53 protein-coding genes, 1 pseudogene and 1 riboswitch (2 of these 55 only partly in view) are annotated in these 57671 nt (G+C 70.5%); of the genes and pseudogenes, 43 read left to right on the top strand and 11 right to left on the bottom strand.

Going from position 1 to position 57671, the window contains the following annotated elements:
* From ftsZ to ACYVF3_RS14870, 12 genes are all read left to right on the top strand, one after another.
* Positions 1-1310 carry the 3' portion of a cell division protein FtsZ gene (gene ftsZ, locus ACYVF3_RS14925; protein WP_461154817.1) on the top strand. Its footprint begins 169 nt before the window's first position, so only the last 1310 of its 1479 coding nucleotides appear in the window; the start codon falls outside the window, past its left edge; the stop codon is at positions 1308-1310.
* A 72-nt stretch (positions 1311-1382) separates the two neighbouring features.
* The gene (pgeF, locus tag ACYVF3_RS14920) at positions 1383-2093 is read left to right on the top strand and encodes a peptidoglycan editing factor PgeF (RefSeq protein ID WP_461154816.1); all 711 of its coding nucleotides are present in this window, start codon (positions 1383-1385) and stop codon (positions 2091-2093) included.
* Positions 2090-2824, top strand: coding sequence for a YggS family pyridoxal phosphate-dependent enzyme (locus ACYVF3_RS14915; RefSeq protein ID WP_461154815.1), 735 nt, complete (start codon positions 2090-2092; stop codon positions 2822-2824). Before pgeF ends, ACYVF3_RS14915 begins: the two co-directional genes overlap by 4 nt.
* A gap of 71 nt (positions 2825-2895) precedes the next feature.
* Positions 2896-3552: a cell division protein SepF gene (locus tag ACYVF3_RS14910; RefSeq protein ID WP_461154814.1), complete on the top strand. Its 657-nt coding sequence runs from the start codon at positions 2896-2898 to the stop codon at positions 3550-3552.
* Between the two features lie 20 nt (positions 3553-3572).
* Positions 3573-3860, top strand: a complete 288-nt coding sequence (locus ACYVF3_RS14905; protein ID WP_093413156.1) for a YggT family protein — start codon at positions 3573-3575, stop codon at positions 3858-3860.
* A 51-nt stretch (positions 3861-3911) separates the two neighbouring features.
* Positions 3912-4763 carry a DivIVA-like cell division protein Wag31 gene (gene wag31, locus ACYVF3_RS14900; protein ID WP_461154813.1) on the top strand — a complete coding sequence of 284 codons (852 nt, stop codon included), beginning with the start codon at positions 3912-3914 and terminating at the stop codon, positions 4761-4763.
* Between the two features lie 93 nt (positions 4764-4856).
* Positions 4857-5276, top strand: coding sequence for a hypothetical protein (locus ACYVF3_RS14895; protein ID WP_461154812.1), 420 nt, complete (start codon positions 4857-4859; stop codon positions 5274-5276).
* Between the two features lie 257 nt (positions 5277-5533).
* Complete coding sequence (gene ileS / locus ACYVF3_RS14890) at positions 5534-8686, top strand: isoleucine--tRNA ligase (RefSeq protein ID WP_461154811.1); 3153 nt, start codon at positions 5534-5536, stop codon at positions 8684-8686.
* Positions 8687-8888: 202 nt separating this feature from the next.
* Positions 8889-9004, top strand: a riboswitch (SAM riboswitch).
* 34 nt (positions 9005-9038) lie between these two features.
* A complete protein-coding gene (locus ACYVF3_RS14885; protein WP_461154810.1) occupies positions 9039-10361 on the top strand; it encodes an aminotransferase class V-fold PLP-dependent enzyme in 1323 nt (440 codons plus the stop codon).
* A 158-nt stretch (positions 10362-10519) separates the two neighbouring features.
* On the top strand, positions 10520-11128 hold the full coding sequence (gene lspA / locus ACYVF3_RS14880) for a signal peptidase II (protein ID WP_461154809.1): 609 nt from the start codon (positions 10520-10522) through the stop codon (positions 11126-11128).
* Positions 11129-11169: 41 nt separating this feature from the next.
* The gene (locus ACYVF3_RS14875; RefSeq protein WP_461154997.1) at positions 11170-12054 is read left to right on the top strand and encodes an RluA family pseudouridine synthase; all 885 of its coding nucleotides are present in this window, start codon (positions 11170-11172) and stop codon (positions 12052-12054) included.
* Positions 12055-12100: 46 nt separating this feature from the next.
* Positions 12101-12388: a hypothetical protein gene (locus ACYVF3_RS14870; RefSeq protein WP_461154808.1), complete on the top strand. Its 288-nt coding sequence runs from the start codon at positions 12101-12103 to the stop codon at positions 12386-12388.
* 26 nt (positions 12389-12414) lie between these two features.
* On the opposite strand, the gene ACYVF3_RS14865 is transcribed toward ACYVF3_RS14870, so the two are convergent.
* Positions 12415-13392 carry an AsnC family protein gene (locus ACYVF3_RS14865; RefSeq protein ID WP_461154807.1) on the bottom strand — a complete coding sequence of 326 codons (978 nt, stop codon included), beginning with the start codon at positions 13390-13392 and terminating at the stop codon, positions 12415-12417.
* A 239-nt stretch (positions 13393-13631) separates the two neighbouring features.
* Between ACYVF3_RS14865 and dnaE the strand changes: the two genes are divergently transcribed.
* The 6 genes from dnaE (at position 13632) to ACYVF3_RS14835 (ending at position 22869) form a co-directional block, all read left to right on the top strand.
* A complete protein-coding gene (gene dnaE, locus ACYVF3_RS14860; RefSeq protein ID WP_461154806.1) occupies positions 13632-17219 on the top strand; it encodes a DNA polymerase III subunit alpha in 3588 nt (1195 codons plus the stop codon).
* A gap of 107 nt (positions 17220-17326) precedes the next feature.
* Positions 17327-18532, top strand: coding sequence for a cytochrome P450 family protein (locus ACYVF3_RS14855; RefSeq protein ID WP_461154805.1), 1206 nt, complete (start codon positions 17327-17329; stop codon positions 18530-18532).
* Positions 18533-18676: 144 nt separating this feature from the next.
* Positions 18677-19909 carry a cytochrome P450 family protein gene (locus ACYVF3_RS14850; protein WP_461154804.1) on the top strand — a complete coding sequence of 411 codons (1233 nt, stop codon included), beginning with the start codon at positions 18677-18679 and terminating at the stop codon, positions 19907-19909.
* 40 nt (positions 19910-19949) lie between these two features.
* Positions 19950-21131: a sensor histidine kinase gene (locus tag ACYVF3_RS14845; RefSeq protein ID WP_461154803.1), complete on the top strand. Its 1182-nt coding sequence runs from the start codon at positions 19950-19952 to the stop codon at positions 21129-21131.
* On the top strand, positions 21128-21772 hold the full coding sequence (locus tag ACYVF3_RS14840; RefSeq protein WP_461154802.1) for a response regulator transcription factor: 645 nt from the start codon (positions 21128-21130) through the stop codon (positions 21770-21772). The genes ACYVF3_RS14845 and ACYVF3_RS14840 overlap by 4 nt, the downstream gene beginning before the upstream one ends.
* Positions 21773-21891: 119 nt before the next feature.
* The gene (locus ACYVF3_RS14835) at positions 21892-22869 is read left to right on the top strand and encodes a hypothetical protein (protein ID WP_461154801.1); all 978 of its coding nucleotides are present in this window, start codon (positions 21892-21894) and stop codon (positions 22867-22869) included.
* 32 nt (positions 22870-22901) lie between these two features.
* Here ACYVF3_RS14835 and ACYVF3_RS14830 read toward each other — a convergent pair whose 3' ends face one another.
* Positions 22902-24872 (bottom strand): arabinofuranosyltransferase, encoded by a 1971-nt coding sequence (locus ACYVF3_RS14830; protein ID WP_461154800.1) that lies wholly within the window; start codon positions 24870-24872, stop codon positions 22902-22904.
* 194 nt (positions 24873-25066) lie between these two features.
* Here ACYVF3_RS14830 and ACYVF3_RS14825 point away from each other — a divergent pair, with 194 nt between their 5' ends.
* The gene (locus tag ACYVF3_RS14825; protein WP_461154799.1) at positions 25067-25678 is read left to right on the top strand and encodes a DUF2567 domain-containing protein; all 612 of its coding nucleotides are present in this window, start codon (positions 25067-25069) and stop codon (positions 25676-25678) included.
* Between the two features lie 82 nt (positions 25679-25760).
* Here the strand turns inward: ACYVF3_RS14825 and ACYVF3_RS14820 are convergent, their stop codons facing one another.
* The 3 genes from ACYVF3_RS14820 to ACYVF3_RS14810 all read right to left on the bottom strand — a co-directional run bounded on the left by ACYVF3_RS14820 (position 25761) and on the right by ACYVF3_RS14810 (position 27738).
* The gene (locus tag ACYVF3_RS14820) at positions 25761-26114 is read right to left on the bottom strand and encodes a hypothetical protein (RefSeq protein WP_461154798.1); all 354 of its coding nucleotides are present in this window, start codon (positions 26112-26114) and stop codon (positions 25761-25763) included.
* A gap of 126 nt (positions 26115-26240) precedes the next feature.
* Complete coding sequence (locus ACYVF3_RS14815; protein WP_461154797.1) at positions 26241-26921, bottom strand: LON peptidase substrate-binding domain-containing protein; 681 nt, start codon at positions 26919-26921, stop codon at positions 26241-26243.
* 133 nt (positions 26922-27054) lie between these two features.
* Positions 27055-27738: an NUDIX hydrolase gene (locus ACYVF3_RS14810; RefSeq protein WP_461154996.1), complete on the bottom strand. Its 684-nt coding sequence runs from the start codon at positions 27736-27738 to the stop codon at positions 27055-27057.
* A gap of 118 nt (positions 27739-27856) precedes the next feature.
* On the opposite strand from ACYVF3_RS14810, the gene nadA reads away from it, so the two are divergent.
* The 4 genes from nadA (at position 27857) to ACYVF3_RS14790 (ending at position 32310) form a co-directional block, all read left to right on the top strand.
* Positions 27857-28870 (top strand): quinolinate synthase NadA, encoded by a 1014-nt coding sequence (gene nadA, locus ACYVF3_RS14805; RefSeq protein ID WP_461154796.1) that lies wholly within the window; start codon positions 27857-27859, stop codon positions 28868-28870.
* Complete coding sequence (locus ACYVF3_RS14800; protein WP_461154795.1) at positions 28867-30465, top strand: L-aspartate oxidase; 1599 nt, start codon at positions 28867-28869, stop codon at positions 30463-30465. Before nadA ends, ACYVF3_RS14800 begins: the two co-directional genes overlap by 4 nt.
* On the top strand, positions 30462-31310 hold the full coding sequence (gene nadC / locus ACYVF3_RS14795; protein ID WP_461154794.1) for a carboxylating nicotinate-nucleotide diphosphorylase: 849 nt from the start codon (positions 30462-30464) through the stop codon (positions 31308-31310). Before ACYVF3_RS14800 ends, nadC begins: the two co-directional genes overlap by 4 nt.
* 97 nt (positions 31311-31407) lie before the next feature.
* A complete protein-coding gene (locus ACYVF3_RS14790) occupies positions 31408-32310 on the top strand; it encodes a lysostaphin resistance A-like protein (protein ID WP_461154793.1) in 903 nt (300 codons plus the stop codon).
* Here the strand turns inward: ACYVF3_RS14790 and ACYVF3_RS14785 are convergent.
* Entirely contained in the window at positions 32274-33065 is a 792-nt protein-coding gene (locus tag ACYVF3_RS14785) for a carbon-nitrogen hydrolase family protein (protein WP_461154792.1), read from the bottom strand. The two genes, ACYVF3_RS14790 and ACYVF3_RS14785, sit on opposite strands and share 37 nt — an antisense overlap.
* A gap of 163 nt (positions 33066-33228) precedes the next feature.
* Between ACYVF3_RS14785 and ACYVF3_RS14780 the strand changes: the two genes are divergently transcribed.
* Positions 33229-33852: a GntR family transcriptional regulator gene (locus ACYVF3_RS14780; RefSeq protein ID WP_461154791.1), complete on the top strand. Its 624-nt coding sequence runs from the start codon at positions 33229-33231 to the stop codon at positions 33850-33852.
* Here the strand turns inward: ACYVF3_RS14780 and ACYVF3_RS14775 are convergent.
* Complete coding sequence (locus tag ACYVF3_RS14775) at positions 33818-35104, bottom strand: MFS transporter (RefSeq protein ID WP_461154790.1); 1287 nt, start codon at positions 35102-35104, stop codon at positions 33818-33820. The two genes, ACYVF3_RS14780 and ACYVF3_RS14775, sit on opposite strands and share 35 nt — an antisense overlap.
* A gap of 94 nt (positions 35105-35198) precedes the next feature.
* On the opposite strand from ACYVF3_RS14775, the gene ACYVF3_RS14770 reads away from it, so the two are divergent.
* The 7 genes from ACYVF3_RS14770 (at position 35199) to ACYVF3_RS14740 (ending at position 41435) form a co-directional block, all read left to right on the top strand.
* The gene (locus ACYVF3_RS14770; protein ID WP_461154789.1) at positions 35199-35867 is read left to right on the top strand and encodes a DUF2848 domain-containing protein; all 669 of its coding nucleotides are present in this window, start codon (positions 35199-35201) and stop codon (positions 35865-35867) included.
* Between the two features lie 322 nt (positions 35868-36189).
* On the top strand, positions 36190-37782 hold the full coding sequence (locus ACYVF3_RS14765) for an ABC transporter substrate-binding protein (protein WP_461154788.1): 1593 nt from the start codon (positions 36190-36192) through the stop codon (positions 37780-37782).
* A complete protein-coding gene (locus ACYVF3_RS14760) occupies positions 37779-38753 on the top strand; it encodes an ABC transporter permease (protein WP_461154787.1) in 975 nt (324 codons plus the stop codon). Before ACYVF3_RS14765 ends, ACYVF3_RS14760 begins: the two co-directional genes overlap by 4 nt.
* Positions 38746-39612 (top strand): ABC transporter permease, encoded by an 867-nt coding sequence (locus ACYVF3_RS14755; protein ID WP_461154786.1) that lies wholly within the window; start codon positions 38746-38748, stop codon positions 39610-39612. Before ACYVF3_RS14760 ends, ACYVF3_RS14755 begins: the two co-directional genes overlap by 8 nt.
* Positions 39609-40574, top strand: coding sequence for an ABC transporter ATP-binding protein (locus tag ACYVF3_RS14750; protein WP_461154785.1), 966 nt, complete (start codon positions 39609-39611; stop codon positions 40572-40574). Before ACYVF3_RS14755 ends, ACYVF3_RS14750 begins: the two co-directional genes overlap by 4 nt.
* On the top strand, positions 40568-41209 hold the full coding sequence (locus tag ACYVF3_RS14745) for an ABC transporter ATP-binding protein (RefSeq protein WP_461154784.1): 642 nt from the start codon (positions 40568-40570) through the stop codon (positions 41207-41209). The genes ACYVF3_RS14750 and ACYVF3_RS14745 overlap by 7 nt, the downstream gene beginning before the upstream one ends.
* A 67-nt stretch (positions 41210-41276) precedes the next feature.
* The gene (locus ACYVF3_RS14740) at positions 41277-41435 is read left to right on the top strand and encodes a hypothetical protein (protein ID WP_461154783.1); all 159 of its coding nucleotides are present in this window, start codon (positions 41277-41279) and stop codon (positions 41433-41435) included.
* A 334-nt stretch (positions 41436-41769) separates the two neighbouring features.
* Here the strand turns inward: ACYVF3_RS14740 and ACYVF3_RS14735 are convergent, their stop codons facing one another.
* Together ACYVF3_RS14735 and ACYVF3_RS14730 are read right to left on the bottom strand one after the other, a co-directional pair.
* Entirely contained in the window at positions 41770-42447 is a 678-nt protein-coding gene (locus ACYVF3_RS14735) for a YqeB family protein (protein WP_461154782.1), read from the bottom strand.
* A gap of 74 nt (positions 42448-42521) precedes the next feature.
* A complete protein-coding gene (locus tag ACYVF3_RS14730; protein ID WP_461154781.1) occupies positions 42522-43787 on the bottom strand; it encodes a M14 family metallopeptidase in 1266 nt (421 codons plus the stop codon).
* 683 nt (positions 43788-44470) lie between these two features.
* On the opposite strand from ACYVF3_RS14730, the gene hisD reads away from it, so the two are divergent.
* The 3 genes from hisD (at position 44471) to hisB (ending at position 47608) form a co-directional block, all read left to right on the top strand.
* Positions 44471-45781, top strand: coding sequence for a histidinol dehydrogenase (hisD, locus tag ACYVF3_RS14725; protein ID WP_461154780.1), 1311 nt, complete (start codon positions 44471-44473; stop codon positions 45779-45781).
* Between the two features lie 94 nt (positions 45782-45875).
* Positions 45876-46994 (top strand): histidinol-phosphate transaminase, encoded by a 1119-nt coding sequence (locus tag ACYVF3_RS14720; RefSeq protein WP_461154779.1) that lies wholly within the window; start codon positions 45876-45878, stop codon positions 46992-46994.
* The gene (gene hisB, locus ACYVF3_RS14715) at positions 46991-47608 is read left to right on the top strand and encodes an imidazoleglycerol-phosphate dehydratase HisB (RefSeq protein ID WP_461154778.1); all 618 of its coding nucleotides are present in this window, start codon (positions 46991-46993) and stop codon (positions 47606-47608) included. Before ACYVF3_RS14720 ends, hisB begins: the two co-directional genes overlap by 4 nt.
* 225 nt (positions 47609-47833) lie before the next feature.
* Here hisB and ACYVF3_RS14710 read toward each other — a convergent pair whose 3' ends face one another.
* A complete protein-coding gene (locus tag ACYVF3_RS14710; RefSeq protein WP_461154777.1) occupies positions 47834-49192 on the bottom strand; it encodes a cation:dicarboxylate symporter family transporter in 1359 nt (452 codons plus the stop codon).
* 156 nt (positions 49193-49348) lie between these two features.
* Here ACYVF3_RS14710 and ACYVF3_RS14705 point away from each other — a divergent pair, with 156 nt between their 5' ends.
* Both ACYVF3_RS14705 and ACYVF3_RS14700 read left to right on the top strand, forming a co-directional pair.
* On the top strand, positions 49349-50926 hold the full coding sequence (locus tag ACYVF3_RS14705) for a sensor histidine kinase (protein WP_461154776.1): 1578 nt from the start codon (positions 49349-49351) through the stop codon (positions 50924-50926).
* A complete protein-coding gene (locus ACYVF3_RS14700) occupies positions 50923-51603 on the top strand; it encodes a response regulator (RefSeq protein ID WP_461154775.1) in 681 nt (226 codons plus the stop codon). Before ACYVF3_RS14705 ends, ACYVF3_RS14700 begins: the two co-directional genes overlap by 4 nt.
* A gap of 192 nt (positions 51604-51795) precedes the next feature.
* Here the strand turns inward: ACYVF3_RS14700 and soxR are convergent, their stop codons facing one another.
* A complete protein-coding gene (gene soxR / locus ACYVF3_RS14695) occupies positions 51796-52269 on the bottom strand; it encodes a redox-sensitive transcriptional activator SoxR (RefSeq protein WP_461154774.1) in 474 nt (157 codons plus the stop codon).
* 86 nt (positions 52270-52355) lie between these two features.
* Between soxR and ACYVF3_RS14690 the strand changes: the two are divergent.
* The 7 genes and pseudogenes from ACYVF3_RS14690 to hisF form a co-directional block, all read left to right on the top strand.
* Positions 52356-52766, top strand: a pseudogene (locus tag ACYVF3_RS14690) (transketolase); the annotation flags it as partial.
* 62 nt (positions 52767-52828) lie between these two features.
* Positions 52829-53740, top strand: a complete 912-nt coding sequence (locus tag ACYVF3_RS14685; RefSeq protein ID WP_461154773.1) for a transketolase family protein — start codon at positions 52829-52831, stop codon at positions 53738-53740.
* Between the two features lie 18 nt (positions 53741-53758).
* A complete protein-coding gene (gene hisH / locus ACYVF3_RS14680; RefSeq protein WP_461154772.1) occupies positions 53759-54388 on the top strand; it encodes an imidazole glycerol phosphate synthase subunit HisH in 630 nt (209 codons plus the stop codon).
* Positions 54389-54402: 14 nt separating this feature from the next.
* Positions 54403-54585: a hypothetical protein gene (locus tag ACYVF3_RS14675; protein WP_461154771.1), complete on the top strand. Its 183-nt coding sequence runs from the start codon at positions 54403-54405 to the stop codon at positions 54583-54585.
* Positions 54586-54743: 158 nt separating this feature from the next.
* On the top strand, positions 54744-55475 hold the full coding sequence (gene priA / locus ACYVF3_RS14670; protein WP_461154770.1) for a bifunctional 1-(5-phosphoribosyl)-5-((5-phosphoribosylamino)methylideneamino)imidazole-4-carboxamide isomerase/phosphoribosylanthranilate isomerase PriA: 732 nt from the start codon (positions 54744-54746) through the stop codon (positions 55473-55475).
* 106 nt (positions 55476-55581) lie between these two features.
* Positions 55582-57030 carry an alpha/beta hydrolase gene (locus tag ACYVF3_RS14665; RefSeq protein WP_461154769.1) on the top strand — a complete coding sequence of 483 codons (1449 nt, stop codon included), beginning with the start codon at positions 55582-55584 and terminating at the stop codon, positions 57028-57030.
* 67 nt (positions 57031-57097) lie between these two features.
* A protein-coding gene (gene hisF, locus ACYVF3_RS14660; protein WP_461154768.1) for an imidazole glycerol phosphate synthase subunit HisF crosses the window boundary here: on the top strand, positions 57098-57671 show its 5' portion. Its footprint extends 200 nt past the window's final position; only the first 574 of its 774 coding nucleotides appear in the window; the start codon lies at positions 57098-57100; its stop codon lies beyond the right edge, outside the window.

Here is a 57671-nt window from a genome sequence, read left to right as displayed (position 1 = left end):
ACATCGGCCGCGAGCTCACTCGCGGCCTCGGCGCCGGCGCGGCACCGGAGGTCGGGCACAAGGCCGCCGAGGATCACGCCGAGGAGATCGAAGAGGTCCTCAAGGGCGCCGACATGGTGTTCGTGACCGCTGGTGAAGGCGGTGGCACCGGAACCGGTGGCGCCCCGGTGGTCGCCAACATCGCGCGCAAGCTCGGTGCGCTGACGATCGGTGTCGTCACCCGGCCGTTCTCCTTCGAGGGCAAGCGCCGCGCGTCCCAGGCGGAGCAGGGCATCAAGGAGCTCCGGGACTGCTGCGACACCCTGATCGTCATCCCGAACGACCGGCTGCTGCAGCTCGGCGACATCGGCGTGAGCCTGATGGACGCCTTCCGCTCGGCCGACGAGGTGCTGCTCTCCGGTGTCCAGGGCATCACCGACCTGATCACCACGCCGGGTCTGATCAACCTCGACTTCGCCGACGTCAAGAGCGTCATGTCCGGAGCGGGCAGCGCCTTGATGGGCATCGGCTCGGCGAGGGGTGATGGCAGAGCCGTCGAAGCCGCGCAGAAGGCGATCAACTCGCCGCTGCTGGAGGCCTCGATGGAAGGCGCTCACGGCGTGCTGCTGGCCATAGCGGGCGGTTCCGACCTCGGTCTCTTCGAGATCAACGAGTCGGCATCGCTGGTCCAGGAGTCGGCGCACCCCGAGGCCAACATCATCTTCGGTACCGTCATCGACGACTCGCTCGGCGACGAGGTGCGCGTCACGGTGATCGCCGCCGGGTTCGACTCGGGCACGCCGACGCACAAGAAGCTCGAACCGACCCGCGTCGGCGGGCGCACCGAGGACGCCGAAACGTCGGCGCCCAAGGCCGAGAAGCCCGCTGCTCCGGCGGAAACCGAGACCCAGCAGGCACCGGCGGCCCCGAGCGCTCAGGCTCCGGCCGCACCGAGCGCCCCGGCTCCCGCGCCTGCCCCGGCTCAGCCGGTGCAGGACTCGGCGCCCGCTCCGGAGGCTCCCGCTGCCCCGCAGCCCGAGCAGCCCGCGGCACCCCAGACCCCGGCACCGCAGACTCAGGCGCCGCAGACTCAGGCACCGCAGCAGACCGGGTACCAGCAGCCCAGCCAGCCGCACAGCCCGCAGCAGCGGACCTACGGCGGCGACGGTTCGTCCACCGGTCAGCAGGGGGTGTCGGTGCCCGGCCGCACCGGCGGTTACCCGACGCACTCCACCGGTGCTTCGCGTCCCGGCGGACTGCCGAACCGGGCGGTCCCGGTGGGTGACGACACCGATGACGACGTCGACATTCCGCCGTTCATGCGGCGCTGACGCATAAGCGAGAATCGACACCGGGGACCGCGGGTTCCCGGTGTCGATTTTTCTTTTCGGGAGGCTGGGCAAGTGCGGATTCGGCGCGTGACGACCACGCGGGAGGGCGGCAGCTCCAGTGCGCCGTTCGACTCCTTCAACCTCGGCGGCAGGGTCGGCGATGCGCCGGAGGCGCTCGCGGCCAACACGCGCAAGCTGGCGGACGGCATCGGCCTGCCCGAGGACCACCTGGTCTGGATGGAGCAGATCCACGGCCGCACGGCGACCGTCGTGGACGAACCGCAGGAGGCGGCGGTGGAAGCCTCCGACGCGCTCGTGACCGCCCAGCGGGGCCTCGCGCTGATCGCGCTGACGGCCGACTGCGTGCCGGTGCTGCTCGGCGACCCCGAGGCCGGGGTGATCTCCGCGGTGCACGCGGGCCGCGTGGGCGCGCGCGTGGGAGTGCTGCCGGAGGCGCTGAAGTCGATGCGCGAGGCGGGTGCCCGACTCGATCGGGTGGAAGCGCTCATCGGTCCCGCCGCGTGCGGAGCCTGCTACGAGGTGCCGCAGGACATGCAGGCGGACGTGGAGAAGCACCTGCCCGGCAGCGCCTGCAAGACCCGGAAGGGGACCGCCGGGCTCGACCTGCGCGCCGGGCTCTTCGAGCAGCTCGCGCAGGTCGGCATCGCCAAGATCGGCGTCGACCCGCGCTGCACGATGGAAACCCCCGAGCTCTACAGCCACCGCCGGGACAACGGCCGGACCGGCCGCTTCGCGTCGGTGATCTGGATGGAGGAGGAGTGACGCCGGAGGAACGCCGGGCCGAGCTCGCCGAGTCGCTGGAAGCCGTCCGGGAGCGGTTGGCGAAGGCGTGCCAGGCCGCCGGCCGGTCTCCGGACGAGGTCGAGCTGCTCGCTGTGACCAAGACCTTCCCCGCATCCGATGTGGCTCTTCTCTCCGATCTCGGGCTGTCGTCCTTCGCCGAGAACCGGGAGCAGGAGGCGCGCGGCAAGGTCGCCGAGTTCGACGAGCTGCGACCGGAGGCGGTGTCGCGCTGGCACATGGTCGGCCAGTTGCAGCGGAACAAGGCTCGCGCGGTGGCCCGCTGGGCCGGCGTCGTCGAGTCGGTCGACAGCGACCGGCTCGCCGAAGCCCTTGCCCGCGCAACGGCCAGCGCGCTCGACGCGGGCGAGCGGGAGCACCCGTTGGACGTGTTGGTGCAGGTCAGCCTGGACGGCACGACCGGACGAGGTGGTTGCGCTCCGGAGGACGTTCCACGACTCGCCGAGACGATCACGCGAACGAGCGATCTTCGGCTGCGGGGAGTGATGGCCGTCGCTCCTCTGGGTGGCGACTCGGATGTGTCCTTCAGCACACTTTCGTCGATCTCCGAGCGCTTGCGCGTTGATCACCCCGAAGCTGTGGACGTGTCGGCGGGGATGTCCGGCGACCTGGAGAGTGCCGTTGCCCACGGCTCGACCAGGGTGCGTGTCGGAACCGCGCTGCTCGGCGGGCGGCGGTTAACCTCGCCGTAGCCGTCAAAAGGGGGTCGAAGGCCGGCCACCTCGTGCTCGGTGTCAGGGAGCCGCAGAGGAAGGGCATGCCGATGAGCGCTCTGCACAAGTTGAAGGCCTACTTCGGCATGGTCCCGGCCGACGAGGTGGACGAGTACGAGGACGAGATCGCCTACCGCGAGCGGTACGACGATGATCGTCCTGTGTACGACTCCCGTCCTGCCTACGCGGACCGGGGCGCTTACGACGAAGACCGGGGCGCGTCCCGGCGCAGGTCCGCGGGTACTCGTGGCGGTTTTCAGGCCGACGCGGAGACCGAGGCCTACGCCGAGGAGTTCCGGGAGCCGCCGCGTCCGCGGCGGCAGTGGGCGCCGGAGACGGCGTCACGCAGCACTCTGCCCAACGATCAGCCGCGAAGCGAGGGTGTTTCGCGCCTGCGGGCGGTGACCGACACGGGTACTCAGTTCAACTTGAGTAAGATCACAACTCTGCATCCGCGCAGCTACAGCGAGGCGCGGACCATCGGCGAGCAGTACCGAGACGGCACGCCGGTGATCATGAACCTGACCGAGATGGAGGAGGCCGACGCGAAGCGTCTGGTCGACTTCGCCGCAGGTCTGGCGTTCGCGATGCGGGGTTCGATCGAGAAGGTCACCAACCGGGTGTTCTTGCTCTCACCGCCGAACGTCGACGTCGCGGCCGAGGACAAGCGACGGCTAGCAGAGGGGGCCTTTTTCAACTACGGGTGAGTGGTGGCACAGTTGAAGGCGTGAACCCGGTGCAGATCGTCTTGTTCTACGTTCTGTTCTTCTTCTGGCTCCTGCTCACGGCGCGTATCGTGGTGGAACTCGTTAGAGTGTTCGCTCGCGATTGGCGGCCCGTTGGGGGGGTTGCAATCGCGTTGGAGAGCATCTACACAGTGACCGACCCACCCGTGAAACTGGTGCGTCGGGTGATTCCGACGGTCCGGATCGGCGGCGTCGGACTGGACCTATCGATTATGGTGCTGCTGCTAGTCGTGTTCATACTGATGCGACTGGTGCAACCGGCCGGGTGACGGGGAACCCGACCGACCCGCAGCTGCCGAAGGAGTGCGTGAGGTGATCTTGTGGGCCTGACCCCCGCCGACGTGCATAACGTCGCGTTCAGCAAACCCCCGATCGGTAAGCGGGGCTACAACGAGGACGAGGTGGATGCATTCCTCGACCTGGTTGAAGCCGAGCTTGCCCGGCTGGTTGAGGAGAACAACGACCTGCGTGGGCAGGTGGAGCAGCTGGAGACCCAGCTGCAGACCGCCCAGGTCGACTTGGACGACGCGCGCAGCCAGGCTGCGTCGGCGTCCGCCGCTGCCGCCTCGACCCCGGCCGCCCCACCGGAGGAACCGCGCCGGCTCACCCCGGTCCCGGCGCCGACCGCTGCCGAGCAGACCTCCCCGGGCGGCGACCACCACGTGCAGGCCGCCAAGGTTCTCGGCCTCGCGCAGGAGATGGCCGACCGGCTGACCGGTGAGGCCAAGGCGGAGGCCGACGGCATGTTGTCGGAGGCCCGGACGAAGTCCGAGCAGCTGCTATCGGAGGCTCGTTCGAAGTCCGACAGCATGGTCAACGAGTCCCGGACCAGGGCCGAGACGATGCTCAACGACGCCCGCACGCGGGCGGAGACGCTTGAGCGGCAGGCGCGCGACAAGGCGGCGAGCCTGGAACGCGACGCGCAGCGCAAGCACGCTGAGGTGATGGGCAACATCACCAACGAGAAGAACGCCCTCGAGAAGAAGATCGAGACTCTCCGCACGTTCGAGCGGGAGTACCGCACTCGACTGCAGACCTACCTGGAGTCTCAGCTGCGCGAGCTGCAGGACCGCGGTTCGGCCGCACCTGCGGAGAGCAGCAGCAGCGGGAGCCGTTCGGGTCAGCAGGCCACCAGCTACAGCTTCGGGGCCAGGACGGCCGAAGCGGGCTGATTCCCCGTTCAAGACTTGGCATACCGGCGGTGATGGGTCATGGCCCGTCACCGCCGGTATCTGCCGAGAGGGGTTCGGCGAGAGGGAATTCGAGTGCTGCTGGTCGTACTGCTGCTGGTGCTGGTGGCCGCCGCGACGTTGGCGGTCGCCGTTCTCGGCGGCGGAGCGGGATTCGCCTGGATCTCGGTCCTGGCCAGCGGACTCGGGGTGGCGGTGCTGATCTTCGACCGGATCAGGGTCCGCCGCCGCAAGAAGAGCAAGACCGCACCGGCTGCGCCGCTCGGCGCGGAACCCGGTGAGGAGCGAAGCAACGCCGCGGAGTCGGCCGATCAGGACGCCGAGGTCGTCGTGGTCGACGAACGTCCGCGCTACCACGTGCGGACCTGCGAGTGGCTCGGCGAGGCGAAGACGCTGCCGCTGAAGCTCGGTGAAGCCCGGGAGCTCGGGTTCACCCCCTGCGCCCGGTGCGCGCCCAACGCGACGATCGCGGCGGAGCTTCGCCAGAGCCGGTGAATTATCGCTGGCGAAGCCCGGTACTCTGGTGAGCACCAGGCGTTGATCCGGCCATCACCGGGGAGCCTCCGGAAGAACGGGCGCATCTCGTGCCTCAGTAGAACCGGACGGGTCCGGCCCGTCACAGCCGGCAATCGAGTGGCCGTCGGTCTTCAGCCGTCGGCAAGCGGGGTGGTACCGCGGTGCCCGGCACGTCCGGGACGTCGTCCCCGTCCACAGGGCGGCAACGACGACACATTGCGAGGAGCAGCTCCGCGATGGCATACCCCAAGGTTTCCTTCGGCGCGTCCGACGAACGCGGCGTGGCGGCCCAGCCCGCGTTCCCGGCGATCGAACGCCAGGTGCTGGACTTCTGGGCCGACGACAAGACCTTCCGCGCCTCCGTCGAGGCGCGCGAGGCAGGCCACAACGGCTCGAACGAGTACGTCTTCTACGACGGCCCGCCGTTCGCCAACGGCCTGCCGCACTACGGCCACCTGCTCACCGGCTACGTCAAGGACGCGGTCCCGCGCTACCAGACGATGCGCGGCAAGCGGGTCGAGCGGCGCTTCGGCTGGGACACCCACGGCCTGCCCGCCGAGGTCGAGGCGGAGAAGCAGCTCGGGATCACCTCGAAGGCCGAGATCGACGACATGGGCGTCGCCGCCTTCAACGAGGCGTGCAAGGCCTCCGTGCTGCGCTACACCGCCGAGTGGGAGGACTACGTCACCCGGCAGGCGCGCTGGGTGGACTTCGAGAACGACTACAAGACGCTCGACCTGGACTACATGGAAAGCGTCATGTGGGCCTTCAAGTCCTTGTGGGACAAGGGTCTCGTCTACGAGGGATATCGGGTCCTCTGGTACTGCTGGCGCTGCGAGACGCCGCTGTCGAACACCGAAACCCGCATGGACGACGGCTACCGGCCGCGCCAGGACCCTGCCGTGACGGTGGGCCTGCGGCTGACCGCGCCCGGGGCCGACCTCGACGGCGCGCTCGCGCTGGTGTGGACGACGACCCCGTGGACCCTGCCGTCGAACCTGGCCGCCGCCGTGCACCCCGACGTGGACTACGCGCTGGTCGCGCCCGCCGAGAGCACCGAGCGCTACCTGATCGCCGAAGCCCGGGTCGCGGCCTACGCCCGCGAGCTCGGCGAGGACGTCGCCGACCGGGTGGTGGCCCGCTACAAGGGATCCGACCTGCTCGGCACCCGCTACCAGCCGCCGTTCGACTTCTTCGCCGGCTGGGACAACGCCCACCAGGTGCTGGCCGCCGACTACGTCACCACCGACGACGGCACCGGAATCGTGCACATCGCACCGGCTTTCGGTGAGGACGACAAGGTCGTCACCGACGCGGCCGACATCGTGCCGGTCGTTCCGGTCGACGCGCGCGGCCGGTTCACCGCCGAGGTGCCGCCGTACGAGGGGATGCAGGTCTTCGAGGCCAACAAGCACATCACCCGCGACCTCAAGGAACGCGGACTCCTGCTGCGGCACGAGACCTACGATCACCAGTACCCGCACTGCTGGCGCTGCGACAACGCGCTGATCCAGCGCGCGCTGTCGTCCTGGTTCGTGGCCGTGAGCCAGTTCAAGGACCGGATGGTCGAGCTCAACAAGCAGATCAACTGGGTTCCCTCGCACATCCGGGACGGCCAGTTCGGCAAGTGGCTGGAGAACGCCCGCGACTGGAACATCTCCCGCAACCGGTACTGGGGTTCGCCGATCCCGGTGTGGTGCTCCGACGACCCCGAGCACCCGCGAACGGATGTCTACGGTTCGCTGGACGAGCTCGAACGCGACTTCGGGGTGCGGCCGACGAACCTGCACCGCCCGGAGATCGACGAGCTGACCCGGCCCAACCCGGACGACCCGACCGGCAAGTCCACGATGCGCCGGGTGCCGGAGGTGCTGGACTGCTGGTTCGAGTCGGGCTCGATGCCGTTCGCGCAGGTCCACTACCCGATGGAGAACGCGGACTGGTTCGAGCACCACTACCCGGGCGACTTCATCGTCGAGTACCACGGTCAGACCCGCGGCTGGTTCTACACGCTGCACGTGCTGGCCACGGCGCTGTTCGACCGGCCGGCGTTCAGCAACGTCGTGGCGCACGGCATCGTGCTGGGCCACGACGGCCAGAAGATGTCGAAGTCCAAGAAGAACTACCCGGACGTCAACGAGGTCTTCGACCGCGACGGTTCCGACGCGATGCGCTGGTTCCTCATGTCGAGCCCGATCCTGCGCGGCGGCGACCTGGTGGTCACCGAGCGGGGCATCCGGGACGCGGTGCGCCAGGCTGTGCTGCCGCTGTGGAACTCCTGGTACTTCCTCGCGCTCTACGCCAACGCCGAGGGCGTCAGCGGGGAGTTCCGCACCGACAGCACCCACGTGCTCGACCGCTACGTGCTGGCCAAAACCCACGAGCTGGTCGGCGACGTGCAGTCCTCGATGGACGCCCTGGACCTGGCGACCGCGACCGCGACCGTGCGGGAGTTCCTGGAGGTGCTGACCAACTGGTACGTGCGCCGTTCCCGGGACCGGTTCTGGGCGGGCGACAAGGACGCGATCGACACGCTGCACACGGTGCTGGAGGTGACCAGCCGGGTGGTGGCGCCGCTGCTGCCGCTGACCGCGGAGGCGGTGTGGCGGGGGCTCACCGGTGGCCGTTCGGTGCACCTGGCCGACTGGCCGCTGGTCGACGAGCTGCCCGCCGACCCGGCACTGGTCTCGGCGATGGACCAGGTGCGCCAGGTGTGCTCCTCGGCGCTGGCGTTGCGCAAGGCCAACAAGCTGCGCGTCCGGCTGCCGCTGGGCGGCCTCGTGGTGGCCACCCCGGGGGCCGAGGCGCTGCGCCCGTTCGCGGACCTGATCAGCGACGAGGTCAACGTCAAGGACCTGGAGCTGAGCACCGACGTCGCGGCCCACGGGCACTTCGAGATCGCGGTCAATGCTCGCGCGGCCGGTCCGCGGCTGGGCAAGGACGTGCAGACCGTGATCAAGGCCGTGAAGGCCGGCGACTGGGAGCACCGCGGGTCGACCGTGGTCGCTGCGGGCATCGAGCTGCAGGAGGGCGAGTTCACCGAGCGGCTGGTCTCGACCGACTCCGGCGCGGCCGCTGCGCTGCCGGGCGGCGACGGGCTGGTCGTGCTGGACACCGACGTCACTCCGGAGCTCGCGGCCGAGGGGTTGGCGCGCGACGTGGTGCGGGTGGTCCAGAACGCCCGCAAGGAAGCCGGTTTCGAGGTCTCGGACCGCATCACGGTCACCATCGAGGCACCTGCCGAGGTCGCCCGGGCCGTCGAGGCGCACCGCGAGTTCATCGCGGGCGAGACCCTGGCCGACGCGGTCGACCTCGGTGACGCGGCCGATGCCGCCACCGGCGCGGTCGGCGACGGGATCGAGATCAAGGTCGCGGTCTCGCGCGTCTGACGCCGTTCTCGCGCATCGAGGCCCCGGGGTTCGCTCTCGGGGCCTCGGTCTTGCGCGGGGTCGGTTTTGGTCCGAACCGTCCATGATCGATGTCGGGAATGTCGGGTCAGTTCGGACCAAAACCGCCCGCTGCCCACGCCGCGCCCACCAGATGGGACGACGTTGTCGCGGAGCGGGGTGAGGCGCTACCGTTCGCCGCGAAGGTCATGAGCGCCAGCGCCAAGCCCCGGCTCGCTGGCCGGCAACCCTCCTACCGCGGTGGGGTGCCCCGGGTGAAGACCTGGCCGGTCGCGCAGTGCGGCTCGGCAAGCGCGGGCCCGCCGAGGGCCCTTGAGGCCCCGGGAGGGTCGCGATGTCTTCAGCCGTCATCGATGTTCCGAGCCAGTCCGTCGCCGTTCCCGGCGTGGCCGGAGCAGGCCTGCGGGTTCCCCTGGTCACCGGAGGAACCGCGAGCTACGCCAACCTCGACCACGCCGCCAGCGCACCGTGCCTGTCCGCCGTGCGCGACGCCGTGGACGAGCTGCTGCCCTACTACGCGAGCGTGCACCGCGGAGCAGGCTTCGCCTCGCAGGTGTGCACCCGGGTCTACGAAGGCGCGCGCCGGGTGCTGCTGGACTTCGCCGGTGCCCGCCAGGGCGACGAGGTCGTGTTCACCCGCAACACCACCGACTCGCTGAACCTGCTGGCCTCGGCCGTTCCGCGCGGCACGTCGGTGGTCGTGTTCGACACCGTGCACCACGCGGCTCTGCTGCCGTGGCGCAACGTCCGCCGGATCGCGGCGCCCGCATCGCCCGCCGACGCGGTTGCCGCGCTGGACGCGGCGCTGGCGGAGTGCCCGGAGGGGCCTCGCCTGGTGGTCCTGACCGGGGCGTGCAACGTCACCGGCGAGGTGTGGCCGGTCGCGGAGCTCGCCCGCGTCGCGCGCAGCAGGGGAGCCCGGACCGTGCTCGACGCCGCGCAGCTCGCGCCGCACCGACCGATCCGGCTCGCCGAGCTCGACGTCGACTACCTCGCCCTGTCGGGCCACAAGCTCTACGCCCCCTTCGGCGCCGGGGCCCTGATCGGCCGCGCCGACTGGCTCAACGCCGCCGAGCCCCACCTCGTGGGCGGTGGCGCCACCCGCGTGGTCAACGAGCGCGCGGTCAGCTGGACGACCGGTCCGGAGCGCCACGAGGCCGGCTCGCCCAACACCGTGGGCGTGCACGCGCTGGCCACCGCCTGCCGCACCTTCGCCACCCGCTGGGAGGGCGTCGTCGAGCACGAGGCCGCGCTGCTCGGACGCCTGCGCGCGGGCCTGGCCGAGGTCCCCGGCCTGCGCGAGCTGAGCCTGTTCGGCGCGGAGCACGACAGGGTCGGGGTCGTCAGCTTCACCCTCGACGGTCAGGGCCCGGGGCTGATCGCCGCCGCGCTGTCGGCGGAGCACGGCATCGGCGTCCGCGACGGTCTGTTCTGCGCCCACCTCGGCACGAAGAACCTGCTCGCGAAGGCCGGCTCGGACAGCGGCCGGGCCTTGCGCGTCAGCATCGGCCTCGGCACCACCGCTGAACACGTCGACCGCCTGATCGCCGCCCTGAAGTCCCTGGTCAGCGATGGTCCTGCGGTGAGCTACGAGCAGTCGAGCGGCCGCTGGGAACCGGTCGACGACCAGCGCCCGCTACCGCCCTTCCTCCTCTGATCAGGGGATGCGGTGAGCGGCAAGTCCCAGTTTTAGTCCAAACCGAGCCATGATCATGTCCGTTTTGTCGGCTCAGTTTGGACTAAAACCGGGATCGGGTGACCGGGTGTCGCAGTCCTGGTGCGTGGGTGTCCGGCCGGGTCGGGGACAATGGCGGGGTGAGCACCGAGCACCCCTCCTCTGAGCAGGCGGCCTCCACGCCGGAGTCCGCTGAGACGAACCCGGCCGCGGACGCCCCGAAGGGCGGGTCCGCGAAGCTGCTGGCGCTGCTGTTCGGGGTGGCGGCGCTGGGCCTGGCCCTGGACGTGGTCACCAAGATCGCCGTCGTCGCCACCATCGAGGGCAACCCGCCCGTGAAGGTGCTCGGAGGCCTCTTCTACTTCGACGTCCTGCGCAACCCCGGTGCCGCGTTCTCGATGGCCACCGGCCTGACCTGGTTGCTCGCGCTGCTCGCGATCGCCGTGGTCGGCGTGATCGTGTGGCTGGCCCCGAAGCTCCGCTCGCCGGGGTGGGCCGTCGGCCTCGGCCTGGTGCTCGGCGGTGCGTGCGGCAACCTCGGCGACCGGCTGTTCCGGGCGCCCGGCCCGCTGCAGGGCCACGTCGTGGACTTCCTCTCCTTCCTGGCGCCCGGCGGTCAGGTGTTCCCGGTGTTCAACGTCGCCGACAGCTGCATCACCTGCGGCGGCATCCTCGTGGTGCTGCTGTCGCTGATGGGGCGCGACTTCGACGGGACGGTCCACCGCAAGCAGAAGGCGCGCAAGTCGTGAGCGAACTCCGAACCCTTCCGGTCCCCGAGGGGCTGGACGGCATGCGGATCGACGCAGGCCTGTCCAAGCTGCTCGGGCTCTCCCGCAACGCCGTGGCCGGGCTCGCCGAGGCCGGTGACGTCCTGGTCGACGGGAGCCCCGCGGGCAAGTCGGATCGGCTGATGGCCGGGTCCTGGCTGGAGGTCAGCCTGCCCGCCGCCGAGCAGCCGCCGCAGGTGGTGGCCGTGCCGGTCGAGGGTATGAAGATCCTGCACGAGGACGACGACATCGTCGTGATCGACAAGCCGATCGGCGTCGCCGTCCACCCGAGCCCCGGCTGGGAGGGCCCGACCGTGGTCGGCGGCCTGGCCGCGGCCGGCCTGCGCATCTCGACCTCCGGTGCCGCCGAGCGCCAGGGCGTGGTGCACCGCCTCGACGCGGGCACCACTGGCGTGATGGTGGTGGCCAAGAGCGAGCACGCCTACACCGTGCTCAAGCGCGCGTTCAAGGAGCGCACGGTCGAGAAGCGGTACCACGCGGTGGTTCAGGGCTTGCCCGACCCGAGCCGGGGCACCATCGACGCGCCGATCGACCGGCACCCGCGGCACGACTACAAGTTCGCGGTGGTCACCGGGGGCAAGCCGAGCATCACCCACTACGAGACGGTGGAGGCGTTCCGCGCCGCGACGCTGATCGACGTGAAGCTGGAAACCGGTCGCACCCACCAGATCCGGGTGCACTTCTCGGCGATCAAGCACCCCTGCGTCGGCGACATCACCTACGGCGCCGACCCGGTGCTGGCCCGCTGGCTGCAGATCACCAGGCAGTGGCTGCACGCGCGCAGCCTGTCCTTCGAGCACCCGTCGGGCGGGTGGCTGCAGTTCGAGAGCGAGTACCCGGACGACTTGCAGCACGCTCTGGACGAGTTGCGCGATCAGGACGGCTAGACCGGGTACCGTGGTGATCGGATCGGCGCGCGACGAAGGGGGTCCGATGGCTCAGGAATTTCACGGATCGGACACACCGACTCCTCCCCGCGGCATGCCCGTGGTGGATCCGCAGGCGGATCTCGACACGCCACCGGAAGGCCTCCACAGCCTCGGTGACGTGATCAGCGCCCAGGACGTCGGACCCGCCACGCCGTCCGTGATCGGCGAGCCGGAGCCCGAGCGGGCCCGGGACGACGCGGGCGACTGGCCGACGCTGCAGTACCGCAGCAAGGATCGCGCGGACAAGCCCAGGCGCACCAACCCGTTGAACTTCTTCCGCCGCGATTCGTAGGCGGTTCCAGCCGGCGCGGTGGCCCGTCAGAGGTCGGAGATGTCCCAGAGCAGCGTGCGCTGCTGATCACCGGGCTGCGGGGTCCAGCGGACCGCGGAGACCTCGGTGGACTCGTTGAGCACGTACACCGTGTGGCCACCGGCGGTTTCGCCGGGCTGGACGCCCATCCGGTGCGGTGGGCGCGACGACATCGACACCGGAGCCTTGGTCACCGGTGAACCGTCCTTCGCGACCAGTTCCAGGTACATGTCGGGCAGCGATGCGAACGGCACCTGCCCGTGGTTGGTCAGCTCGGTGTGCACGACGACCGAGCGCTCGCCGGGCTGGAGCTCGTACCCGGCTGCGGTGTAGAGGAAATCGGCCGGATCGACGACCTCGACGAGCTGGATGCTGATCCGCTCGCCGGACATCCCGTTGACCTCCAGCTTGGAGCCGACCTTGCCGGTCGGTGCGGGAGCGGGGGCCGCGGGTTGGTCACCGCGCGCCCACGCCGCGGACCCGGGCGGTCCCCAAGAGCTCATCGGCGGTACCGGGGCGACCGGCTGCTGCGGGTGGGCCATCTGCTGCGGCCCGCCGACCTGGTGCTGCCCCGAAACCTGCTGAGGACCGGACATCTGGTGCGGGCCGGATACCTGGTAGGGCCCTGACGCCGGGTGCGGGCCGGGCACCGGGTAGGGGCCGGACATCTGCTGCGGACCGGGCACCGGGTAGGGCCCCGACACCTGCTGCGGGCCGCTGTACTGGCCGGGTGCCATCGGGTACGGGCCGCTCGCGGCGTTCTGGGCCGCCCACTGCTGAGCGGCGGCGACGGCGTTGCGGATGCCCTGCTGATCGCACTCGACGCCGACCATCAGCGGCAGTCCGGTGGTGGAGAGGGCGGCGAGCCGCGCGGCGACGTCGCGCACGTCCATGCCGAGCCGACCGGCGATGTCCGGGACCGCCGCTCGGCCCATCTCTGCCACGGCGCTTAGCAGTCGCACGTCCACGGGATCAGGGCCAGTCACGTCGTCCCACGCTACCTGGTCAGGTGGGCGGACGTGTGCGAGGCACGAGTTCCCGACACCGGCGGACGTCGTGTGCGGGGTGGGGGAAGTTTTCATGAAAACTTCCCCCACCCCGCACACGACATCCGGCACCCCGGTCGCGTGGAACGACGCGCAACGCCCGGTGGAACGGGCTGCTCGGTCGGTGGCCGGAGTTAGGCTGACTCGTCTTCGATCCCGCCGCGAAGGAGAACTTGTCCGTGTCCGTCGACCCCTTCGTCCACCTGCACGTGCACACCGAGTACTCGATGCTCGACGGTGCGGCGAAGGTCGGTGCGCTGTTCTCCGAAGCGCAGCGGCTCGGGATGCCGGCGGTCGCGATGACCGACCACGGCAACATGTTCGGCGCGGACGAGTTCTACCAGCAGGCGCGCAAGACCGGCATCAAGCCGATCATCGGCATCGAGGCCTACGTCGCTCCTGGGAACCGCTTCCAGAAGAAGCCGATCTTCTGGGGCGAGGCCAAGCAGCGGGGCACCGACGAGTTCGGCGAGGGCGGTGACGTCTCGGGCGCCGGTGCCTACACGCACATGACGATGTTCGCCCGCGACGCCACGGGCCTGCGCAACCTCTTCGCCCTGTCCAGCCGCGCGAGCTTCGAGGGCATGTACCGCAAGCCGCGGATGGACAAGGAGCTCATCGCCGAGCACGCCGAGGGGATCATCGCGACCACCGGCTGCCCGTCCGGTGAGGTGCAGACCCGACTCCGGTTGCGGCAGTTCGACGAGGCGTTGCGCGCGGCTGCCGAGTACCAGGAGATCTTCGGCGAGGAGAACTTCTTCCTGGAGCTGATGGACCACGGCCTGCCGATCGAGCGGTCGGTGCGCCAGGGCTTGCTGGACATCTCGAAGAAGCTGGGAATCCCGCCGCTGGCCACCAACGACAGCCACTACGTGACGGCGGACCAGGCCGAGTCGCACGGGGCGTTGCTGTGCGTGCAGTCGGGCAAGACGCTCTCGGACGACAGCCGGTTCAAGTTCGACGGTGACGGCTACTACCTGAAATCCGCCGAGGAGATGCGCGAGTACTGGGACTCCGAGGTCCCGGGCGCGGCCGACAACACGTTGCTGGTCGCCGAGATGGTGGAGTCCTACGAGGACGTCTGGTCCTTCCAGGACCGGATGCCGCGCATCTCCGACGGCAGCGGCCTGTCGGAGCGGGAGCTGCTGGAGGGCGAGATCGAGCAGTACCTGCCGACCCGCTATCCCGACGGCGCGAGCCAGGAGTGCCTGGAGAGGATCAAGACCGAGCTCGACGTGCTGGACACCAAGGGCTACTGCGCGTACTTCCTGGTGGTCGGTGACCTGACCCGGTGGGCGAAGTCGCAGGGCATCCACGTCGGACCGGGCCGCGGTTCGGCCGCGGGCTCGTTGCTGGCCTACATCCTGCACATCACGAACCTGGACCCGCTGGAGCACGGCCTGATCTTCGAGCGGTTCCTGAACCCGGAGCGCGACTCGCCGCCGGACATCGACCTCGACTTCGACGACCGCCGCCGCGACGAGGTGCTGCAGTACGCGATCACCAAGTACGGCCGGGACAAGGTCGCCCAGGTCATCACCTTCGGCAAGATCAAGACGAAGGCCGCGATCAAGGACGCCGCCCGCGTGCACCACGGTCAGCCGGGCTTCGCCATCGCGGACAAGATCTCCAAGGCGCTGCCGCCGCCGATCGCGGCCAAGGACATCCCGCTCTCGGGCATCGTCGACCCGCAGCACGAGCGCTACACCGAGGCGTCCGAGGTTCGCTCGCTGATCGAGACCGACCCGTCGGTGTCGCAGATCTTCAACACCGCGCGCGGGCTGGAGGGCCTGATCCGCAACGCGGGTGTGCACGCGTGCGCGGTGATCCTCTCCTCGCAGCCGCTGATGGGAGCGGTCCCGCTGTGGGCCCGCGACGACGGGTCGATCATCACCGGCTGGGACTACCCGTCCTGCGAGGCCATCGGTCTGCTGAAGATGGACTTCCTGGGCCTGTCCAACCTCACCATCCTCGGCGACTCGCTGGAGATGGTGAAGGACAACCACGGCCTGGAGATCGACCTCTCCAGCCTCGCGCTGGACGACGCCAAGACCTACGAGCTGCTGGCGCGCGGCGAGAGCCTGGGCGTGTTCCAGCTCGAAGGTGGCGGCATGCGGGAGCTGCTCAAGCGCATGCAGCCCACCGAGTTCGGCGACGTGGTGGCGGCGAACGCGCTGTACCGGCCGGGACCGATGGAGGTCAACGCGCACCTGGACTACGCCGACCGCAAGAACGGCAAGAAGCCGGTCGAGCCGATCCACCCGGAGCTCGACGAGCCCCTGAGGGACATCCTGGCCGAGACCTACGGCCTGATCGTCTACCAGGAGCAGATCATGGCGATCGCGCAGAAGGTCGCCGGCTACAGCCTCGGTCGAGCCGACATCCTGCGCCGAGCGATGGGCAAGAAGAAGAAGGAGGTCCTGGACCAGGAGTTCGAGGGCTTCCAGGCCGGGATGCGCGACCAGGGCTTCTCCGACCAGGCGATCGACAAGCTGTGGGCGACGGTCCTGCCGTTCGCCGGCTACGCGTTCAACAAGTCCCACGCGGCCGGGTACGCCCTGGTGGCGTACTGGACGGCCTACCTCAAGGCGAACCACCCCGCGGAGTACATGGCCGGCCTGCTGACCTCCAACGGCGACAACAAGGACAAGATGGCCGTCTACCTGGCGGAATGCCGCCGGATGGGCGTGCAGGTGCTGTCGCCGGACGTCAACGACTCCCAGGACACCTTCGCCGCGGTCGACGGCAACATCCGCTTCGGCATGAGCGCGATCCGCAACGTCGGTTCCAACGTGGTGGCCTCGATCGTCTCCAGCCGCGAGGAGAAGGGCCGCTACACCTCCTTCACCGACTTCCTGGACAAGTCCGAGATCCTGGCGTGCAACAAGCGCGTCATCGAGTCGCTGATCAAGGCGGGCGCGTTCGACTCGCTGCGGCACACCCGGATGTCGCTCTCGCAGCACCACGAGGCCGCGGTGGACGCGGTGATCGGGCTCAAGCGCCAGCAGGCGATGGGCCAGTTCGACCTCTTCGGCGCCGAGAACGACGCCGACACCGCTGAGTCCGCATCGCCGCTGGCGCACCTGCAGTTCACCGGTGACGAGTGGCCGCGCAAGCAGCTGCTGGCCTACGAGCGCGAGATGCTGGGCCTCTACGTCTCGGCGCACCCGCTCGACGGCGCGCAGCGGCTGCTGGCTCCGTACCAGGACGCCGGGATCGCCGAGCTCGTCGGAGGCGAGCGCGAATCCGCGGGCGGCAAGGAGCAGATCAAGATCGCCGGGATGATCTCGGGGATCCAGCGCCGCATCAACAAGAACGGCCACCCCTGGGCGATCGTGACCCTGGAGGACCTGGACGCCTCGGTCGAGGTGCTGTTCTTCCCCAAGTCCTACGAGATGTTCGCCGATTGCCTGATCGAGGACACCGCGATGGCGGTCAAGGGCCGGATCAACGAGCGCGAGGGCGCTATCAGCGTCTTCGCCTCCGACGCCCTTCCGATCGACATCTCCGCCGCGGAGGCGGACCCGAGCGGGGACTCGGCGTTCGTGATCAAGGTTCCGGTGGGCAGGGTGGACCGGTCGCTGGTCAGGGAGCTCAAGCGGACGCTGCAGGCGCACTCCGGAACGACCCCGGTGCACCTGAAGCTGCAGAGCCAGAGCGGGACGACGCGGATGGTGCTCTCCAGCGACTTCTTCGTCTCGACGGAGAACGGGCTGCAGGGAGAGCTGAAGGGGCTGCTCGGGGCCGGTTGCTTCGAAGTGGCGTGATTCGTCGGGTTTGCGCTGAGAGGGCCCTCAGTCCGGTGTGACAAGCCGGGGTGAACGGGGTTCACTGGCGGTGAGGGCCCGAAGCTCGCCTACCCGAGGGATTTTCCATGTCCACCACTGAAGCTCCCGTCTTCGACGCCGATTTCGTCTCGAACCTCCACTCCCGCTACGACGAGATCCGCTCGGACACCCCGGTCCAGCGGATGATCAGCCCGCACGGCCTGAAGCTGTGGGTGATCACCCGCTACGAGGACGTGAAGGCGGCGTTGGCGGATCCGCGGCTGGGCAAGGACTTCCGGCGCAGCCGCGAGGTGATCATGTCCCAGATCGGCGACGACGGGACGCGGCGGTTCAACTCGGCCATCAGCGAGCAGATGCTCAACATGGACCCGCCGGACCACACGCGGATGCGGAAGCTGGTGGTCAAGGCCTTCACCTCGCGCAGGATCGAGGCGCTGCGGCCGCGAGTCGAGGAGATCACCGCCGGGTTGCTCGACGACATGGCGGGCGAGACCGAGGTGGACCTGCTGGACGCCTTCGCGTTCCCGCTGCCCATCCAGGTGATCTCGGAGCTGCTGGGCGTGGAGGAGAACCGCCACGACGACTTCCGGCGGTGGACCAACACGATGCTCGACGCCTCGGACAACGAGACCCTGGCCGAGACGAACCAGGCGATGACCGAGTACCTCTTCCAGCTGATCGCGGCCAAGCGGGAGCACCCGGCCGACGATCTGCTGACCGCGTTGATCGAGGTGTCGGAGGACGAGGACCGGCTCAGCGAGATCGAGCTGGTCTCGATGGTGTTCCTGCTGCTGGTGGCGGGGCACGAGACCACGGTGAACCTGATCGGCAACGGCGTGCTGGCGCTGCTGCGCGACCGCGAGCAGTGGGACGCCCTGGTCGCCGACCCGAGCCTGGTGACAGGTGCGGTGGAGGAGGCGCTGCGCTTCGACGGGCCCGTCATCCACGGCACGTTCCGGCACACCCGGGAGCCGGTGACCTTCGGCGGTGTGGAGATCCCCGCCGGGGAGATCGTGTGGGTGGGGCTGGCCTCGGCCAACCACGACCCGGAGAAGTTCCCCGAACCCGAGCGGTTCGACCTCGGCCGGGACGCGCGCGGGCACGTGGCGTTCGGGCACGGCATCCACTTCTGCCTGGGTGCGCAGCTGGCTCGGATGGAGGCGCAGATCGCGCTGCGGCAGCTCGCCGAGCGCTTCCCCGGTCTGCGCGGGGCGGGCGAGCTGGACGACGTCGAGTGGCGGTTCTCCACGCTCATCCACGGCCTGCAGCGGCTGCCGGTCCGCCTGGCGTAGGGGCGCCTGGGGGTGGGGCGCCTGGGGGTGGGGAAGTTTTCATGAGAACTTCCCCACCCCCACCCCACGTCGGATTCCGGTTTTCCCGGCAGACGCCGGTGCGCGCGGGGTTTACTGGACCCACATCTCGTGGATGGGGGTTCCATGACCGCGCACACCGACCCGATCACGTTCGACGCGGACTTCGTGCAGGACCTGCACGCGCGCTACGCGCGACTGCGCGAAGCGGGCCCGGTGCACCGGCTGGTCAACGAGACCGGACTGCCCGTCTGGGTGGTGACCCGGTACGAGGACGCCCGGGCGCTGCTGGCCGACCCGAGGCTGGGCAAGGACGCGCAGACCATCTTCCGGCTGGTCATGGACCGCTTCGCGGCCGTCACCCCGGAGGCCGAGGACGGGCGGTTCGCCGGGGCCGGGTTCGACATGCACATGCTCAACATGGACCCGCCGGACCACACCCGACTGCGGAAGCTTGTGGTCAAGGCGTTCACCGCCCGCCGGATCGAGTCCCTGCGGCCGAGGATCGAGCAGATCACCGACGAGCTGCTGACCGCGATGGCCGGGGAACCCGAAGTGGACGTGCTGGACGCGTTCGCGTTCCCGCTGCCGATCCGGGTGATCTGCGAGCTGCTGGGCGTGGACGAGAGCCGCCGCGACGACTTCCGCGTCTGGACCAACCGGCTGCTCGACGACATCGATGCGGAGGCTTCGGGGCAGGCCGCGGGCGAGATGGCGGCGTACCTGACCGAGCTGATCGCGACCAAGCGCGAGAACCCCGCGGACGACCTGCTGACGGCCCTGATCGAGGTGTCGGAGGACGAGGACCGGCTCAGCGAGACCGAGTTGATCTCGATGGTGTTCCTGCTGCTGGTGGCGGGGCACGAGACCACGGTGAACCTGATCGGCAACGGTGTCCTCGCGCTGCTGAGGAATCCCGACCAGTTCGCCGCGCTGCGCGCGAACCCCGACCTGGTGGACGGCGCGGTCGAGGAGATGCTGCGGTTCGACGGTCCGCTCATGCACACCACGTTCCGCTTCACCACCGAGCCGGTCGTGGTCGGCGGGACCGAGATCCCGGCGGGCGAGTTCGTATGGATCGGGCTCGCGGCGGTCAACCGCGACCCGGAGCGGTTCGACGCCGCCGACTCCTTCGACGTCGGCCGGGACGCCCAGGGGCACCTGGCCTTCGGGCACGGCATCCACTTCTGCCTCGGAGCGCCGCTGGCCCGGATGGAGGCCCAGATCGCACTGCGGGGCCTGATCTCGCACTTCCCGGACCTGGAACTGGCCACGGATCCGGAGAACCTGGTCCGGCGGAACTCCAGCCTCATCCACGGGCTGCAGGCGCTCCCGGTGCGCCCGGCATCTCGTTCGTGAGGAGGAGGCGGGTCCCTCCGCGCGCGCCTACCGTGAGCCCGTGCTCAACTCCTGGCGACCCGACCATCGCCTGGCGCTCGACGGCGTCGCGGCGGCGCTCGTCCTCTTCCTCGGCCTCGGCTCGTCGCTGAGCGTCCTGCGGGGGGCCGCTCCCTGGCTGTGGATCACCACCCTCGCCGTCCTGGTCGGGCTGGCCGGGAGCCTGGCGCTGCGCCGGATCCGGCCGCTGGCGGCCCTGTCGGGTGCCAGCGCCCTGATGCTGGTGCTGGTCGTGCTCCCGGACCTGCCGGGCGGTGTGCCGCCCGTGCTGCTGCCGTTCACCGCGATCTACCCGGTGCTGCTGTACTCGGTGATCGCCTACACCGACCGCTGGGTGCTGCCGGTGGCCTGCGGGCTGCTCGGATCGGCGCTGGTGGTGGCGCGGATGGTGGTGAGCTTCCCGGGTGGCTGGTTGCCTGCGCTGGTGCTCGGTGCGGTGGCCGTCGCTTCGGTGCTGTCGGCCTGGGCTCTCGGGCGCTACCGGCGCATCCGGGTGTCCTACGTGCGCGCCTTGGAGGAGAGCGCGCAGCGCGCCGAGCAGCTGAGGCAGGAGCAGGTGCGCGCCGCGATCGCGGCCGAGCGCCGGTTGATCGCCCGCGAGATCCACGACGTGGCGGCGCATTCGCTGGCGGTCGTGCTCGCGCAGGCCGACACCGCGCGGATGGTCTTCGACCGCGATCCCGAGCGCGCCAGGGAGATGCTCTCGACGGCGCTGGGCGTGGGTCGCGACGCGATGCAGGAGATGCGCGGAATGCTCGGTGTCCTGCGTTCGGGTGACGACCCGGTGAGTTCGCACGAGGACCGGGACCTCGACGCGCTGATCGACTCGTTCCGCCAGGCAGGCGCGGACGTCGAGCTGAGCAGCTCCGGGACCAGGCAAGACCTCTCGACCGCTGATCGGCACGCGGTGTACCGGGTGGTCCAGGAATCGGTCACCAACGCGCTCAAGCACGTCGGTCCGCAGGTGACGTGCCGGATCTCCCTCGACTGGGAACCGCACCGGCTTACCGTTGCGGTGACGGATGACGGCCCCGGGACCGCCGATGACCTCACCGAGCGCGGTGGGTACGGCCTGGTCGGGATGGCCGAGCGGATGCGGCAGATCGGAGGCGGATTCGTGGTGCGCAGCGAGCCCGGTGCGGGCACCACCGTGCGGGCCGAGTTCGAGCTGGGGGAGCGGTGAGCGCGATCCGCGTGGTCGTCGCCGACGACCAGGAGCTGATCCGCTCCGCGCTGGGGATCATGCTCGGCCTGCACGACGACCTCGAGGTCGTGGCCGAGGTGGATTCCGGTGCGGCGGCGGTGGAATCCTGCCGCAAGCACCGGGTCGACGTGGTGCTGATGGACATCCGGATGCCGGGAGTGGACGGCATCGAGGCGACCGAGCTGATCACGGCGGAGCACCCGGAGATCAGGGTGCTGATCCTGACCACCTTCGACCTGGACGAGAACCTCTTCGCCGCCCTGCGGGCCGGTGCGGGCGGTTTCCTGACCAAGGACACGCCCGGCGAGGAGGTCGCGGCGGCCGTGCGCGAAGTCCACAAGGGACATTCGATCGTGTCGCCGCGCGCGACCCGGAGCCTGTTGGAGGTCGCCAAGCGGGCGGCGCCGCGCGGTCCGGCACCGCTCTGGGAAGCGCTGACCGGCCGGGAGCGGGACGTGCTGGCCGCCGTGGCGCGCGGGTCGTCCAACGCCGAGATCGGTGCCGAGCTGCACCTGGCGGAGACGACGGTGAAGACCCACGTCGCGGCGGTGCTGCGCAAGCTCGGCGTCCGCGATCGGCTGCACGCGGTCATCTGGGCCTACGACAACGGCGTGGTCTGAGCGGTCGTCAGCGGTGCGCCAGGTCGTTCGCGCGGTTCGCGAATCTCCTCCCTGAGGAGGAGGAAGTCGGTCCGTCGCGGTGGAGGCCGATCACGGTCGAAACCGCGAACATTGCTGGCATGACTGAACAAGGGAAGTTCGCGAAGGGCCTCGTCGCCAACGGCCTCGTCGCCAACGGCGCTGTTGCCCACGGCTTCGTCGCCGCCGGCGGTGGGTTGCTCGTGCTGGCGGCGTTGGTCTGCCTGCTCACCGGTGCGCCCAGCCCGGTGGCCGACCCAACCGATTTCTTCGCCTCGTCGTTGACCCTGCTGCCGCAAGTCGCCGCCAACCTGGTGCTCGCGCTGATCGGTGCGGTGACCGCGGCGACCGGGATCGTGACCGCGCGCCGGGGCAGCGCTCCCGCACCGCTGCGGGTGGCCTCGATCGGCGGCCTGCTGGTGCTGCTCGGTCCAGGTGTGCTCGCCGCGGTGGGCTACTTACCGTTCCTGCTGGTCTCGGCGCTGGCCGGAGACGTCGCGCCGCTGCGGAACTACCTGTCGCCGGCGCTGGTGCTCCAGCTGGTGGTCGTCGCGCTCGTGGTGACGTTGCTGCTGTCGTGGATCGAGCAGGCCGTGCGCGCTGATCGGGACGAGACGTCCAACCGAGGGCTGTGGTGGACCTGGGTCGCCATCGCCGTTCCACTGTTGTACACGGCGAGCCGCGTGCTGATGGCGATCGGGATTCCCGACCTGTCGATGGAGAACAGCAGCGGCGCAGCAGGTCTCGGGCTCGGGGCGGCTGCGGCCGGTGGCGCGGTGCTGACGTGGGGGCTGATCCGCCCGTGGGGAGAGCGCTTCCCGCGCTGGATGATCGGCCTGGCGGGCAAGCGAGTGCCGGTCCGGATGGCCGTGGTGCCCGCGCTGTGCGCTGCGGTCCTGGTCCTGGCCGGCAGCAGGATGCTGCTGACGCAGATGCTCACCGACAACCCGGGCATCCCCAACAACGTGGTGGTGTGGTTGCCGGTCTGGCTCTGGCCGCTGTGGTCGTTCGCGCTGGTCGCCGCCGCGATGCACTACCGGCTCCGCCGGGCGCGGGCAGAGGTGGCGATCGCTCGATGAGCGCCACCCCCAGGCCGCGCCCGGGTACCGGGTCAGCGCAGCGCGATGATCGTGTACGGGCCGACTTCGCGCTTGACGAAGGCGGGCGAGTCGAAGAGCTCGCGGTCGAAGTAGACGTAGTAGTCGCGCACGTTCGGGTTCTGGGGGAACGAGTCTCCCTTGAGCTGCAGCGCCAGGTCGCCCTCGTGCTCGGGCGGAGTCTCCACTGTGGAGTAGCGGCTCTTGGGGTTGTTGAGGACGAACACGTTGGGGCTCTTGAACTTCGAGCTCCGGACCGCCTTCAGCAACTGGTCGCTGGTCTTGGCCTGGGACCAGCGCTCGATCTCCGCAGCGCGGTCGGCGTAGTCGGCCAGGGGGTTGGCGTAGTGCGGGGTCTCCTGCTGGAAGCCCCAGTACGGCTGGAAGGACATGAGCTTGTAGTCGGTGCTCAGCAGCACGTTCTGGTCGGGCTCGCGGCCGGTGAGCGCGGCGACCGCGCGGATCTCGTCGTCGAACCAGGAACCGACCTCGTCCGGGGCCTTCTGGCCCTTGGCGTTGTCGCCGGTCGGGTAGTAGTCGGTGTAGGCCTGCTCGGTGTAGCCGATGAGCTTCTCGCTGAGCGCTTCCTGGGTGACGCTCACCGCGCCGACCAGGCCGAGCGCGCAGGCGAGGAGTCCTACCTGGACGGCGTGCTGCGAGGTGATCTTGGTCCGGAGGTAGCCGATCAGCTCCACCAGGCCGAGCACGCCGACGACCGGCAGGAGCGCGTCGAGGACGACGTTGAGCCGGAAGGCCAGCAGAGTCGTCTTGGCGAGCAGGGCCAGCGTGGACAGGCCGAACCAGCCGTAGATCGCGACCACGACCAGCAGCATCGCGGCGGCGACCTCGCTGTGGCGGAAGCGCAGCAGCAGCCACGCGAAGCCCACCAGGCACAGCGCGCCGAACGCCGAGGCCTCGGTCATCGGCACCGGCAGGAAGGCGCCGTCGTCGGGCAGGTAGTGCTGCGCGGCGCTGCGCGGGTTGTCCAGCAGGAACTTCGTCGACAGCAGGTACGGGAGCCATACGAGGAGGGCGATGACCAGGCTGACCAGACCGATCGGCAGCAGCCGCAGGAACTGCCGCTTGACCACGGCGCCCAGGCCGTCGCCGTTGCGGACCTGGCTGAACCCGGTGACCACCGCCATCAGCACGATCACGACGACGGCGAAGCCGAAGTGCAGCGTGTAGGTGATCGCGGCGAAGCCGATGAAGCCGCCGATGCAGATCAGCGTCCACCGCGGTGTGCCGTCGGTCTGCCGCATCGCGCGCCAGGCCAGCACCGCCACCGGCAGCAGCCACGCGGCCGACGGCCAGGCGTAGGGCTCCACGATGCCGTGCAGCATGCCCGACAGCGCGGTCGCGACGGTCGCCAGCAACGCGAGCCGGCGGCGCAGGACGACGCTCCAGAGCGTGAACGCCACGACGGTCGTCACCGCGATCCAGCACAGCGCGTAGAGCTTGTAGGCCGCCCAGCCCTCCCAGCCCAGGAGGTTGGCGAAGCGGCCGCCGAGCCAGAACCAGCCGCTCGGGTAGTAGGGCGCGGTGTCGGCGTAGTTCATGTCGGCCAGGCCCAGGGTGGAGGCCATGCGCGTCATCAACTGCATGCGGAAGCCGTTGTCCGTGGAGGACCCGCCGTAGTAGAAGCGCGTCGACTGCAGCGGGAGGGCCAGCGACAGCGTGCTGAAGGCGCTCAGCGCCACCCAGGTCGCGACGACCTTGCCCCACCGGCCGATGCGCGAGACCCGGTAGCCGAAGGCCAGCGGGACGAACAGCGCGATGAGGACCAGGGTGCTGCTGAGCATCGTCAGCGCCTCGGGCGCGTAGCTGGGTTCGCTGATGCTCAAGCGCGCGGCCGCGAACTGCAGCACCAGGCTCACCACCACGGCAACCGCAGAACCGCCGAGCAGTTCGGCTACCGTGGTGCGCAGCGGGAGCCGGACAGCCGAGGCCTGCCGAGGCTCGTCGATCGGGCTCGGTCCGGTCAACTGCGGAGACGGCAGGATTCCCACCACTTCACTCGTCCTTCGGCGTAGCCGACATGAGGGCTCGCGCAGAATAGTTGATGTGCGCCCCGCGCCCGTCCATCGGGTGACCGGGGTAGGTGCGATGAAACGCTAAGGTGACCGGAAAATTTCGCAAGCCGGGCCGGTGGCGGCGAACGCGAGGAGGAGGTCGGCGGGTGTCCGACAGCCCAGTGGATGAGGAGGGCACGACGCGTGCTCTTCCGCAGCGGGTCGAGCCCGAGGAGGTGGCCCTGCTCTCCGCCCTGGCGCCACCGAGCCCGAAGGTCGTCGTCAAGGCCGACCTGCTGCCCGCGATCAGCGCGATCTCGCTGATCGCGCTGCTGGGGTTGCCGATGGGCTGGCTGTGGTCGCGCCTGGCGCCACCGCAGCAGAGCGTGCTGGGGCGGGGCGGTTCGGTGACTCCGCTGCTGGTGGAGAGCTACCACGAGTTCGACGGCATCGCGATCTTCACGCTGCTGGCCTTCGCGGCCGGTCTGCTCACCGCAGCCGTGCTGTGGCGGATGCGCGGCAGGCGCGGGCCGGTGCTGCTGATCGGCGGCGTGCTGGGGGCTCTGGTGGCGTCCTGGCTGGGACGCCAGGTGGGCGGCTCGCTCGCGGCGGGGCTCTACCCCGCGCCGCCGAACCCGAAGATCGGCGACATGATCACGATCGCTCCGGAGATCAGCACGGTGTGGGTGCTGGCCGCCATGCCGCTGGCGCTGGCGCTGGGCTACGGGATCGCGACGTCCTGGAACGGATTCGACGACCTGGGCCGTCGCCTGAGGTAGACGTTGCTCGGCGGTGCGGGCTGAGTCCCGCACTGGAAGCAGCGGCTCCGCCGCGTTCTGAAACGCCCCCTCAACCCCGCCGTCAGCGCTGGCGCAGCGATCCGCCGATCGCGTCGAGGGTGCCCGGGGTGACCGCGCCGGGAACGTCCTGATCTGCCGCGGCGACGAAGACCACCGAGTTCCTGCCGTCGTTGTTCGTGGCCACCACCGACACGGAGACGGTGCGCGAGTCGCAGCCTGCCGGGCTCGGCGACGTGACTCGCGCGTTGATCCGGGTGGCGGCGCGACCGCCGCTCAGCTTCAGCTGTTCCGGTGGTGAGGCCTCGACGAGCGGCGCGACCGCGTCGCGGGTGAAGGCGTGGCCGACGAACGTGCCGAGGGTTCCGCCCGCGACGGCCGCGTCGTCCGGCCCGAGCCGGGCGCTGACACCGGCCATCGCGCGGAAGCTGTTGTCGTCCCCCGGGCAGAAACCCAGCTGCTGGTGCGACGCACCGGTGAGCGTGACCGCGTCGGAGGGCGGACCGACCGCGTGCAGATCGAGCCGACCCCCTACCGGCCCCTGCTAGTTCAGGCTGGGCTGCTGCGCGAACTCGGCCAGCGGAGCCGGGACCGCGCGCAGCTCGCGCAGGAACTCGGCCTCGCGCAGCAGCAGCTTGCGGACGTTGCGCAGCCGGATCAGCGGATCGGTCTCCTCCAGCAGGTCCTGGCGATCTTCGGTGGTCAGCACGCAGTCGTCGGCCAGCAGGTAGGACAGGTCGGCGGAGTCGGCCGCCTCGCCGGGCTCCTCGCGGGGGCCCTCCCGCAACCCCGAAGCGTGGTAGCGCTGGTGCGCGTCGCGGGCTGCGGCGGTGAGCCGCTCCCGGCGGCCGGGCGCGTCCTGCTCGGGTTCTGTGTCCGGCAGCCACTGCACCCGCGCCAGCAGGTACGACGCGGATTCGTGGTCGATCTGCAGCAGGCGGAACCGCCGCTCGCCGAAGGCGGTGGCCTCGTAGCGGCCACCGGGCAGCTGCTTCGCCTGGTCGAGCACCGCTGTGCAGCCCACGTCGTACATCGAGTCGACGTTGTCCTCGCCGACCTCCCACCCCTGCCGGATGGTGACGACCCCGAACCGGCGGTCCGGGAGGTCCTCGTTGAGCAGGTCCTGGACGAGATCGCGGTAGCGGGGCTCGAAGATGTTCAGCGGAAGACGCCCGCCGGGGAGGAGCACGGACCCCAACGGGAACAGCGGCAAGGTGTCCAACACGCCCCCAAACTACTGAAGAAATCGATTCCGGACTCGTCAACGCGGCGGTACCGGTGGTCGGAACCCCGCGCGGGGGAGGTAGTCGCCCGGATCCGCGGGTGCCCGAGCAGGGCTCGCGCGCTGCGAGGGGAGCTCAGGCGGGTGGCCGGAACACCGCGAACGGATCGGTCACCTGGAGGTCGCGCGAGGTGAAGCGGAACAGCGCGGGCGGACGTCCGCCGGAGCGCCCGGCAGGCATGGTGCGGCCGGTGGCGTCCAGGACGCCGCGCCGGGACAGCACGCGCTGCAGGTTCGTCGCCGCCACCTGGTACCCGAGCGCGGCGGAGTAGATCCCGCGCAGCTCGGAGACGGTGAACTCGGGCGGGGCCAGCGCGAACCCGATGTTGGTGTAGGAGAGCTTGGCGCGCAGGCGGTCTCGCGCGGCCAGCACGATCTCCTCGTGGTCGAAGGCCGTCACGGGCAGGTCGTCGACGGGGAACCAGCGGGTGTCGGCGGGCACCTCGGGGTCGACGTCGGCGGGCACCAGGCACAGGAACGCGGTGGCGATCACCCGCCGGTCGGGTACCCGGCCCGGCGCGCTGAAGACCGACAGCTGCTCGACGTGGGAGAGCTTGTGCACGTCGACCTTCTCGGCGAGCTGCCGCCGGATCGAGGCCTCGACGTCCTCGTCTGTGGCCAGCCAGCCGCGGGGCAGCGACCAGCGGTGCAGCGCGGGCTCCTTGGCGCGCTGCCACAGCATCACCTGCAGTCGTTCATCGCGGATCTGCAGCACTCCGGCGAGGACTTCGTGACCTGCGTCTCTGCCATCCGCTGTCATCCCGGTGTTACGATGTGGCACGTTTTCGATTATAAGGCGAAAACCTCGGGGCCGTTCATCCGGGGTGGATTGCCGGGTCCTCCGGAGCGTTCCGGAGAGCCCTGACGAGGAGGACGAGATGGCGACTGCGACGTGGCAGCGGACCGATGCCGGCTACACCGGAGTCGAAGCCGATGCTGCCTGGGCCGACGAGGTCCGGCGGTTGGCCGAGGAACGCGACGCCGTGATCCTGGCGCACAACTACCAGCTGCCGGAGATCCAGGACGTCGCTCACCACACCGGTGACTCGCTGGCGCTGAGCCGCATCGCGGCGAGCAGCGACGCGAGCACGATCGTCTTCTGCGGTGTGCACTTCATGGCCGAGACCGCCAAGATCCTCGGGCCGGACAAGACCGTGCTGATCCCGGACGAGCGAGCGGGCTGCTCGCTGGCCGACTCCATCACCGCCGAGCAGCTGCGGGACTGGAAGGCCGAGCACCCCGGCGCGGTCGTCGTCTCCTACGTCAACACCACCGCGGACGTGAAGGCCGAGACCGACATCTGCTGCACCTCCTCCAACGCCGTCGACGTGGTGCGCTCGATCCCGGAGGACCGCGAGGTGCTGTTCTGCCCGGACCAGTTCCTGGGTGCGCACGTCAAGCGCGAGACCGGCCGGGAGAACCTGCACATCTGGGCCGGGGAGTGCCACGTGCACGCGGGCATCAACGGCCCGGAGCTGGCCGAGCGCGCCGCGGCCTCGCCGGAAGCGGACCTGTTCATCCACCCCGAGTGCGGGTGCGCGACCTCCGCGCTCTACCTCGCGGGTGAGGGGACCGTGGAGCCGGAGCGGGTCAAGATCCTCTCCACCGGGGACATGCTCACCGCGGCGAAGGAGACGGGCGCGACCTCGGTGCTGGTGGCCACCGAGGTGGGGATGCTGCACCAGCTGCGGCAGGCCGCGCCGGAGATCGACTTCCGCGCGGTCAACGACCGAGCGTCGTGCCGGTACATGAAGATGATCACCCCGGCCGCCCTGCTGCGCTGCCTGCGCGAGGGCGCCGACGAGGTGCACGTGCCCGCCGAGGTCGCCGACCGCGGCCGGGCGTCGGTGGAGCGGATGATCGCCATCGGCAAGTCCGGCGGTGGCGAATGACCTGGGAAGCCGGTGCCGACCTGCTGGTCGTCGGCACCGGGGTGGCCGGCCTGACCGCAGCGCTGCGCGCCCGCGAGGCGGGACTGCGGGTGCTGGTGGTGAGCAAGGATTCCGTCGCGGCGGGCAACACCGGCTGGGCGCAGGGCGGCATCGCCGTGGTCCGACCCGACGAGCTCGACCCCGGCGACAGCCTGCACAAGCACGTCGAGGACACGCTGACCGCGGGTGTCGGGTTGTGCTCGCAGCAGGCGGTGCGCGACATCCTCGCCGACGGAGCGGAGGCCATCGGCAGGCTGCGCGCGGCCGGTGCCCGCTTCGACGAGGCCGGGGACTCGCTGGCGCGCACCCGAGAGGGCGGTCACCAGGCGTTCCGCGTCATCCACGCGGGAGGCGACGCCACCGGGGCCGAGGTGCAGCGCGCGCTGGTCTCCGCCGTGCGCGGCGGCGGCATCCCGGTCCTGGAGCAGCACTGCGTCGTCGAGCTGCTGCGCGGCGAGGGCGGCGCGATCTCCGGGGCGCTCGCGGTGGACGCCGAGAGCCGGCCGGGCGTGCTGCGCGCGCCCGCCGTGCTGCTGGCCACGGGCGGTCTGGGGCAGCTCTACGCCGCGACCACCAACCCCGACGTGTCCACTGCGGACGGTGTGGCGCTGGCGCTGCGGGCCGGGGCCGGGGTGGCGGACCTGGAGTTCGTGCAGTTCCACCCGACGGTCCTCTACGCCGAAGGGGAGGCGCGCGGACGCCGGCCGCTGGTGACCGAAGCGGTGCGCGGTGAGGGCGCGGTGCTGGTGGACGTGCGCGGCGAGCGGGTGATGGACGGGGTGCACCCGCTGGGCGACCTGGCACCGCGGGACGTGGTGTCGGCGGCGATCACCCGCCGCGCCGCGGAGACCGGTGCTCAGCACGTCCTGCTCGACGCCACCGGGATCGACGGCTTCGCCGAGCGGTTCCCGACCGTGCACGCCTCGTGCCGGGAGGTGGGCATCGACCCGAGCTCCGAGCCGATCCCGGTGGCCAGCGCGGCGCACTACTCGTGCGGCGGCGTGGTGTCCGATGTGGACGGGCGGACCGCGGTGACCGGCTTGTACGTGGCCGGCGAGGTGGCCTGCACCGGTCTGCACGGCGCGAACCGGCTCGCCTCCAACAGCCTGCTGGAAGGCCTCGTCGTCGGCGGGCGGGCCGCGTCGACGGTGGCCAGGGACCTCGGCTGCGGTCTGCTGACCCGCACCCCGGTGGGCGAGGTCTCCCCGCCGGCGTTCGCGGTCGTCGAGCGGGACCTGCTGCAGCGCACCATGAGCAGGTACGCAGGCATCGGTCGCAGCGAGGACGGCATGGCGGCGGCGAGCGCGGTGCTGGACCGCAGCTCCGTCGTCCGCCCACTCCGGACCCGGCAGGCGGTTGAGGACGCGTCGCTGACGCTCACCGCTCAGGCGATGCTCGCCGCGGCCAGGCTGCGCGAGGAATCTCGTGGGTGCCACCGCCGAACGGATTTCCCGGACACCGACGACCTGCGCCTGCGGCGGAGCTCGGTGTTCCGGCTGGACGCCTCGGGCTGGTTGATCCACGCCGAGGACGGGATTGCGAGGACAGCGGCATGACCTTCGACTTCGACGGCGCCCGCGAGGTCGTCCGCACGGCCCTGGCCGAGGACCTGCGCTACGGCCCGGACGCCACCACCGAGGCCACCGTTCCCGGTGACGCGGTCGCCGAGGCGGGCTTCAACACCCGCAAGGCGGGCGTGCTGGCGGGACTTCCGCTGGTGCGGCTCGTGCTGGACGAGGTGCTGGGGGTCGACGCCTACCAGGTCCTCGACGAGCGCGCCGACGGCGACCGGCTCGCCGCGGGCGACTGCGCGCTGAGGGTGAAGGCCCCGGTGCGCGGCTTGCTGACCGCCGAGCGCACGGCCCTGAACCTGCTGTGCCACCTCTCGGGCATCGCCACCGCGACGTCGGAGTGGGTGGACGCGGTCGCGGGCACGGGCTGCCGCGTCCGGGACAGCCGCAAGACCCTCCCGGGCCTGCGCGACCTGCAGAAGTACGCGGTGCGCTGCGGTGGTGGCGTCAACCACCGGATGGCGCTCGGCGACGCGCTGCTGATCAAGGACAACCACGTCGTGGCCGCCGGTTCCCCGGCGGCGGCCGTCCGCGCGTGCCGCGAGCACGCCCCGCACCTGCCGATGGAGGTGGAGGTGGGAACCCCGCAGGAGCTGGAAGAAGTCCTGGCCGAGGGCGTCTCGCTGGTCCTGCTGGACAACTTCGCGCCGCAGCAGTGCGCCGACGCCGTGGCACGCACTCGGGAGCTCTCCCCGGGCACCGAGCTGGAGGCCTCCGGCGGCCTGACCCTCGACGTGGCGGAGTCCTACGCGAGGACCGGCGTGCACTACCTGGCGGTGGGCGCGCTGACCCACTCCTCGCCGTCGCTGGACCTCGGCCTGGACATGTGAGCCGACGCCGCCTGAACGAGTGCGACTCGCCCGGTCGCGCGGTCAGCGCCGACCTCAGGTGTTCGGCATGATCGGGCGGGACGGGGAGGAGTGAGCGGTGGCATCGGCTTTGTTGGACGGCGCCCACGCGGCGCGGCGGCCCACCGGTCCTGTGCTGGGACTGATCGTGGTGGGCATCTGCCTGCTGGTGGGGCCTGCGGCGGCGACGCTGGGCCTGCTGGCGTTGATGGACGTGTCGGCGCTGGTCATGGCCAGCGAACCGATGCCGATCTCGACGCAGCTGGTCCTGCTGCTGAGCTTCCTCGGCGCGGCCCTCCTGCTCGCCGCGTGGGTGCTGCTCAAGGAGGGGCGCCCGCTCAAGACCCTGGGGTTCTGGCCCGCTTCGCGGATCTGGGCCCACCTGCTGCTGGGGATCGCGGTGGCCGCGGTGCTGCTGGCGGTGCCCGTGGGGGTGAACTACTTCAGCGGGCAGTACCTGGTCGGTCCGGTGCGCTCGGCGCTGCTCGGGTCGGTGATGCTGGCTCTGGCGGGCTTCGCCGTGCAGGCGTGCACCGAGGAGATCGTGACCCGCGGCTACCTGCTGCAGGTCACCTACCGCAAGTGGGGGCTGACGGCGGCGATCATCTTCCAGGCGGTGGTCTTCACGCTGCTGCACGGGGCGAACTTCGACGTCGGCGTGCTGCCGCTGATCAACATCGCGCTGATCGGCCTGGTGCTGGGGATGTGGGCGGTGGCCGAGGGGTCGCTCTGGGGCGTGTGCGCGTTCCACGTCGTGTGGAACTGGCTGCAGGGCAACGTCGTCGGCAGCGAGGTCTCGGGCATGGACATCGGGGCCACGCTGCTGAGCCTCGACCCGGGCCGGGAGGCCTCCGACGCGCTGACCGGCGGTGACTTCGGGATCGAGGGCAGCGCCGTCACCACCGCCGCCCTGGTGCTGGCGGCGGCGGTGGCGTTCTGGGCGCTTCAGAAGCGCCGGTTGGTGAGCACCGGCACGGCCTGACGGGCGCTGTCGACCGCGCTCGGGTCGATGTCGACGACCTCGACGGCGGGTGCGGCGTCCAGCTGCGCGTGGACCCGGCCGAGCGGTGTGGCGACGAGGCTGTGGCCGATGCCGGTGGGCGCCTTGCCCGACGGTTCGCGGCCGATGCTGCGCGGGTCGCCCTGGCCGCAGGCCACGATCCACGAGGTGGAGTCGAGCGCGCGGGCGCGCACCAGCAGCTCCCACTGCTCGCGCTTGCCCTCGCCCGCGCCCCACGAGGCGGGCGTGACGATCACCGAGGCGCCCTCGTCGGCGAGCTTCTGGAACAGCCCGGGGAAGCGCACGTCGTAGCAGGTGGTGAACCCGATGCCGGCGCCGTCGAGCTCGACCACGAGGGGCCGGGTCCCGGGAGCGACGGTGTCGGACTCGGCGAAGCCGAAGGCGTCGAAGAGGTGGATCTTGTCGTAGGAATCGTCGAGGCCGCGCCCGGTGACCAGCAGGGTGTTGGTGACCCGGCCGTCGTCGGCGGGGGTGAACATGCCCGCGACTACGGCGATGCCTGCCTCGTCGGCGAGGCGTCGCACCTCGGTGGCCCACGGTCCGTCCAGCGGTTCGGCCAGCGGCGAGAGCTTCACCCCGAAGCAGGCCATCGTCGCCTCGGGGAACACCGCGATGTCGGCGCCCTCCGCGGCGGCGCGCCGGATCCCGTCGGCCACCAGCTCCAGGTTCGCCTCGGGCTCCACCCCGGAAACGATCTGGCACAACCCAACACGCATTCTCGCGTCCACCCTTCGACGAGGTCGATCTTCCCGCGGCACTGCCGCTTCTGCTGTCGCTGCTCACGAGTGGCGCAGCCCGCACCGCTGATGAGGCCCGTTCGGAGAGCACCACAGGGGTACAGTCCTTGTATACCGACTATATGCAAGCTAGGGGTCTTCGTTGCCGTCCGGACGTGAAGTCGCTTACGCCCATCTCAAGGACACGGTCCTGAGCGACCCCGCGATGCAGGGTCAGTTCGTCAACGAGCAGGCCTTGGCCGACGAGATCGGGGTGTCGCGCACCCCGATCCGCGAGGCCCTGCTGCTGCTCGCCGCCGAGGAACTGGTCCAGCTGGTGCCCAAGCGCGGCGCCTACGTGGCGCCGGTGGGCGGCAAGGAGATCCGGGAGCTCTTCGAGATCCGCGCGATGATCGAGTGCTACGCGGCGCGCCGCGCGATCGAGCTGGACGCGGTGCCCCTGGAGGCGATGCGCCGGGAGCTCGACGACCAGCGCGGGCTGGGCGAGGACCAGGCGCGCGAGTTCATCGACCACGATCACCGGTTCCACTCCGCGCTGGTGGCGGCCGTGGGCAACGAGATGCTGTCCAAGACCTACGACGGCTTGCGGGCCCGTCAGATCCGGGCGGGCGTCGAAGCGCTGTTCCGGTCCGACGGGCGCCGCAAGTCCGTGCTGTCCGAGCACGAGGCGATCGTCTCGGCGCTCGCCGCGGGCGATCCGGAGGCCGCGGCCGCGGCGATCACCGAGCACCTCAGCGCGACCCGGCTGGTGCTGCAGTCCGGCTGAGCCACAGGCCGACGAGGGTGACCACGCAGGTCGCCGCCAGGTAGCAGGCGGGCGCGATCCAGCTGTCGAAGTAGGCGTACAGCGAGGTGAACAGCAGCGGGGCGAGCGCTCCGCCGATGATCCCGGCGAGGGTGTAGGCGAGCGAGGACCCGGTGGCGCGCAGCGCGGGGCTGAACTGCTCGGCGACGAACGCAGCCTGCGGCCCGTACATCAGCGCGTGCCAGACGAGTCCCACGACGACGCCGAGGATCAGCAGCCCGGCCGAGCCGCCGCCCACGAGCGGGAAGAAGGCGAAGGGCCACACGAGCCCGCCGACCGCGCCGATCGCGTAGACCCGGCGCCGGCCGTAGCGGTCCGACAGCGCGCCCGCCAGCGGCATCAGGAACAGCTGCAGCGAGGAGCCGAGCATGACGCCGGTGACCGCCCAGGTCTTGGGCATGTCGAGCTGCTGGGTGGCGTAGGTGAGCACGAAGACCGTGAACAGCGCGTAGAGCACGTCCGGGCCGACGCGGGCGAGGATCCCGGAGATCAGCGCGCGCGGTTCCCGGGTGAACACCTCGCGGACCGGGGCTGCGGCTCGTTCGCCCTTCTTCTGGATCTCTTGGAAGACCGGGGTCTCCTCCAGCTTCACGCGGATCCACAGGCCGAAGATGACCAGCACCGCGGAGAGCAGGAAGGCCACGCGCCAGCCCCAGGACATGAACTGCTCGGTGGTGAGCCCGGCGGCGAGTCCGGCGAGGACGCCGTTGGCGAGCAGGTTTCCGGCGGGCGGACCGATCTGGGCGGCGGAGGCCCAGAAGCCGCGGTGCTTCTCGCTGCCGTACTCGCTGGAGAGCAGCACCGCGCCGCCCCACTCACCGCCGATGCCGACGCCCTGGGCGAAGCGCAGCAGCACGAGCAGCACGGCGCCGAGCGAGCCGACCTGGGAGTGGGTGGGCAGCAGTCCGATGAGGACCGTGGAGATGCCGGTGATCAGCAGGGTGATCACCAGGACCTGCTTGCGGCCCAGCACGTCGCCGAGCCGGCCGAAGACGAATCCGCCCAGCGGGCGCGAGACGTAGCCGACGGCGTAGGTGGAGAAGGCCAGCAGGGTTCCCGACAGCGGGTCGTGGCTGGGGAAGAAGAGCTGGCCGAACACGAGCGCGGAGGCGACCGAGTACGCGGCGAAGTCGTACCACTCCAGCGAGGTTCCGCTGAGGCTCGCCACGAAGGCCTTGATCAGGTCTTTGCGAGCCGGTCTTGCGTCGGTCACGGGCGCGTGGGTCATGGGCTCCCTCGATTTCCAGGTGGACCGGCAGAGTGTGATACGAACTGTATACAAGAGGTATGCCAAATGGGAGGGCCCTGTGTTTCCACTTCATTTCGATGTCGGCGGCCGGACGGTCGAGGTTCGGGTCACCACGCTGCTCAACGCCGGGTACGCCGGTCGCAGCCAGGAGGACGTGGCCGCCCACGTCGCGGAACTCGCCGAGCTCGGCGTCCCCGCCCCGACGCGCACGCCCTGCCTCTACCCGGTCGCTCCCTACCTGGCGCTGCAGACCGACGTCGTCCCGGTCCAGCACGGGCGCACCTCCGGCGAGGCCGAGTGGGCGCTGGTGATCACCGAGGACGACGTGCTGCTGACGGTCGCCTGCGACCACACCGACCGCGAGCTGGAGGTCCACGGCGTGGCCTGGAGCAAGCAGGCCGGTCCGGACGTCCTGGGCCGCAAGGCCTGGCGGCTGGCCGACGTCGAGGACCGCCTCGACGAGCTCACGCTCACCGCTTGGGCGGGTGAGGCGAAGATCCAGGACGGCACGCTCGCGGAGCTGCTCACGCCGCGCTACTGGCTCGACGAGCTCCGGTCGCGCGGCCTCGCCGAACCGGGCACCGTCCTGATCTCGGGCACCATCCCGATGGCCTCCGGCGTCGACCAGTTCGCCGAGACCTGGCAGGTCGACCTCACCGACCCCCGGACCAGCGACACGATCACCTGCCGCTACCAGGTCGCCCGCATGCCCGAGCCCGTCGCCTGACCCCACCCCCACCACAGCCGCGGCCCCGACCACCCACCGAACGTCCGTTCCGGTCGGGGCACGGCGAGGTATTTCCCAGTTTTAGTCCGAACCGAGCCATGATCATGTCCGAAATGTCGGCTCAGTTTGGACTAAAACTGGGAAATGCCCAGGTCGCCACTGTCCAGGCCGCTACGAAACCCGCGGTTCTCGTGCGTTGGAGCCTGGGGGCGTGCGTTGGGGGTTCGGGTTCTCGTGGTGTGGGGGTGGGAGTGTCGGGCCTGGTGGGGAGGAAGATCTCTTCTTATTGAGAAGGAGTTGCAACAGCCCTTATGGTGCTTGAGTGCTGAAACGTCGGAATTTGGTCGTCGCGTTATCGCTCGCCGCAGGTGCGGTCGCAGCCGGTTGCTCAGCTCCTTCGCAGCCCGGTGACACCGGGGATCCCGGGGCGATGCTGCTCGCCGACGGGTACGAGCCGGAGAGCCTGAACCCGCTGCTCGGATACGGGGCCGAAGGGGCGGCGAAGTTCTACGACGGACTGCTCGCCTTCGACGGCAGGGCGCAGCTGCGACCGGCCCTGGCGGTCGAGCAACCGCGGGCCAACGCCGACGCGACCAGCTGGACCGTGCGGCTCCGCGACGGCGTGAAGTTCCACGACGGGACGCCTTTCGACGCCGAGGACGTGGCCGCCACCTACCGCGCGGCCATCGACCCGGCCTACGCCTCCACGGTCTCCTCCGACTACGACATGCTCGCCGGCGTCCAGGCCGTCGACCCGCACACCGTGCGCTTCGACCTGCAATTCCCCTACTCGGCCTGGCCGTCGAAGCTCGTCCTGGGGATCATCCCGAGCGAGTCGCTGAGAACGCCTGCCTCGCAGGAGAACTCGCCGCTGAACACGCACCCGGTCGGCACCGGCCCCTACCGGCTCGTCGAATGGCGCCAGGGCGACCAGATGACCTGGGCCGCCAATCCCGACTACTGGGGCGGCGCACCGGCCGTGCACGACATCACGGTCGTGTTCGCCAAGGACGACAACACCCGCGCGCAGCGGCTCGCCGCGGGCGAGTTCGACGGCACCGTGCTGCCCCCGGTGCTCGCCGGGAGCGCCGCGCGCGAGGGATTCCGCGTCGTGCACCACGACACCGCCGACTACCGCAGCATCGCGCTGCCCAACACCCACCCCGTCGCGGGTGACCCGGCCGTGCGCACCGCGCTGAACCTCGCGGTGGACCGGGACGGCATGATCAAGGCGCTGCTCGGCGGGCACGGAAAACCCGCCCACACCCCGATCCCGCCGTCGATGGGTGCCAACCACGAGCCCTCGGCGACCTTCGCCCACGAACCGCAGCGCGCGGCCCGGACGCTCGACGACGCGGGCTGGCGCGTCGGCGCGGACGGGATCCGCGAGCGCAACGGCACCCGCGCGAAGTTCACCGTCATGTACTTCGCCGACGACAGCCTCCGCCGGGACCTGGCAACGGGTTTCGCCTCCGACGCCCGCAAGGTCGGCATCGAGGTCGAGCTCGCCGGGGTGGACCGCTCAGCGGTCGCAGGCCGGCTGGCCACCGACGGCATCGTGCTCGGTGGCGGCAACCCGATGGACCCGGACCCGCAGGCCTACTCCAGCCTGAGCTCCGCGGCGATCGGCACCGGCACCTACAACAACCCCGGTCAGTACCGCAACGCCGAGGTCGACGCCGCGCTCGAATCGGCCCGCCGCGAGCTGGACCCGGCCAAGCGCGCCGAGTTCTACCGGCAGGTCCAGCGCGCCTACGTCGCCGACCCCGGCATGGTGTACCTGGCGTTCATCGACCACAGCTACGTGCTGCGCGACGGCTCGTTCACCGGCTACCAGCCGCCCGTCGAACCGCACACCCACGGCACCACCTGGGGCCCGTGGTGGAACGTCGAGACCTGGAAGCCCCGGGCGTGAGACGAGCGATCACGCGGCTGGTGCTGCGGCGCCTGGCCTTCGCGGTCCCGGTGCTGGTGATCGTCGCGCTCGGGGTGTTCCTGCTGGCCGCGGCGTCGCCGTTCGACCCGATCGACCAGTACTTCGGCGTGCGGCTGTTCACCGCATCGGCCGCCGACGTGGCGCGGGTGCGCGCCGAACTCGGCCTGGACCGGCCGGTGCTCGCGCAGTTCTGGCAGTGGTTCAGCGGTCTGCTCACCGGCGACCTCGGGACCTCCCGCTCGCTGCGGCAGCCCGTCGCGCAGGTCGTCGCGGAACGACTGCCCTGGACCGCTCTCCTCGCGGCCACCGGACTCGCGCTCGCCGTGGTCTTCGCGCTGGTCGGAGGCACGATCGCGGCCTGGCGGCAGGGCGGGGCGGTCGACCGGCTGGTCACCGCCGTCGGCCACGCGCTGGAAGGCGTCCCGCCGTTCGTGCTGGCGCTGCTGTCGATCGCGGTGTTCTCCCTCGGCCTCGGGTGGCTCCCGGTGGCGGGCCTGACCGACGCCGGGCAGGACATCTCCTTCGGGCAGGTCGCCGAACACCTGGCGCTGCCCGCCCTGGTGCTCGGCGTGTCCCAGACACCGTGGCTGGTGCTGCACGTCCGCCAGTCGATGCTCGGTTCGCTCGCCGAGGACCACGTCACCGGTGCGCGTGCCCGCGGGCTGGCCGAACGGGTCGTGGTGCTGCGGCACGCCCTGCCCACCGCGCTGCTGCCCTTCGTGACGCTCCTCGGCGCCCGGATCCCGGAGCTGGTCACCGGAACCGTGCTGGTCGAAGAGGTCTTCTCCTGGCCGGGCCTGGCCGGGGCCGTGGTCACCGCCGCCACCGCCGTGGACTACCCGCTGCTGGCGATGGTGACCCTGGTGGCGACCGCGGCGGTGCTGCTGGGTTCGCTGCTGGCCGACATCGCTGCGATCCTGCTCGACCCGAGGGTGGCCGCCGATGGCTGAGCTGACCTGGAAACCCGCAGGACGCGCGGGCACCTCCCGCGCCCGCCCGCGCACCCGCTTGCGCACCTCCGCCGTCGCCCTGGTGCTGCTGGTGCTCGGCGCGGCGCTCGTGCCGCTGCTGCTGGGCGGGCAGAGCGTGAACTACGAGGACATCCGCCTCGCTCCCGGTCTCGCGCACCCCTTCGGCACCGACTCCAGCGGCCGCGACCTGTTCGTCCAGTCGATGGCCGGACTGCGGGTGTCGCTGCTGGTGGCCGCGTTCAGCGCGCTGGTGTCCACAGTGCTCGGTTCGCTGGTCGGGGTGATCGCCGGAGGGCTCGGCGGCTGGCCCGACCGGTTGCTGATGCGGCTGGTCGACACCGTCAACTCGGTGCCGCACCTGCTGCTGGGCGTGGTCATCGTCGCGCTGTACCGGGGAAGCCTGCTCGCGGTGATCTGCTCCATCGCGCTCACGCACTGGACGACGGTGGCGCGCATCGTGCGTTCCGAAGTCCTCTCGCTGCGGCAGCGGCCCTACGTGGACGCCGCCATCGCGGGCGGTTCCTCGCGAGCGCGGATCCTGCGCAGGCACCTGCTGCCCGCGATCGTGCCGCAGGCCGCGCTGTCGGCGGTGCTGCTCGTGCCCCACGCCGTGTGGCACGAAACCGCCCTGAGCTTCCTCGGTCTCGGCCTGCCGCCGCACCTGGCCAGCATCGGCAACATCCTCGGTGACGGTCGCGACGCCGTGCTGCTCGGAGCCTGGTGGATCGTGCTGTTCCCGTCCGGTCTGCTGGTGGTGACCACGCTCGCCGTCTCCGGATTGGCCGCGACCTGGCGGGACCGGATCGTGCCGCGACGACGATCGGAGCTGTCGCTGTGACCGACCTGCAGGCCCCCGAGACGACCGATCTGCTGTCGCTGCACCAGCTCTCGGTCCGGTTCCGGTTGCCGCGCGGCGTGCTGGTGCGCGCCGTGAGCGACGCCGCGCTGCGGCTGCGGCCGGGGCGGGTGCTGGCGCTGGTCGGCGAATCCGGTTGCGGCAAGTCGGTTCTGGCCTCCGCGCTGCTCGGACTGCTGCCCGGCAACGCCGAAACGCGGGGCAGCGCGCTGCTCGACGACGGAACCGACCTGCTCGCGGCACCGGAATCGGTACTGGCAGGGCAGGTTCGGGGCCGCCGCATCGGTCTCGTGCCGCAGTCGGCGAGCACCCACCTCACCCCGGTGCGCACCGCCCGGGCCCAGCTGGTGGAGACCATCGAGGCGCTGCGCGGACCCAGCGGTGCCGACGAGCTCGCGCGTCACGTCGGACTCGACCCGGCCGACCTGGACAACTACCCGCACGAGCTCTCCGGCGGCATGGCGCAGCGGGTCGCGCTCGCCCTGGCGCTGGCCGGGGACCCGCGGATCATCCTCGCCGACGAGCCGACCACCGGCCTGGACCGCCCGCTCGTCCACCGCACGGTCGACCTGCTCGCCGATGCCGCGACCGACGACCGCGCGGTCCTGCTGATCACCCACGACCTCGCCGCCGCCCGCCGCGTGGCCACCGACGTCGCGGTGATGTACGCCAGCCGCGTCGTGGAAGCCGGTCCGGCCGAGGCGGTGCTGGGCGATCCCTGGCACCCCTACACCGCGGCGCTGCTGGCCGCGCTGCCCGAGGGCGGGTTCGAGCCGATCCCCGGCCACCCGCCGTCGCTGACCGAGCTCGACCGCATCGAAGGGGAGTGGGGCTGCGTGTACTGCCAACGCCGTCCGGACCAGCCGGGATTCGCGCCCTGCACGGGAGATCCCGCACTGCTCGCCCGCGGCGAGCGGTGGATCGCGGCCCACGCGCCGTGCTGAGCGCGAAGGACGTCGTCGTCGGCTACCGGCGAGGCGAACCCGTGCTCGACGGCGCGAGCATCGATCTCTCCGCAGGCGAAGTGCTCGGTCTGGCCGGTCCCAGCGGTTCGGGCAAGTCGACGCTCGGGCGCGTGCTGGCCCTCCTGCACCAGCCGTGGTCCGGACGAGTGTCGCTCGATGGCGGTGACATCACCGGTTTTCGGCACCGCACACCCCCGGAAACGCGAAAGGCGATCGGAATCGTCTTCCAGCACCCGCGCCCGGCCGTCGACCCCCGCTTCACGCTCCGCGACATCATCTCGGAACCGCTGCTGGCCGCCGGAGAACCCGGCGACATCGCCGCGCTCACCGACGAAGTCGGCCTCACCGACGAACTCCTCACGCGCAGGCCGCACGAGGTCAGCGACGGTCAGCTGCAACGCGCCTGCCTGGCCCGCGCCCTCGCCCCACGGCCCCGCTACCTGGTGTGCGACGAGATGACCGCCATGCTCGACGCCTCCACCACGGCCGCGCTCGTGCGCGTCGTCGACCGCCGGAGGACCGAAGACGGCACCGGAGTCCTCGCCATCAGCCACGACGAAGCACTCCTGGCGCGCTGGGCCGACCGTGCGGTTCACGTGGCCGAGTTGATATGAGATTGTGGCGCAATGCGGTACTCGGGGAGCCGCTTCGAAGAAGTACGAACGACTCTCAGGAGCTGACGTGAGCGAGCAAGAAGGCACCACCTTCCTCCAGTGGCGGGAACGCGTGCAGAACGAGGCGGCCGGTGACCGCCCGCAGATGCGCCTGCTGATGATGGTGGCCGCAGGAGTGGTAGTGGCCGGCATCCTCCTCGGCACGATCGTCCTGATGCTGTCCTGATCTTCTTGGCCCCCGCTCGCTGCTCTCTGGTTCCACTGCGTGGCGGTGCGGGTGGCGGAACCTCAGACGCCTCCTGGCTCCGGGATCCCGAGACTTGAGTATTAGGGGATACGCGGCGCTTCGGCTGTCCTCCCCAGGAGGCGTCTGAGAACCCGCGGCGGTGCCGGTTGCCTGCGTGGGGCACGGAGAAAGCACCTTCGGTGCTTGCCTGACGTGGGGAAGTTTTCATGAGAACTTCCGTCTTGTGCCCCAGGAGGCGTCTGAGAACCCGCGGCGGTGCGGGTTGTTCGACGTGCTTTGGTAGGACTGCGAAAGCACCTTCGGTGCTTGGGTTTCAGCCTTCGGTCTTGCGCCAGAACTGCTTTCGGTGGCCGTCCCGGAGGACGATCCCCAAGTCCGCCAACTGGGTTCGCAGGAGCGCGGCCTCCTTGTGGTCGCGCCTGCGCAACGCCCGGTCCCGCTCGGTCATCAGGGCGTTGACCCGCAGCGGCAACTCCTCGGTGTCGCCCGCCCACAGCGCGTAGCGGCCCGCGTAGGGATCCGAGTCGCGCCAGCGGTAGCCGTGCTCGCGGAACGCGTCGCGCAGCGCCAACCGGTCCAGCCCCGACCTGCGGCGAGCCAGCTCCGACCCCGACCCGTCCAGCAGCACCAGATGCCCGCGTTCGGTGAACACCGCGTCCACCTCACCACCCGGGATCTCGTGCGCGCGACGCCCCGTCGCCAGCACCACCCGCTCCGGGTCGATCGTCGCCGTCAGCCTCTCCTGCGCGAACAACCCCGCGAAACCCAGACCGATGATCGCGCCCAGCGCCACCGCCACCACCGCGCCCCACGGGTCCGCGCCCGACGCCGCGAGCTCGAACACGCCCTGGAACGGCGCCCACGGCAAACCCGCCACCCACGCCGCCACCAGCCTCAGCAGGAAACCCGCAGCCGCCCCCAGCAACGGGCAGTAGATCCACGAGCCCCTGCGGACCAGCGCGGGCGGACGGATCGTCGTCGCGGTGCTCATGACCCCATTATCGCGAGAGAAAGGGCCCGGGGTGCGCACACCCCGGGCCCTCCCGATCCCCCTCCTCAGACGGGTCAGGCACCCGCCTCGCGCAGCAGGATGTCCACTGCGGCGTCGTTGCGCGCGGTCTCCCGCTCGATCACGTCGCCCGGCGGGTAGAACCCGTCAAGACCGCCGCTGCTCGACGGGTACATCTCGAACGTGAACGCCAGGATCTTGTGCTGACCCCACATCCAGTCGAGGCTGTCGCCGTCGGTCACGTACAGGTCGCTCGACTGCTGCGGCGTGTAGCCGTTGGTCTGCGCCATCTCGGTGCCGACCTTCACGAACCGGTCGTTCTCCTCCTGCGTCATGCCCTCGGTGACGTCGTCCTGAGTGTGGCCGAATGGCCACAGGACCAGCTCGGAATAGGTGTGGAAGTCCACCGCCGCCTTGATCTGCTGGGCACCGCCCACCACGCGCGAGTCGATGAAGTCCCGCATCGCCGCCGTCTCCGGAGCCGACCAGGCCTCGGTGCCCCGGTAGGTCTCATCCGCCGGGTCATCGCTGGAACCACCGCAGCAGCCCCACTTGTGGCCCCAGTTGCGGTTGACGTCGGTGCCCTGGTCCTGGCGGTTCTTGCGCCAGCCCTGGTACTCACCCGACTCCACGTCGTAGGACGACCCGTCCGGGTTGACCGACGGGATGATCCAGATCTCGCGGTTGTCGACCGAGTCCTTCACCGCCGGGTCCGCGTAGTTGTCGGTGAACCGCTGGGCGACGTGCAGGCACATCTCCGTGGTCAGGTGCTCGCGGGCGTGCTGGTTGCAGTCGAAGAGGACCTCCGGCTCGTCCTCGTCCGTCGCCACGTTGTCGCTGACCTTGAGCACCGGGATGTCCCGGCCCTCGAACGACTTGCCCGCGCTGACCTTCGCCGCGATGTCGGGGTGGTCGGCGACGGTCTTGTCGAGTTCGGCGACCATCTCGTCGTAGTTGTGGTACGCCTCGTCACCAGGCGGGAAATCACCCGGCGCCTTGGGCTGCACGCCGTTGCGCTTCTGCAGCGCATCAGCGACCTTCGCCTGCTCGGTGAGCTGGAAGCCGCGAGCGCGCAGCTGCTCGGCCACCTCGCCCGTCGCCTCCACGCTGGCGACCCGGTCCTTGGTGACACCCAGGACCTCCGCGCCGCTGCGGTTGATCTCCGTGCGGGATGCGCTGTCGGTGTTGGGGACCGTGTAGATCGCGCGGTCCTGCGCGGATGCGCCGGTCGGTTCTGCGGCCAAGCCCGCCTGAACCGGTGCCAGCAGTACCAGGCCGGCGGCCGCGGCCACCAGAGCTGCCTTGCGCCTAGAGCTGAACATCGGGTCTCCGATCGATCACTGGAGGTGATGTTGGCAGAGTCCAGGAGGTTGGTGCTCATGGCAACTCATTGGCGAACTATGGCCCCAGTATGAACATTTTCCCCCTTTTTCTTCGGGGTTCCTTCGGGGTGCCCGTGCCTTGTGTTGTTCGGGTCTTGTTGCTCGGCGGTGCGGGTTCACTGCAACTACTCAGTGGTCTTGCTGCTTGGCGGTGCGGATTCACTGCAACTGCTCTGTGGTCTCCTTGCTTGGCGGTGCGGGTAGCGGAACCTCAGACGCCTTCTGGCTCCGGGATCCGAGGCTTTTGTATGCCAATACACGACACGTCGGCTGTCCTCCCCAGAAGGCGTCTGAGAACCCGCGGCGGTGCCGGTTGCTTGCGTGGGATGGTGAGGAAGCACCTTCGGTGCTTGCCTGTCGTGGGTCGTGGGTCGTGGGTCGTGGGTCGTGGGTCGTGGGGAAGTTTTCATGAAAACTTCGACCTTGCCTCCAGCACGAACCCGAGTCCCCGGAGCGGTGCGAGTTGCTTGGGTGGGTGATGAGAAGGCGCCTTCGGTGCTTGCCTGACGGTCGTCCTCGGTCTTGTTCTCCTTCTGGTGTGTGACTCGGGGCTGGGTTTGGGGACTGGGTGGTGGGGGTCGATTACCCTTGTTGGTGCAGTCACCTGTCCTGGAAGGATGCTCATGCTCACCCGTACCGACCTGCGCGGTCGTGTTCCGTCCACCGCTACCTTGCGCGCCACGTTGCCGCGGGCCGAGATGGACGTCGAGCACGTGCTGCATCGGGTGCGGCCGGTGATCGAGGACATCCGCGACCGCGGCGTCGACGCCGTGCTCGAGCACACCGAGAAGTTCGACGGGGTCCGCCCCGAGCGGGTGCGAGTGCCCGCCGAGGAGCTGCGCCGGGCGCTCGACGAGCTCGACCCGGCCGTGCGCGCCGCGCTGGAGGAATCCATCGCGCGGGCCCGTCGCGTGCACGCCGACCAGCAGCGCACCGACAGCACCACCCAGGTCGTGCCCGGCGGCACCGTCACCGAGCGCTGGGTGCCCGTCGCGCGAGTCGGCCTCTACGCGCCCGGCGGCCTCGCCGTCTACCCGTCGAGCGTCGTCATGAACGTCGTCCCCGCCCAGACCGCCGGCGTCGAATCGCTGGTCGTGTGCAGCCCGCCGCAAGCCGACTTCGGCGGCCTGCCGCACCCGACGATCCTCGCCGCCGCCCAGCTGCTGGGCGTCGAGGAGGTCTGGGCCGTCGGCGGCGCGCAGGCCGTCGCGCTGCTCGCCCACGGCGGCACCGACACCGACGGCGCCGAGCTGGTGCCCGCCGACATGGTCACCGGCCCCGGCAACGTCTACGTCACCGCGGCCAAGCGCCACCTGCGCAGCATCATCGGCATCGACTCCGAAGCCGGGCCCACCGAGATCGCGGTGCTCGCCGACGGCACCGCCGACGCCGTGCACGTGGCCGCCGACCTCATCAGCCAGGCCGAGCACGACACGCTCGCGGCCAGCGTGCTGGTCACGACCTCGCCGGAGCTGGCCGACGCCGTCGACGCCGAACTGGAGCGCCAGGTCGGCCTGACCAAGCACGTCGAACGCATCCGCACCGCGCTCACCGGGCGCCAGTCCGGCTGCATCCTGGTGTCCGACGTCGACGACGGCATCCGTGTCGTCGACGCCTACGCCGCCGAGCACCTGGAGATCCAGACCGCCGAGGCCGACGCCGTCGCGGCGCGCGTGCGCAACGCGGGCGCGATCTTCGTCGGCCCCTACGCGCCGGTCTCGCTCGGGGACTACTGCGCGGGCTCCAACCACGTGCTGCCCACCGGCGGGTGCGCCCGCCATTCCTCGGGCCTGAGCGTGCAGAGCTTCCTGCGCGGCATCCACGTCGTCTCCTACACCGAGCAGGCGCTGCGCGAGGTCGCCGACCAGGTCGTCGCGCTGGCCGACGCCGAGGACCTGCCCGCCCACGGCCAGGCCGTGACCGCCCGCTTCTGAGACGATGACCCATTCAGCCGCCGCAACGACGCAGGTGGGACGGCCTCCCACCGCGCCGGTCACTCCGGCGGCGAGAAGATGATGAAGGACTTCCATGAGTGACGTGCTCGGCGCCGACACGACGCTGGCCGACCTGCCGCTGCGGGACGACCTGCGCGGACGCAGCCCCTACGGGGCGCCGCAGCTGGACGTCTCGGTCCGGCTCAACACCAACGAGAACCCCTACCCGCCGCCGCCGGAACTGGTCGCCGACGTGACCTCCGCCGTCGCCGAGGCGGCGGCCGACCTGCACCGGTACCCCGACCGCGACGCCCGCGAGCTGCGCAGCGACCTCGCCGCCTACCTCTCCGGCGCCACCGGTGCCCAGCTGGCGATGGACAACGTCTGGGCCGCCAACGGCTCCAACGAGGTCCTCCAGCAGATCCTCCAGGCCTTCGGCGGGCCCGGGCGCACCGCGCTGGGCTTCGAGCCCTCCTACTCGATGCACCCGATCCTGTCGGCGGGCACCCGCACCGACTGGGTGCCCGCGCCGCGCCGCGACGACTTCAGCCTCGACGGCGCCGAGGCCGCCCGCCTGGTGGCCGAGAAGCAGCCCGACGTCGTGTTCGTGACCAGCCCCAACAACCCCACCGGCCAGTCGGTGTCCCCGGACGACCTGCGCGCCGTCCTCGACGCCGCACCGGGCGTCGTGGTGGTCGACGAGGCCTACGCCGAGTTCTCCGCGCAGCCCAGCGCGGTCGAGCTGATCGAGCGGTACCCGGCGAAGGTGATCGTCAGCCGCACCATGAGCAAGGCCTTCGCCTTCGCGGGCGGACGGCTGGGCTACCTGGCAGCAGCACCGGCGATGATCGAGGCGTTGCTGCTGGTCAGGCTTCCGTACCACCTGTCGTCGGTGACCCAGGCAGCCGCTCGTGCCGCGCTGCGGCACGCCGAAGCCACGCTGGGCTCGGTGCACGCGCTGAGCGACGAGCGCGACCGGGTGCTGGCCGCACTGCGGGAACTGGGATTCACCCCCGCGCCCAGCGACGCCAACTTCGTGCTGTTCGGCCGGTTCGCCGACGCGCACCGGGCCTGGCAGCGCTACCTGGATTCCGACGTGCTGATCCGCGACGTCGGCATCCCCGGTCACCTGCGGGTCACCATCGGCACGCCCGCCGAGAACGACGCGTTCCTGGCGGCGAGCAAGGCAGTTGTGGAGGAGATCGAACGGTGAGTTTCCAGCCAGGCACGCGGGTCGGCCGCGTCGAGCGCGCCACCAAGGAGTCGTCGGTGCTGGTCGAGCTCGACCTCGACGGCACCGGGCAGGTCGACGTCGACACCACGGTCCCCTTCTACGACCACATGCTCACCGCGCTGGGCACGCACGCCGCGTTCGACCTCAAGGTCAAGTCCACCGGCGACATCCACATCGACGCCCACCACACCGTCGAGGACACCGCGATCGTCCTCGGCCAGGCGCTGCGCCAGGCCTTGGGCGACAAGAAGGGCATCCGCCGCTTCGGCGACGCCTGGATCCCGATGGACGAGACCCTCGCGCACGCCGCCGTCGACGTCTCCGGCCGCTCCTACTGCGTGATGTCGGGCGAACCGGAGGAGTACAACACCTTCACCATCGGCGGGAACTACCCGTTCGTCCTCAACCGGCACGTCTTCGAGTCGCTGGCCTTCCACTCGCAGATCAACCTGCACACCAGGGTGATCCACGGCCGCGACCCGCACCACATCGCGGAGGCCGAGTACAAGGCCATCGCCCGCGCCCTGCGCGCCGCGGTCGAACCCGACGCCCGCTTCGCCGGAGTCGTCCCCTCCACCAAGGGCGCGCTCTGAGAGCTGTTCCAGCGCCGCCGACGTCGAGCACGTCGTCGTGCTGATGCACGAGAACCGGTCGTGTGGGGGTGGGGAAGTTTTCATGAAAACTTCCCAACCCCCACACGACCCGACCGCGCGATGCACCGCAGCACCCCGGGTGTCACGGGCTGACGCCCCCGGCACGACGAAGACCGGGACTCCCTCGTCAGGTGACGGGGAATCCCGGTCTCCGGGGGAGGCGCGTCAGGCCGAGGCCGAGGCCGAGGCCGGGGTCTTCTCCTCGCTGGACGCTCCGCCGTCGTCGACGAACGTCTGCTCGTTGAACGGCGACTCGCCGGTGAAGACCTGCTGCATCTGGGCGCGGTCGAGCTCCTTGGTCCAGGAACCGATGAGCACCGTCGCGACCGCGTTGCCCGCGAAGTTGGTCAGGGCACGGGCCTCCGACATGAAGCGGTCGATGCCCACGATCAGACCGACGCCGTCGAGCAGGTCCGGGCGGTGCGACTGCAGACCGCCCGCCAGCGTGGCCAGGCCGGCGCCGCTGACGCCCGCCGCGCCCTTCGACGCGATCATCATGAACAGCAGCAGACCGATCTGCTCCCCGATCGACAGCGGGTCACCGAGCGCGCTGGCGATGAACAGCGACGACATGGTCAGGTAGATCATGGTGCCGTCGAGGTTGAACGAGTAGCCGGTGGGCACCGTGATGCCCACGACCGGCTTGCTCACGCCCAGGTGCTCCATCTTCGCGATCAGTCGCGGCAGCGCCGCCTCCGACGAGGAGGTCGACACGATCAGCAGGAACTCGCGGCCCAGGTAGCGCAGCAGCGAGAAGATGTTGACCCGCGCGAACAGCCACAGGATGGCGCCCAGCACGACGAAGATGAACAGCGCGCAGGTCGTGTAGAAGCCGATCATGATCACCGCGAGGCCCTTGAGCGCGTCCACGCCGGTGGCGCCGACCACGGCAGCGATCGCGCCGAACGCGCCGACCGGGGCCACCCACATGACCATCGCCAGGATCTTGAACACCAGGCGCTGGAGGTGCTCGATGCCGCGCAGGATCGGCTTGCCCTTGTCGCCCATGCTCTGCAGGGCGAAACCGGCCAGCAGGGCCACCAGCAGCGTCTGCAGGACCTCGCCCTCGGTCAGGGCGGAGACCAGCGTCTTCGGGATGATCCCGAGCAGGAAATCGGTGGTGCCCTGCGACTCCTCGCTGGCCTGCTCGGCGCCCGAACCGCGCAGCTCGTCGGTGATCTGCAGGCCCTCGCCCGGGTGCAGCACGTTGCCGACCATCAGGCCGATGATCAGCGCGACCACCGACATGATCATGAAGTAGGCCAGTGCGAGACCGCCGACGCGGCCGACCTTGGCGGCCTGGCGGACGCTGCCGACGCCGAGCACGATCGTGCAGAAGATGATCGGCGAGATCATCATCTTGATCAGTTCGATGAAGCCGGTGCCCAACGGCTTGAGAGCCTTGCCGACATCGGGGGCGAGGAAGCCGACGGCGATGCCCGCCAGGACGGCGACGATCACCGCGATGTAGAGGTAGTGCGTTCTGTCCCGACGTTTCGTCGGCGCAGCATCATTGCTAGCCACTGTTGAACTCCTTGCGCGGCCGGGTGTCTCCGGGTCACGTACGGTTCACCGTGCGTGTCCCAGGTCACGGAAGATCCGGTCCGAGACTATGCGAGCTGTGTATCGTCGCCGTCTCGCTTCTGTTCATTGTGTTCACATCGTCGTCATGAGTGAGTGATGTCCGGATACCGGTACCGGTTCCGCCCGCGGTGGAGCCTGGCTCGTCAGCTGTTCGTGCTGCAGATCATCGTCGTGGCCGTCGTCGTGCTCGCCGGAGCCGCGCTGGCCACCTACGACGCCGACCAGCGGACGGAGGACACGGCGCGGGAGAAGGTCGTGGCGGTGGCCCGGACGCTGGCCGCCCAGCCCGCCGTGGCCGACGCGATGGCCTCCTCGGACCCCACTGCGACGCTGCAGCCGCTGGCCGAGCGAGTGCGGGCCGAGTCGGGGGTCGACTTCATCACGATCATGTCGCCGCAGGGGATCCGGTTCACCCACCCCGACCCGTCCCGCATCGGCCTGCCGTTCCGCGGCAACATCGACCCCCGGCGAATGCTGGTCGAGACCTACACCGGCACGCTCGGCCCCTCGGTGCGCGCGGTCGTGCCGGTCCACCGCGGCTCCCAGATGGTGGGGCTCGTGGCCGACGGCATCACCGTGCGGGCGATCACCGACGAGCTGCGCGGCCGGCTCGCGGTGCTGGTGCTCGTTGCGGGCGGGGCGCTGCTGCTCGGCGGGGTGCTGACGTACCTGGTCAACGCCCGGATCCGGCGGCACACCCACGGCATGCGACCTGCTGAGCTGTCCCGGATGTACGAGTACCACGACGCGATCCTGCACGCGGTGCGCGAAGGGCTGCTGCTGGTGTCGCCGGACGGGCGCGTGACCTTGTGCAACGATGGTGCCGCTGTGCTGCTCTCACTGGATTCCGCCGAGATCGAAGGTGAGAAGGTGTCCGGGCTGGACCTTCCACCGTCCCTTGTGGACGCCTTCGGCAGGGGATCGGTCCGCGACGAGGTGCACCTGACCGACCACCGCGTGCTGCTGGTCAACGTCTCCTCGGTCCGCAGCGACGGCCGCGACCTCGGCAGCGTCATCACGCTGCGGGACCACACCGAGCTGCAGGCCCTCAGCGGCGAGCTCGACTCGATGCGCGGGTTCGCCGAGTCGCTGCGCTCGCAGGCCCACGAGTCCGCGAACCGGCTGCACACCGTCGTCTCGCTCATCGAACTCGGCCGGACCGAGGAAGCCGTCGGGTTCGCGACCTCCGAACTGGACCTCGCGCAGCGCCTGACCGACCAGGTCGTGGGCTCCGTGGGAGAGCCGGTGCTGGCCGCGCTGCTGCTGGGCAAGAGCGCGGAGGCGGGGGAGCGGGGCGTCGAGGTGGTGCTGCGCGAGGACACCGAGGTCGACGACGCGGCCCTCGAACACCTCGACTCCCGGGACCTGGTGACGATCCTCGGGAACCTGATCGACAACGCCGTGGAGGCGGTGGCGGACCGGCCGGGGCCCCGCGTGGAGGTGACCCTCCGGTCCACATCGGACGGAGTGCTGATCCGGGTCGCCGACAACGGTCCCGGCGTTCCGGCCGACACCTCCGAGCTGTTCCGGCGCGGCTGGTCGACGAAGTCCGACGACCGCGGCCTCGGCCTGGCGCTGGTCGGCCAGTGCGTGCGGCGGCACGGCGGCACCATCGACGTCGGCGGCGACGAGGGAGCGGTGTTCACCGTCCGGCTCCCGGGGGCGTCGCGATGATCTCGGTTCTGGTGGTCGAGGACGACCCGGTGGCGGGCGAGGCGCACGAGGCCTACGTCAACCGGGTCGAGGGCTTCGCGGTGGCCGGGCGCGTCCGCACCGGTCAGGCGGCGCTGCGGTTCGTCGAGCACACCACCGTCGACCTGGTGCTGCTGGACCTGCGGCTGCCCGACATGGACGGGCTCCAGGTGGCTCGCGCCCTGCGCACGGCGGGACTGCCGGTCGACGTCATCGCGGTCACCTCGGCCCGGGACCTCAAGGTGGTGCGCGCGGCGGTGTCCAGCGGCGTCGTGCAGTACCTGCTCAAACCGTTCACCTTCGCCGCTATGCGCGAGAAGCTGGAGCACTACGCGCGGTTCCGCGCCACGCTCGGTCAGGACCGGGAGGTCCAGGGGCAGGCCGAGATCGATCGCGCGTTCTCGTCCCTTCGCGGCGTGGACCGCGCGGCCCTCCCCAAGGGGATGAGCGAGGAAACCCTCGCCGCGGTGGTCACGGCGTTGCGCGCGATGCCTTCCGGCGGGTCCGCGGGCGCGGTCGGCGAAGCCGCGGGCGTCTCCCGCGTCACGGCCCGCCGCTACCTGGAGTACCTCGCGGGCACGGGCGTGGTCGAACGCCTCCCCACCTACGGCACGGTCGGACGCCCGGAGATGACCTACACCTGGACTGGCGAGTCCTGATTGCTCCCACCCGCAACAGATCTCCGTGGTGGGTGGGAGCGGCGGCGCGTTCAACACCTCGGGTCTTGCCGGGGGTCACCAACGGGCAATTTTGGTCTGAACTGACCGGGCGAAACGGACATTGATCATGGACGGTTCGGACCAAAACTGCCCATTGCGGGCTCAGTGGGCGGGATTGCGGCGGGGTGGAGGTCAGTTGGGCAGTTGCGTCGTGGGGTCCGCCGTGGGGCGGAGGACCGGGGCTCCGGGGCCGTTCTCGGCTTGGCGGTCGTCGGGGTTGTTGAGGATGCAGGTGCGCAGGGACAGGCAGCCGCAGCCGATGCAGCCCGTGAGGTTGTCGCGGAGGCGCTGCAGGCCGTCGATGCGGGCGTCGAGCTCGTCGCGCCATTGCCGGGAGAGCCGGGCCCAGTCGGTTTTGGTCGGTGCGTGGTCGTCGGGGAGCGTGGCGAGTGCTCCGGAGATCTGCTCCAGGCTGAGGCCGACCCGCTGCGCGGCGCGGATGAACGCCAGCCGGCGCAGCACCGCCCGCCGGTAGCGGCGCTGGTTCCCGGTCGTGCGGGTGGAGGTGATCAGGCCGCGGTCCTCGTAGAAGCGCAGCGCGGTCTGCGCGACTCCGCTGCGGTGCGCGACCTCTCCGATGGTCAGCAAGGCGGGAAGTTTCGACACCTCGCCAGGCTAGCCCAGAACCTCCATCATGATGGAGCTCATCGACCCTTGACTTCGACTTAGCTCGAAGTTCCATCCTGGTCGGCATGGCGATCAAGACGGACTACCAGTACGCGGACCTGCGCCCGCTGATGACGCGGATGACCGGCGACGAGAAGCACGACTCCGCGGCCACCTCCACCCTCGACGCGCTCTGGGTGCTCTACGACCAGGTCCTCTCGGTGGCTCCCGACCGCGTCGACGACCCGCAGCGCGACCGGTTCCTGCTCTCCAAGGGGCACGGGCCGATGGCCTACTACGCGGTCCTGGCGGCCAAGGGGTTCCTGGACCCGGCCGAGCTGGACCGCTTCGGCGAGTTCGACTCGCGGCTGGGCTTCCACCCCGACCGGGTGCTGGCGCCGGGGGTGGAGATCGGCAGCGGATCGCTGGGCCACGGGCTCCCGCTCGCGCTCGGCGTCGCGCTCGGCCTGCGGGCACGGGGGCTCGACCGGCCGCGCGCCACCTTCGCCGACCGCCCGCTCGCGGTCGTCGCCGAGGTCGAAACCCGAGGAGGAACCCGATGAGCATGCGCGAGCAGTTCGTGCGCACCACCACCGCGGCCATGGACGCCGACCCGAAGGTCGCGCTCGTGCTGGCCGAGATCTCCCTCGACCGCTTCACCGACGCCCTCGACCGGCACGACGAGCGCGTGTTCAACGTCGGCATCCGCGAGCAGGTGATGGTCGGCGTCGCCGGGGGACTGGCGCTGGCGGGGATGCGGCCGGTCCTGCACTCGATCACGCCGTTCCTCGTGGAACGGCCCTTCGAGCAGCTCAAGCTCGACCTCGGGCATCAGGGCGTCGGGGCGATCGCGGTCAGCACCGGCGCCTCCTACGACTACCCGACGGCCGGGCGCACCCACATGGCTCCCGGTGACGTCGCGCTCATCGACACGCTGCCGGGCTGGAGGGCGCACGTGCCCGGCCACCCGGACGAGGTCGATGCGCTCCTGAGCCGCGAGTTCGACCAGGACGGGCTCGCCTACCTGCGGCTCTCCGACCGCGTCAACGCCGAGCCGCTGGCCACCGGGCCCGGCTGGCACCAGGTGCGGCACGGCCGCGACGGCGTGGTGCTCGCCGTCGGACCGATGCTCGATCCGGTGCTGGCGGCCACCGCCGCGATGGACGTCACAGTCCTCTACACAGCCACGATCCGGCCGTTCGACGCCGCAGGGCTGCGCGCCGCCGTGCGCACGTCGGCCCCGGACGTGGTGCTGGTCGAGCCCTACCTGCGCGGCACCTCCACCCGCGAGGTCGCCGAGGCGCTGTCGGACACTCCGCACCGGGTGCTGTCGATGGGCGTGCGCAGGGACCTGGAGCTGCGCGCCTACGGCACCGTCGAGGAGCACGACGCCGCGCACGGGCTCGGGCCGAGTGCCATCGCGGGCGAGGTCGCCCACTTCCTGCACGGGGTGAGGAATCGGGCGGCGTGAGCCCGGTAGCCTGGCCGCGTGGCACGAGTCGTCATCTTGGACTACGGATCAGGCAACCTCCGCTCCGCCGAACGCGCTCTGCAGCGCGCCGGCGCCGACGTCGAGGTGACCGCTGATCATCGTGCCGCGGTCGAGGCGCAAGGCCTCGTCGTTCCCGGCGTCGGCGCGTTCGCGGCCTGCATGGAAGGGCTGCTGGAGGTCGGCGGCGACAAGATCATCGATCAGCGGCTCTCCGGCGATCGCCCGGTGCTGGGCATCTGCGTGGGCATGCAGGTGCTGTTCGGCCAGGGCGTGGAGCACGGCGTGCAGGCCGACGGCTGCGGGCAGTGGCCCGGCACCGTCGAGCGGCTGCAGGCCGACGTGCTGCCGCACATGGGCTGGAACACCGTGCGCAAGCCCGCCGGCAGCGTGCTGTTCGACGGCCTGGACGACGAGACCCGCTTCTACTTCGTGCACTCCTTCGCGGTCCGCGAGTGGGAGCTGGCGAGCTCCGACTCGATCGACCCGCCCAGGGTGACCTGGGCCGAGCACGGAGAACCGTTCGTGGCCGCCGTCGAGAACGGAGCGTTGATGGCAACCCAGTTCCACCCGGAGAAGTCCGCTGACGCCGGGGCCCACCTGCTGCGCAACTGGCTGGGCACCCTGTGACCCGCCGTCACGGGTTGCTCGGCCCGAACGCCGTGCGCGTGGTCGCCCTGGTGCTCGCGGTCGGCATGGCCTCGGCCGTCGGCGCCCCGTACCTGATCCAGGCCGGTGTGCCCGTGCTGGGCGTGGTGGCGCTGACGGTGCTGGTGCTCGGCGTTCCGCTGGTGGCGATCCTCCGCAGCGAACGCACGCGCCGCTGACCTGCGGTAACGCCGCCCGTTTCCCATTTCGCGCGAAATTCGACACCCGGGGTTCGGGCTCCAACTCCGCGCGAATTTGGAATTCTGTCCCCCGTTCGGGGCAGGCCTGCGAGGTGGCCGGGTGTTCGGCCCCGGCGGGGCGTCATTAGGGTTGAGCTGTGAGTTTCACTTTGCTTCCCGCTGTTGATGTTGCCGATGGGCAGGCCGTCCGCCTCGTGCAGGGCGCCGCCGGTACCGAGACCTCCTACGGTGATCCGCTGGAGGCCGCGCTGACCTGGCAGCGCGCGGGCGCGGAGTGGGTTCACCTGGTCGACCTCGACGCCGCTTTCGGCCGCGGCAGCAACCGCGAGCTGCTGGCCGAGGTGACCGCGAAGCTTGACGTGCAGGTCGAGCTCTCCGGCGGCATCCGCGACGACGCCTCGCTGGAGGCCGCGCTGGCCACCGGCTGCGCTCGGGTCAACCTCGGCACCGCCGCGCTGGAGAACCCGGAGTGGGCGGACCGCGTCGTGGCCGAGTACGGCGACCGCGTGGCCGTGGGGCTGGACGTGCGCATTACCGAGCAGGGGCACCGCCTGGCCGCGCGCGGCTGGACCAAGGACGGCGGCGACCTGTGGGAGGTGCTGGCCCGCCTCGACGCCGCCGGCTGCCGCCGCTACGTCGTCACCGACGTCAGCAAGGACGGCACGCTGCAGGGCCCGAACACCGAGCTGCTGCGAGAAGTCTGCTCCCGCACCGACTCCCCGGTCATCGCCTCCGGCGGAGTGTCCAGTGTGGACGATCTGGTCGCGCTCTCGCAGCTGGCGTCGGCGGGGCTCGAAGGCTCCATCGTCGGCAAGGCCCTCTACGCCCAGAACTTCACGCTGGAAGAGGCCCTGGCCGCAGTTCGCTGATCCCCGGATCTTCTCCGGGGAATCCCTGATCGACGTCGCATCGCGAGATCAGCACCGTGGTGGTCGTGATCCGAAACACGGATCCGACCACCACTGGAGGAACTCCATGCGACGAACACTGGGGGTGTTGCTGGCCGCCGGCGCGTTAGCCGGGGCGGCGGCCGCACCGGCGCAGGCGGAGGCCGGGCTCGACTGGCAACCCTGCGAGCAGAACGCCGAGGTCGAGTGCTCGACCGTGCAAGTCCCGCTGGACTGGGCCAACCCGCAGGGCGAGCAGATCGACATCGCGGTGGCCCGGCGCCCCGCGACCGATCCTGCCAGGAAGATCGGCACGCTGGTCGCCATGCCGGGTGGTCCTGGTGGCACCGGGGTCAGCTGGCTGGTCGGCGGCAGCCCGTTCGATCCCGAGATCGCCGCCCGCTTCGACGTCGTCAGCTACGACCCGCGCGGATTCGGCGGAAGTCACCAGCTGCAGTGCGATCCCGCGCTGATGGAGGAGATGCCGGACGTCCGCCCGGACGGATCCGAGCAGTTCGAGGGGCTGAAGGACTACAACCGCCGCGCCTCCGACGACTGCCGGGCGCGCAGCGGCGCGATCGTCGACCACATGGACACCGCGAGCGTCGCCCGTGACATCGACGCGTTCCGCGCGGCGCTCGGCGAGCAGCAGTTCAGCCTCTACGGCATCTCCTACGGCACGCTGACCGGGCAGATGTACGCCGAGCAGTTCCCCGAGCGGGTCCGATCTCTGGTGCTGGACAGCGTTTTCGACCACAGCCAGGACACGTCCGGCTTCATGGTCACCCAGGCGGAGGCCGCCGAGGACTCCTTCGGCGAGTTCGCGAAGTGGTGCGACCGGGACGCGGCGTGCGCGCTGCACGGTGAGGACGTGGGCGCCGTCTACGACGAGCTCCGCAAGCGGGCCGAGGCCGGTGAGCTGCCGCAGCCGGGTGGCGCGGAGCCGATGACGCCGGTCGAGCTCGCCCGAGGGGTGATCGGGGCCTTCTACGGGCCGGACTGGCACTCGCTGGCCACCCAGCTCGACGAGATGCGCAACGGGCAGCCGACAACCCTCGCGCAGCAGCAGGAACCGGTCGCCAACCCCACCGCGGCGTTCTGCAACGATCACCGCATCGAAGCCGAATCGCCCGAGCAGTACGCCCGGCTCTTCGAGCAGCAGGAGCAGGCCGCTCCGCACCTGCGCGGTGGCGTCGGGGGCGCGCTCGCACCGTACTGCCTCGACTGGAAGGCGCCGGTGCAGAACCCGCAGCACGTGCCCGACATCCGCACCGAGGCGCCGGTTCTCATCCTCAACGCGCTGCACGACCCGGCCACCGGCTACAACTGGGCGACCAACGTGGACTCCCAGATCGAGCAGGCGACGCTGCTCACCTACGACGGCTGGGGTCACGGCGTCTACGGCCGCAACGAGTGCACGCTGAACGCGACCAACGCCTACCTGATCGACGGCGTGATGCCCGCCGAGGGCGAGCACTGCCCGGCGGTCCAGCCGGAACCCGTGCAGACCGCGGCCCGGCCGACCACGCCCTGGTGACCGAGCCCCGGTGACCTGCGTCCCCACCCCGGCTCCGCTCGGGGTGGGGACGTCTACCCTGGTGCGCATGGGTGTCGCTGTGCGTGTCATCCCGTGCCTGGACGTGGACGCGGGACGGGTCGTCAAGGGAGTCAACTTCACCGATCTCCGCGATGCCGGTGATCCCGTGGAACTGGCCAACGCCTACGACTCGGAAGGCGCCGACGAGCTCACCTTCCTCGACGTCACCGCGTCCTCCTCGGACCGGGAGACGACCTTCGACGTCGTCCGGCGCACCGCGGAGCAGGTGTTCATCCCGCTCACCGTCGGTGGCGGGGTGCGCAGCACCGACGACATCAACCGGCTGCTGCGCGCGGGCGCCGACAAGGTCAGCCTGAACACCGCCGCGATCGCGCGCCCGGAACTGCTCAACGAGGCCTCGAAGCGGTTCGGCGCCCAGTGCGTCGTGCTGTCGGTCGACGCCCGCCGGGTTCCCGAGGGCGGGCAGCCCACGTCCTCCGGCTACGAGGTCACCACCCACGGTGGACGCCGGGGCACCGGCATCTGCGCCGTGGAGTGGGCGGCGAAGGGCCAGGAGCTGGGCGTCGGCGAGATCCTGCTGAACTCGATGGACGCCGACGGCACCAAGGCCGGGTTCGACC

This window comes from Saccharopolyspora tripterygii (assembly GCF_054778355.1).
This window is presented reverse-complemented; position numbering and strand designations above follow the sequence as displayed.

Excerpts from the sequence above, each read along its gene's own strand:
- ACYVF3_RS14885 (WP_461154810.1), top strand. The coding sequence starts at position 9,039 with ATGTCTTCAGCCGTCATCGATGTTCCGAGCCAGTCCGTCGCCGTTCCC.
- ACYVF3_RS14810 (WP_461154996.1), bottom strand. The coding sequence starts at position 27,738 with ATGACAGCGGATGGCAGAGACGCAGGTCACGAAGTCCTCGCCGGAGTG.
- ACYVF3_RS14910 (WP_461154814.1), top strand. The coding sequence starts at position 2,896 with ATGAGCGCTCTGCACAAGTTGAAGGCCTACTTCGGCATGGTCCCGGCC.
- ACYVF3_RS14720 (WP_461154779.1), top strand. The coding sequence starts at position 45,876 with ATGAGTGACGTGCTCGGCGCCGACACGACGCTGGCCGACCTGCCGCTG.
- ACYVF3_RS14870 (WP_461154808.1), top strand. The coding sequence starts at position 12,101 with ATGGCTCAGGAATTTCACGGATCGGACACACCGACTCCTCCCCGCGGC.
- ACYVF3_RS14730 (WP_461154781.1), bottom strand. The coding sequence starts at position 43,787 with ATGTTCAGCTCTAGGCGCAAGGCAGCTCTGGTGGCCGCGGCCGCCGGC.
- ACYVF3_RS14705 (WP_461154776.1), top strand. The coding sequence starts at position 49,349 with ATGTCCGGATACCGGTACCGGTTCCGCCCGCGGTGGAGCCTGGCTCGT.
- ACYVF3_RS14665 (WP_461154769.1), top strand. The coding sequence starts at position 55,582 with ATGCGACGAACACTGGGGGTGTTGCTGGCCGCCGGCGCGTTAGCCGGG.
- nadC (WP_461154794.1), top strand. The coding sequence starts at position 30,462 with ATGACCTTCGACTTCGACGGCGCCCGCGAGGTCGTCCGCACGGCCCTG.
- ACYVF3_RS14735 (WP_461154782.1), bottom strand. The coding sequence starts at position 42,447 with ATGAGCACCGCGACGACGATCCGTCCGCCCGCGCTGGTCCGCAGGGGC.
- ACYVF3_RS14755 (WP_461154786.1), top strand. The coding sequence starts at position 38,746 with ATGGCTGAGCTGACCTGGAAACCCGCAGGACGCGCGGGCACCTCCCGC.
- ACYVF3_RS14700 (WP_461154775.1), top strand. The coding sequence starts at position 50,923 with ATGATCTCGGTTCTGGTGGTCGAGGACGACCCGGTGGCGGGCGAGGCG.
- ACYVF3_RS14835 (WP_461154801.1), top strand. The coding sequence starts at position 21,892 with ATGACTGAACAAGGGAAGTTCGCGAAGGGCCTCGTCGCCAACGGCCTC.
- ACYVF3_RS14820 (WP_461154798.1), bottom strand. The coding sequence starts at position 26,114 with ATGGCCGGTGTCAGCGCCCGGCTCGGGCCGGACGACGCGGCCGTCGCG.
- ileS (WP_461154811.1), top strand. The coding sequence starts at position 5,534 with ATGGCATACCCCAAGGTTTCCTTCGGCGCGTCCGACGAACGCGGCGTG.
- ACYVF3_RS14875 (WP_461154997.1), top strand. The coding sequence starts at position 11,170 with ATGCGGATCGACGCAGGCCTGTCCAAGCTGCTCGGGCTCTCCCGCAAC.
- ACYVF3_RS14785 (WP_461154792.1), bottom strand. The coding sequence starts at position 33,065 with ATGCGTGTTGGGTTGTGCCAGATCGTTTCCGGGGTGGAGCCCGAGGCG.
- ACYVF3_RS14685 (WP_461154773.1), top strand. The coding sequence starts at position 52,829 with ATGAGCATGCGCGAGCAGTTCGTGCGCACCACCACCGCGGCCATGGAC.
- ACYVF3_RS14800 (WP_461154795.1), top strand. The coding sequence starts at position 28,867 with ATGACCTGGGAAGCCGGTGCCGACCTGCTGGTCGTCGGCACCGGGGTG.
- hisD (WP_461154780.1), top strand. The coding sequence starts at position 44,471 with ATGCTCACCCGTACCGACCTGCGCGGTCGTGTTCCGTCCACCGCTACC.
- ACYVF3_RS14850 (WP_461154804.1), top strand. The coding sequence starts at position 18,677 with ATGACCGCGCACACCGACCCGATCACGTTCGACGCGGACTTCGTGCAG.
- nadA (WP_461154796.1), top strand. The coding sequence starts at position 27,857 with ATGGCGACTGCGACGTGGCAGCGGACCGATGCCGGCTACACCGGAGTC.
- ACYVF3_RS14855 (WP_461154805.1), top strand. The coding sequence starts at position 17,327 with ATGTCCACCACTGAAGCTCCCGTCTTCGACGCCGATTTCGTCTCGAAC.